At 69.3% G+C, this 56,525-nt stretch carries 51 protein-coding genes and 2 pseudogenes (2 of these 53 only partly in view); 32 read left to right on the top strand and 21 right to left on the bottom strand.

The features are described from left to right. The 3 genes from argC to rplM form a co-directional block, all read right to left on the bottom strand. Positions 1–158, bottom strand: partial view of an N-acetyl-gamma-glutamyl-phosphate reductase gene (gene argC, locus H9L41_RS18695; RefSeq protein WP_028445129.1) — the 5' end (the start) only. The gene continues 871 nt to the left of window position 1, outside the view; 158 of the gene's 1,029 nt are visible here — the first part of the coding sequence; it begins with the start codon at positions 156–158; its stop codon lies off the left edge, out of view. Positions 159–327: 169 nt separating this feature from the next. After that, the gene (rpsI, locus tag H9L41_RS18700; protein WP_028445128.1) at positions 328–720 is read right to left on the bottom strand and encodes a 30S ribosomal protein S9; all 393 of its coding nucleotides are present in this window, start codon (positions 718–720) and stop codon (positions 328–330) included. A 25-nt stretch (positions 721–745) separates the two neighbouring features. After that, positions 746–1,174, bottom strand: coding sequence for a 50S ribosomal protein L13 (gene rplM, locus H9L41_RS18705; protein WP_028445127.1), 429 nt, complete (start codon positions 1,172–1,174; stop codon positions 746–748). Positions 1,175–1,666: 492 nt separating this feature from the next. Here rplM and H9L41_RS18710 point away from each other — a divergent pair, with 492 nt between their 5' ends. After that, entirely contained in the window at positions 1,667–2,083 is a 417-nt protein-coding gene (locus tag H9L41_RS18710; RefSeq protein ID WP_028445126.1) for an OsmC family protein, read from the top strand. 198 nt (positions 2,084–2,281) lie between these two features. On the opposite strand, the pseudogene H9L41_RS25135 reads toward H9L41_RS18710, so the two are convergent. Continuing rightward, a pseudogene (locus tag H9L41_RS25135) lies at positions 2,282–3,448 on the bottom strand (MFS transporter); the annotation flags it as partial. A gap of 387 nt (positions 3,449–3,835) precedes the next feature. Further along, complete coding sequence (coq7, locus tag H9L41_RS18715) at positions 3,836–4,453, bottom strand: 2-polyprenyl-3-methyl-6-methoxy-1,4-benzoquinone monooxygenase (protein WP_034606141.1); 618 nt, start codon at positions 4,451–4,453, stop codon at positions 3,836–3,838. 227 nt (positions 4,454–4,680) lie between these two features. Here coq7 and H9L41_RS18720 point away from each other — a divergent pair, with 227 nt between their 5' ends. The 4 genes and pseudogenes from H9L41_RS18720 (at position 4,681) to H9L41_RS18735 (ending at position 7,293) form a co-directional block, all read left to right on the top strand. Further along, positions 4,681–5,301, top strand: coding sequence for a peptidylprolyl isomerase (locus H9L41_RS18720; RefSeq protein WP_051318775.1), 621 nt, complete (start codon positions 4,681–4,683; stop codon positions 5,299–5,301). 28 nt (positions 5,302–5,329) lie between these two features. Further along, positions 5,330–5,823 (top strand): annotated as a pseudogene (locus H9L41_RS18725) (peptidylprolyl isomerase). A 60-nt stretch (positions 5,824–5,883) separates the two neighbouring features. After that, positions 5,884–6,630 (top strand): UDP-2,3-diacylglucosamine diphosphatase, encoded by a 747-nt coding sequence (locus tag H9L41_RS18730; protein WP_051318774.1) that lies wholly within the window; start codon positions 5,884–5,886, stop codon positions 6,628–6,630. Between the two features lie 171 nt (positions 6,631–6,801). Then, on the top strand, positions 6,802–7,293 hold the full coding sequence (locus tag H9L41_RS18735; RefSeq protein WP_028445123.1) for a hypothetical protein: 492 nt from the start codon (positions 6,802–6,804) through the stop codon (positions 7,291–7,293). A 203-nt stretch (positions 7,294–7,496) separates the two neighbouring features. Here the strand turns inward: H9L41_RS18735 and H9L41_RS18740 are convergent, their stop codons facing one another. Further along, positions 7,497–8,222, bottom strand: a complete 726-nt coding sequence (locus H9L41_RS18740; protein ID WP_028445122.1) for a (Fe-S)-binding protein — start codon at positions 8,220–8,222, stop codon at positions 7,497–7,499. Positions 8,223–8,524: 302 nt separating this feature from the next. On the opposite strand from H9L41_RS18740, the gene H9L41_RS18745 reads away from it, so the two are divergent. The 6 genes from H9L41_RS18745 (at position 8,525) to H9L41_RS18770 (ending at position 16,798) form a co-directional block, all read left to right on the top strand. Further along, positions 8,525–9,976, top strand: coding sequence for an FAD-linked oxidase C-terminal domain-containing protein (locus tag H9L41_RS18745; RefSeq protein WP_028445121.1), 1,452 nt, complete (start codon positions 8,525–8,527; stop codon positions 9,974–9,976). A 61-nt stretch (positions 9,977–10,037) separates the two neighbouring features. Beyond that, entirely contained in the window at positions 10,038–11,027 is a 990-nt protein-coding gene (gene glcE, locus H9L41_RS18750) for a glycolate oxidase subunit GlcE (protein ID WP_265583839.1), read from the top strand. A gap of 3 nt (positions 11,028–11,030) precedes the next feature. Next, the gene (gene glcF / locus H9L41_RS18755; protein ID WP_028445119.1) at positions 11,031–12,242 is read left to right on the top strand and encodes a glycolate oxidase subunit GlcF; all 1,212 of its coding nucleotides are present in this window, start codon (positions 11,031–11,033) and stop codon (positions 12,240–12,242) included. Positions 12,243–12,618: 376 nt separating this feature from the next. After that, positions 12,619–13,392, top strand: a complete 774-nt coding sequence (locus H9L41_RS18760; RefSeq protein ID WP_051318773.1) for an ATP-binding cassette domain-containing protein — start codon at positions 12,619–12,621, stop codon at positions 13,390–13,392. 324 nt (positions 13,393–13,716) lie between these two features. Beyond that, positions 13,717–14,325, top strand: a complete 609-nt coding sequence (locus tag H9L41_RS18765) for a glutathione S-transferase (protein ID WP_028445118.1) — start codon at positions 13,717–13,719, stop codon at positions 14,323–14,325. Positions 14,326–14,536: 211 nt separating this feature from the next. Then, a complete protein-coding gene (locus H9L41_RS18770; protein ID WP_028445117.1) occupies positions 14,537–16,798 on the top strand; it encodes an arginine/lysine/ornithine decarboxylase in 2,262 nt (753 codons plus the stop codon). Between the two features lie 271 nt (positions 16,799–17,069). Here H9L41_RS18770 and H9L41_RS18775 read toward each other — a convergent pair whose 3' ends face one another. Further along, a complete protein-coding gene (locus H9L41_RS18775) occupies positions 17,070–17,951 on the bottom strand; it encodes a LysR family transcriptional regulator (protein WP_028445116.1) in 882 nt (293 codons plus the stop codon). A gap of 121 nt (positions 17,952–18,072) precedes the next feature. On the opposite strand from H9L41_RS18775, the gene htpX reads away from it, so the two are divergent. Next, on the top strand, positions 18,073–18,951 hold the full coding sequence (htpX, locus tag H9L41_RS18780; RefSeq protein ID WP_028445115.1) for a protease HtpX: 879 nt from the start codon (positions 18,073–18,075) through the stop codon (positions 18,949–18,951). A gap of 181 nt (positions 18,952–19,132) precedes the next feature. Continuing rightward, a complete protein-coding gene (locus H9L41_RS18785) occupies positions 19,133–20,092 on the top strand; it encodes a TerC family protein (protein WP_034606135.1) in 960 nt (319 codons plus the stop codon). A 193-nt stretch (positions 20,093–20,285) separates the two neighbouring features. Here H9L41_RS18785 and H9L41_RS18790 read toward each other — a convergent pair whose 3' ends face one another. Further along, a complete protein-coding gene (locus tag H9L41_RS18790) occupies positions 20,286–20,771 on the bottom strand; it encodes a glutaredoxin family protein (RefSeq protein WP_051318772.1) in 486 nt (161 codons plus the stop codon). Between the two features lie 188 nt (positions 20,772–20,959). On the opposite strand from H9L41_RS18790, the gene H9L41_RS18795 reads away from it, so the two are divergent. The 5 genes from H9L41_RS18795 (at position 20,960) to H9L41_RS18815 (ending at position 26,332) form a co-directional block, all read left to right on the top strand. Beyond that, entirely contained in the window at positions 20,960–21,832 is an 873-nt protein-coding gene (locus tag H9L41_RS18795; protein WP_028445113.1) for a Rossmann-like and DUF2520 domain-containing protein, read from the top strand. Then, positions 21,829–22,527, top strand: coding sequence for a tRNA (N6-threonylcarbamoyladenosine(37)-N6)-methyltransferase TrmO (gene tsaA, locus H9L41_RS18800; RefSeq protein ID WP_028445112.1), 699 nt, complete (start codon positions 21,829–21,831; stop codon positions 22,525–22,527). Before H9L41_RS18795 ends, tsaA begins: the two co-directional genes overlap by 4 nt. Next, entirely contained in the window at positions 22,524–24,608 is a 2,085-nt protein-coding gene (gene recG / locus H9L41_RS18805) for an ATP-dependent DNA helicase RecG (RefSeq protein ID WP_034606133.1), read from the top strand. Before tsaA ends, recG begins: the two co-directional genes overlap by 4 nt. 192 nt (positions 24,609–24,800) lie before the next feature. Beyond that, positions 24,801–25,541, top strand: a complete 741-nt coding sequence (locus H9L41_RS18810) for a substrate-binding periplasmic protein (RefSeq protein ID WP_028445110.1) — start codon at positions 24,801–24,803, stop codon at positions 25,539–25,541. Then, the gene (locus H9L41_RS18815; RefSeq protein WP_028445109.1) at positions 25,538–26,332 is read left to right on the top strand and encodes an NUDIX hydrolase; all 795 of its coding nucleotides are present in this window, start codon (positions 25,538–25,540) and stop codon (positions 26,330–26,332) included. The genes H9L41_RS18810 and H9L41_RS18815 overlap by 4 nt, the downstream gene beginning before the upstream one ends. A 191-nt stretch (positions 26,333–26,523) precedes the next feature. Here the strand turns inward: H9L41_RS18815 and xseA are convergent, their stop codons facing one another. Further along, positions 26,524–27,867, bottom strand: coding sequence for an exodeoxyribonuclease VII large subunit (gene xseA / locus H9L41_RS18820; RefSeq protein ID WP_034606280.1), 1,344 nt, complete (start codon positions 27,865–27,867; stop codon positions 26,524–26,526). A gap of 342 nt (positions 27,868–28,209) precedes the next feature. Here xseA and H9L41_RS18825 point away from each other — a divergent pair, with 342 nt between their 5' ends. The 10 genes from H9L41_RS18825 (at position 28,210) to H9L41_RS18870 (ending at position 34,842) form a co-directional block, all read left to right on the top strand. After that, a complete protein-coding gene (locus tag H9L41_RS18825; RefSeq protein ID WP_028445108.1) occupies positions 28,210–28,818 on the top strand; it encodes a MotA/TolQ/ExbB proton channel family protein in 609 nt (202 codons plus the stop codon). Positions 28,819–28,820: 2 nt separating this feature from the next. Then, positions 28,821–29,234, top strand: a complete 414-nt coding sequence (locus H9L41_RS18830; protein ID WP_028445107.1) for an ExbD/TolR family protein — start codon at positions 28,821–28,823, stop codon at positions 29,232–29,234. A 160-nt stretch (positions 29,235–29,394) separates the two neighbouring features. Then, positions 29,395–30,411: a tetraacyldisaccharide 4'-kinase gene (lpxK, locus tag H9L41_RS18835; protein WP_028445106.1), complete on the top strand. Its 1,017-nt coding sequence runs from the start codon at positions 29,395–29,397 to the stop codon at positions 30,409–30,411. Further along, the gene (locus H9L41_RS18840; RefSeq protein ID WP_028445105.1) at positions 30,392–30,577 is read left to right on the top strand and encodes a Trm112 family protein; all 186 of its coding nucleotides are present in this window, start codon (positions 30,392–30,394) and stop codon (positions 30,575–30,577) included. The genes lpxK and H9L41_RS18840 overlap by 20 nt, the downstream gene beginning before the upstream one ends. After that, positions 30,574–31,341, top strand: coding sequence for a 3-deoxy-manno-octulosonate cytidylyltransferase (gene kdsB / locus H9L41_RS18845; protein ID WP_028445104.1), 768 nt, complete (start codon positions 30,574–30,576; stop codon positions 31,339–31,341). The genes H9L41_RS18840 and kdsB overlap by 4 nt, the downstream gene beginning before the upstream one ends. 82 nt (positions 31,342–31,423) lie before the next feature. Next, positions 31,424–32,080 carry an adenylate kinase gene (gene adk, locus H9L41_RS18850; RefSeq protein ID WP_028445103.1) on the top strand — a complete coding sequence of 219 codons (657 nt, stop codon included), beginning with the start codon at positions 31,424–31,426 and terminating at the stop codon, positions 32,078–32,080. Positions 32,081–32,216: 136 nt separating this feature from the next. Then, on the top strand, positions 32,217–32,837 hold the full coding sequence (trhA, locus tag H9L41_RS18855; protein WP_028445102.1) for a PAQR family membrane homeostasis protein TrhA: 621 nt from the start codon (positions 32,217–32,219) through the stop codon (positions 32,835–32,837). A 92-nt stretch (positions 32,838–32,929) separates the two neighbouring features. After that, the gene (locus tag H9L41_RS18860; protein ID WP_187523537.1) at positions 32,930–33,271 is read left to right on the top strand and encodes an SRPBCC family protein; all 342 of its coding nucleotides are present in this window, start codon (positions 32,930–32,932) and stop codon (positions 33,269–33,271) included. Beyond that, positions 33,265–33,504, top strand: a complete 240-nt coding sequence (locus H9L41_RS18865; RefSeq protein ID WP_187523538.1) for an SRPBCC family protein — start codon at positions 33,265–33,267, stop codon at positions 33,502–33,504. The genes H9L41_RS18860 and H9L41_RS18865 overlap by 7 nt, the downstream gene beginning before the upstream one ends. A 78-nt stretch (positions 33,505–33,582) precedes the next feature. Further along, positions 33,583–34,842: a 6-phosphofructokinase gene (locus H9L41_RS18870; protein ID WP_028445100.1), complete on the top strand. Its 1,260-nt coding sequence runs from the start codon at positions 33,583–33,585 to the stop codon at positions 34,840–34,842. A gap of 297 nt (positions 34,843–35,139) precedes the next feature. Here H9L41_RS18870 and H9L41_RS18875 read toward each other — a convergent pair whose 3' ends face one another. Next, positions 35,140–36,951, bottom strand: coding sequence for a phosphoenolpyruvate carboxykinase (GTP) (locus H9L41_RS18875; RefSeq protein ID WP_028445099.1), 1,812 nt, complete (start codon positions 36,949–36,951; stop codon positions 35,140–35,142). A gap of 336 nt (positions 36,952–37,287) precedes the next feature. On the opposite strand from H9L41_RS18875, the gene H9L41_RS18880 reads away from it, so the two are divergent. Beyond that, positions 37,288–39,978, top strand: a complete 2,691-nt coding sequence (locus H9L41_RS18880) for a TonB-dependent receptor (RefSeq protein ID WP_245589168.1) — start codon at positions 37,288–37,290, stop codon at positions 39,976–39,978. A gap of 376 nt (positions 39,979–40,354) precedes the next feature. After that, a complete protein-coding gene (locus tag H9L41_RS18885; RefSeq protein ID WP_051318770.1) occupies positions 40,355–43,054 on the top strand; it encodes a TonB-dependent receptor plug domain-containing protein in 2,700 nt (899 codons plus the stop codon). Between the two features lie 141 nt (positions 43,055–43,195). Here H9L41_RS18885 and miaA read toward each other — a convergent pair whose 3' ends face one another. The 5 genes from miaA to tsaE all read right to left on the bottom strand — a co-directional run bounded on the left by miaA (position 43,196) and on the right by tsaE (position 48,993). Further along, positions 43,196–44,113 carry a tRNA (adenosine(37)-N6)-dimethylallyltransferase MiaA gene (gene miaA, locus H9L41_RS18890; protein WP_084299884.1) on the bottom strand — a complete coding sequence of 306 codons (918 nt, stop codon included), beginning with the start codon at positions 44,111–44,113 and terminating at the stop codon, positions 43,196–43,198. Next, positions 44,110–44,868 (bottom strand): hypothetical protein, encoded by a 759-nt coding sequence (locus tag H9L41_RS18895; RefSeq protein WP_157461874.1) that lies wholly within the window; start codon positions 44,866–44,868, stop codon positions 44,110–44,112. Before H9L41_RS18895 ends, miaA begins: the two co-directional genes overlap by 4 nt. Before the next feature lie 11 nt (positions 44,869–44,879). Continuing rightward, the gene (gene mutL / locus H9L41_RS18900; RefSeq protein ID WP_028445097.1) at positions 44,880–46,793 is read right to left on the bottom strand and encodes a DNA mismatch repair endonuclease MutL; all 1,914 of its coding nucleotides are present in this window, start codon (positions 46,791–46,793) and stop codon (positions 44,880–44,882) included. 299 nt (positions 46,794–47,092) lie between these two features. After that, on the bottom strand, positions 47,093–48,382 hold the full coding sequence (locus H9L41_RS18905) for an N-acetylmuramoyl-L-alanine amidase (protein WP_051318768.1): 1,290 nt from the start codon (positions 48,380–48,382) through the stop codon (positions 47,093–47,095). Beyond that, positions 48,334–48,993 (bottom strand): tRNA (adenosine(37)-N6)-threonylcarbamoyltransferase complex ATPase subunit type 1 TsaE, encoded by a 660-nt coding sequence (tsaE, locus tag H9L41_RS18910; RefSeq protein ID WP_373278936.1) that lies wholly within the window; start codon positions 48,991–48,993, stop codon positions 48,334–48,336. The genes H9L41_RS18905 and tsaE overlap by 49 nt, the downstream gene beginning before the upstream one ends. Between tsaE and queG the strand changes: the two genes are divergently transcribed. Both queG and H9L41_RS18920 read left to right on the top strand, forming a co-directional pair. After that, a complete protein-coding gene (gene queG / locus H9L41_RS18915) occupies positions 48,925–49,911 on the top strand; it encodes a tRNA epoxyqueuosine(34) reductase QueG (RefSeq protein WP_373282124.1) in 987 nt (328 codons plus the stop codon). The genes tsaE and queG overlap by 69 nt on opposite strands. Positions 49,912–50,175: 264 nt before the next feature. Next, entirely contained in the window at positions 50,176–50,784 is a 609-nt protein-coding gene (locus H9L41_RS18920) for a response regulator transcription factor (protein ID WP_028445093.1), read from the top strand. Positions 50,785–51,010: 226 nt separating this feature from the next. Here the strand turns inward: H9L41_RS18920 and siaD are convergent, their stop codons facing one another. From siaD to H9L41_RS18950, 6 genes are all read right to left on the bottom strand, one after another. Then, complete coding sequence (siaD, locus tag H9L41_RS18925) at positions 51,011–51,796, bottom strand: biofilm regulation diguanylate cyclase SiaD (RefSeq protein ID WP_028445092.1); 786 nt, start codon at positions 51,794–51,796, stop codon at positions 51,011–51,013. Continuing rightward, on the bottom strand, positions 51,793–52,179 hold the full coding sequence (gene siaC / locus H9L41_RS18930) for a biofilm regulation phosphoprotein SiaC (protein ID WP_028445091.1): 387 nt from the start codon (positions 52,177–52,179) through the stop codon (positions 51,793–51,795). Before siaC ends, siaD begins: the two co-directional genes overlap by 4 nt. Before the next feature lie 31 nt (positions 52,180–52,210). Next, the gene (gene siaB / locus H9L41_RS18935; protein ID WP_028445090.1) at positions 52,211–52,753 is read right to left on the bottom strand and encodes a biofilm regulation protein kinase SiaB; all 543 of its coding nucleotides are present in this window, start codon (positions 52,751–52,753) and stop codon (positions 52,211–52,213) included. A 40-nt stretch (positions 52,754–52,793) separates the two neighbouring features. Further along, positions 52,794–54,797 carry a biofilm regulation protein phosphatase SiaA gene (gene siaA, locus H9L41_RS18940; protein WP_028445089.1) on the bottom strand — a complete coding sequence of 668 codons (2,004 nt, stop codon included), beginning with the start codon at positions 54,795–54,797 and terminating at the stop codon, positions 52,794–52,796. 288 nt (positions 54,798–55,085) lie between these two features. After that, positions 55,086–55,841 carry an IclR family transcriptional regulator gene (locus H9L41_RS18945; protein WP_028445088.1) on the bottom strand — a complete coding sequence of 252 codons (756 nt, stop codon included), beginning with the start codon at positions 55,839–55,841 and terminating at the stop codon, positions 55,086–55,088. Continuing rightward, positions 55,831–56,525 carry the 3' portion of a DMT family transporter gene (locus tag H9L41_RS18950; RefSeq protein WP_028445087.1) on the bottom strand. The gene runs 217 nt beyond the window's last position, so 695 of the gene's 912 nt are visible here — the last part of the coding sequence; the start codon falls outside the window, past its right edge; its stop codon occupies positions 55,831–55,833. Before H9L41_RS18950 ends, H9L41_RS18945 begins: the two co-directional genes overlap by 11 nt.

A 56,525-nucleotide genomic window follows, 5' to 3' on the forward strand; every position in this document is an offset into this window, starting at 1 on the left:
ACGTGGCCGCGCAGGCTGGGAAACATTTCGGCCACCGGCATGCCGGCTTCCTTGCGCGAGGTGATCGCCTTGAGCTCCACTCCGCCATGACGCGCCAGCAGGCGCATCAGTTCGACGCCGGTGTAGCCCGTGCCGCCGACGATGCCGACCTTGACCATGCCCAGTTTCCCTTGTGTAGAAATGACAAAGAAGCGCGATGATACAACGATTCGCCGATCCGCCCGCGCACGCATCCATGACAGATGGATGGAGAAAAGCAAAAAGGCCGCCAGCGATGCTGGCGACCTCTTCCGGCTTGCGCCGACGTACTCGAACGAATCTTGCGACTTAGCGCTTCGAGAACTGCTTGGCGCGGCGGGCCTTGCGCAGACCGACCTTCTTACGCTCGACTTCACGGGCATCGCGGGTCACGAAGCCGGCGCTCGACAGTGCGGGCTTGAGCGCGGCGTCGAATTCGATCAGCGCGCGGGTGATGCCGTGGCGCAGGGCGCCGGCCTGGCCGGTTTCGCCACCGCCGGTCACGTTGACCAGGATGTCGAAGGCTTCGAGGTTCTCGGTCAGCGCCAGCGGCTGACGCACGACCATGCGGCCGGTTTCGCGCGAGAAGTACTCGTCGAGCGGCTTGCCGTTGACGACGATCTTGCCGTTGCCCTTGGTCAGGAACACGCGAGCCACCGAGCTCTTGCGGCGACCGGTACCGTAGTAATACTTGCCAACCATGTTGATTGTCCTTGTCTCTTATCGATTAGATATCAAGGACTTGCGGCTTTTGCGCAGCGTGCGGATGCTCGGCGCTAGCGTAGACCTTGAGTTTCTTGATCATGGCGTAACCGAGCGGGCCCTTGGGCAGCATGCCCTTGACGGCCTTCTCGATCAGACGCTCGGGGAAGCGTTCCTGCATTTCGGTGAAGGAGCGCTCGTAGATACCACCCGGGTAGCCCGAGTGACGGAAATATTTCTTTTGCTGGGCCTTGTCACCGGTCACGCGCAGCTTGCCTGCGTTGACGACCACGATGAAATCACCGGTGTCGACGTGAGGGGTGTAGATGGCTTTGTGCTTGCCACGCAGGCGTTGGGCGATTTCAGCGGCGAGGCGGCCGAGCACCTTGTCGGTGGCATCGACCACAAACCAGTCGCGCTGAACCTCGTGCGGCTTGGCGGAGAAGGTCTTCATACGGCTCTTCCAGATTCGTTCGATTTACGGAAAGTCGCGCATTCTATTTGAAAAAACAAAGGGCTGTCAAACCGCCATTCGTCATGCGCGGCAATGCCGCCTCGCACCGTGCGCCGAGCCTTCCTGGGCCTCGCGCAGGCCGCCCGCGGGAATGGGCAAAAAAAAGCGCAAGCCGTTGGGGCTTGCGCGTAATTCCACCAAAGAAGGAGGATGGAGGAGACAACATCAAAGCACACACATTGCGTGCGCAGCCTCAATGCAGTTCGTATGCTACGCGAAACTTACGGCTGCCGCAAGTGCTTTTTTGTGCAGTGCGCCATAAATCTGCTGAACCGGAATAAAGTTACATCGAAAAGTCGCTCAAATCGGCATTTTCCCGGCCCAGGGCTACAGATCCGTAACTTCCGACCCAATGTCATGGTTCGCTGATGCCGCAATGCGGCAATATCGGACCTTTCCCGCCACCCTTCATATCTATCTAAGGAGCAAGCGATGCGTGCACGCATCAAGTGGATCGAGAACGTCAGCTTCCTGGCCCAGAGCGAGTCGGGCCACTCGGTGCTGCTCGACGGCGCACCGGCCGCCGGCGGCCAGAACCTCGGCCCGCGGCCGATGGAGATGGTGCTGATGGGCACCGGCGGCTGTACTGCCTTCGACGTGGTCAGCATCCTGCGCAAGGGTCGCGCCGACGTGGTCGACGTCGACGTGCAGCTCGAGGCCGAGCGCGCCGAGACCGAGCCCAAGGTATTCACCCGCATCCACATGCACTTCGTGGTCAAGGGCCGCAATCTGAAGCCCGAGCAGGTCAAGCGCGCGATCGACCTGTCGGCCGAGAAGTACTGCTCGGCCTCGATCATGCTGGGCAAGACGGCCGAGATCAGCCACGACTTCGAGATCGTCGAAGCCTGATCCGCGCATCAAACACGACAGGGCCGCCGCGCAGGCGGTCTTTTTCATATCGTCAATCCACCAGCGCGGACGCCCCTCCCGACGCTCCACCGGCTCCAGTGCCGGCTGCTCTTCTCGATGGGCCGGCAGGGTGATCAGAAGCCGGGCCGGCGAGCGCTTGAGCGCGTGCCAGGCCAGCACGACGGCGAGCAGCCCGATGGTGGCGATCGCGCCGCGCAGGCCGAGCGCCGTCGCCAGCACGCCGCCGGCCAGTGCCCCGAACGGGGCCGGCGCCACGGTGAGGAAGCGCATGGTGGCGATCATGCGGCCCAGCAGCGCATCGGGCGTGATCGCAGCGCGCGCGGCCAGGTAGTGGATCGAAAACAGCGTCGTGCCGAAGCCGAACAGTCCCTGGCACAGGCTGAACCACAGCATCGGCGTCGCGCTGCCGGCCGGGATGGCGGCGAAGCCGAGCCAGGCCAGCGCGGTGGCGACGAAACCCCAGCCCACCATCGGGCCGACGCCGCGCCAGGCGCCGAGCCGCTCCGCGCTCAGCGCCGCCAGCAGGCTGCCGGCCCCGCCGAGCATGTAGGCCGCGCCCATCCGCGCCGCGTCGAGGCCGAGCTCGCGGGTGGCGAACAGCACCAGCGCCGCGGCCAGCATATGGCTGAGCAGCTGCCACAGCGCGGTCTGGATGGCGAAGGCGCGCAGTACCGGCAGGTCGCGCACCAGCCGCAGTCCTTCCTTGATCTCGTGCCACACCGACACGCTGGCGGCGCGCGGCAGCGGCGCCGGCTCGATTGCACGGATGCGCGTCAGGATGAAGGCCGAGACCAGGAAACTGAACGCGTCGAACAGGATGGCGACCGGCGCCGTCAGCCAATGGATCAGCATGCCGGCCAGCCCCGGTGCGCAGACCTGGGCGGTCGAGCCGGTGGTCATGAACTTGCTGTGCGCCTCGACCAGCCGGCCCTTGCCGATCAGCGTGGCGACATAGCTCTGGTGCGCAGAGCCGCCGATCACCTCGCCGGTGAGGCAGACGAAGCCGACCGCCCACAGCACCGGCATGCCGAGCCAGCCGCCCCAGGCGGCCAGCGGCACCACCAGCAGCGCGGCGGCGCACAAGAGATCGCGCCCCAGCATCAGCGGCATGCGCCGGGCGCGGTCGATCAATACGCCGGCGTGCAGGCTGAACAGCGCGAACGGCAGCACCTCGATGGCGGTCAGCACGCCCATCTGCATCGGCGTGGCTTCGAGCAGGATGGCCGCGGTCAGCGGCAGCGCGAGCAGCGTGATATAGGAGCCGAAGTCGGAAATCCCCTGCGCGAGCCACAGGCGCAGAAAGTCGGGATGCCGCCACAGCCCGTCGAAACGGAAGCGGAACATGGGAAGCCTTTGTTCTGGTCGGGTCCGTCCCGCTGCCGGGTCGACTGACGTTGCCTACGCGCAATAGGACGCGGATGCCGTTCACGATACAAGCGGCGGGCGGACCTGTTGATTTAAGTATTGGGTGGGTTAGAGCCGCGATTTCGACCGGTCTGAGCGCCTAGCCCGCGAGCCACGAAGCGCAAACGAGCGTCAGCGAGGCTCCCTCTGGCCCACCCCGCAAAGTCTCTAACTATTGCGGGGACCCCGGGGCGGCGAGGGCGGGGCGAGTCGGGTTGAATCGGAGCGCCGCTCTACGAGCGCGCTCCAATCGCAAGCGCACGGCTTTGCCGGGCGCCTGCTCCACCGCTTACCTTTACGCGGACGCTTGCAAGCTTATGCCAGGCGCTACATGCGGTACGACAGCGTCGTCATCACCTTGGACATCGCCCGCATGGCGGACTTGACCGGCGGCGGCAACTCAGCGGCGCCCAGCGCCACGGCGGTCTCGGCGTGCGCGGTCTCGTCGGCGTGCATCTGCGTGACGATGGCGCGGCTCTTGGCGTCATCCGCCGGCAAGCTGCCGAGATGGCTTTCGAGGTGTTCGCCGACCTGGCGCTCGGTCTCGGCCAGGAAGCCGAGATTCCAGCGGTCGCCGATCAGCCCGGCCGTGACGCCCAGCGCCAGCGAACCGGCGTACCACAGGGGATTGAGCACGCTCTTGCGACCGCCGAGCTCGCCGATGCGGCGCTCGGTCCACGCAAGATGCTCGACCTCCTCGTGGGCCGCCGCGCGCAGCGACTCGCGCGTACGCGCATCGCGCGCGGTCAGCGCCTGGCCCTGGTAGAGCGCCTGGGCACAGACCTCGCCGCAGTGGTTGACCCGCATCAGGCCGGCCGCATGCCGCTTCTGCCCGGCATCGAGCTCGGCCTCGTCGAGCCGCGCGTCGGGATGCGGACGCACGCTGGCAGCCGGCGCGAACACGGTACGCAGGGCGCGATCGAATTCGGTAATCAGCTTGTCCATGGGTCTTCTCCCGACGTGGATTTGGAGGGACGGCCATTCTAGAGCCTGTCGCGGCCGCCTGTCGTGGGCGATTTCGCGCCGCCGGCTCCCCGCGCGTCGCCATGCCGGCCGTCGCATGCCGTGGCCGGGACCGCATCGCCATGACCGATACTGGTGTCTGATCCGACGGGCGAGGCCGGCCATGGGCCGTGCTAACATCGCCGCCGATTCCAAGCCGGAGGATGCAAATGAAGCGACTGTGTTTGAGCCTGATCGCACTGCTGGCCATGCCCGCCGTGCTGGCCGCCAACCCGCTGGTGCGGCTGTCGACCAATCTGGGCGACATCGACGTCGAGCTCTATCCCGACAAGGCGCCCAAAAGCGTCGAGAACTTCCTCAAGTACGTGAAGAAGGGCCATTACAACGGCACCATCTTCCACCGCGTGATCCCGGGCTTCGTCGCCCAGGGCGGCGGCTTCACCCCAGACATGCAGGAAAAGCCGACCGAGGCGCCGATCCAGAACGAAGCCAAGAACGGCCTCTCCAACGTCACGGGCACGCTGGCGATGGCGCGCACCATGGAGCCGCACTCGGCCAATGCGCAGTTCTTCATCAACCTGGTCGACAACACCCGCCTCGACTACCGCGAGGAAAGCCCGCGCGGCTGGGGCTACGCGGTGTTCGGCAAGGTGGTGCGCGGCATGGACGTGGTGCAGAAGATCGCCGCCGAGCCGACCGGCATGGCCAACGGCATGTCGGACGTGCCGAACAAGCCGATCCTGATCACGCTCGCCAAGCCCATCCCCGATACCCGCATCGCCAAGCCGGCCAAGCCCGTCCCGGCCCCGGCGCCCCAACCGGCGCAATAGTCGCCAGCGCTACGAGAAAGGACTCCCCATGCGCGTCAACCTCACCACCAACCACGGCCTGATCGGCATCGAGCTCGACGAGGCCAAGGCGCCGAAGACGGTGGCCAACTTCGTCGAATACGTGAAATCCGGCCATTACGACGGCACCATCTTCCACCGCGTGATCGACGGCTTCATGGTGCAGGGCGGCGGCTTCGCCCCGGCATGAACCAGAAGCCGACCCGCGACCCGGTCGAGAACGAGGCTGCCAACGGCCTGAAGAACGAGCAGTACACCGTCGCCATGGCCCGTACGCCCGATCCGCACTCGGCCAGCGCGCAGTTCTTCATCAACGTCGCCAACAACCACTTCCTGAACTACACCTCCGCCACGCCGCAGGGCTTCGGCTACTGCGTGTTCGGCAAGGTGGTCGAGGGCACCGAGGTGGTCGACGCGATCAAGGGCGTGAAGACCGGCTCCAAGGGCTTCCATCAGGACGTGCCGAACGAGGACGTCGTGATCGAGAAGGCCGAGCTGGCCTGATCGGCCTCCATTTCGACCTACGGCGCGGGCATCCGCGCCGTTTTGCATTGCGGCGCCGCCATGACCCGACCCCTGCTGTTCGCTTCCGACCTGCACCTGTCCGATTCCGATCCGGCCACCCGGGCCGCCTTCGCCGAATTCCTGCACGGCCCGGCGCGGCAGGCGGCCGCGCTCTACTTGCTGGGCGACATCTTCGAATACTGGGCCGGCGACGACGACGACGATCCGTTCAACGCCGGCGTGGCGGCCGAGCTGCGGGCGCTGGCCGAGGCCGGCACCGCTGTCCACCTGATGCACGGCAACCGCGATTTCCTGCTCGGCCCGGCCTTCGCCGCCGCCGCCGGCGCGACGCTGCTGGCCGACCCGACCCTGGTCGAGATCGGCGGCCGGCGCCTTTTGCTGAGCCACGGCGACGCGCTGTGCACCGACGACGCCGCCTACCAGCAGTTCCGCGCCACCGTGCGCCAGCCGGCCTGGCAGGCCGCCTTCCTGGCCCGGCCGCTCGGCGAGCGGCGCGCCGAGATCGCCCGCATCCGCGCCGCCAGCGAGATGGCCAAGCGCGAAAAGGCGCTCGACATCATGGACGTGAACCCCTACGCGGTGACCACGCTGCTGGCGCAATACCCGGGCGCCCACCTGATCCACGGCCATACCCACCGGCCGGCCATGCACCATCATGAGGTGCAGCATGGACGGCGCGAGCGCTGGGTGTTGCCGGATTGGTACGGCGGCACCGGCGGTTACCTGGAGGCCGACCAGGACGGCCTGCGCTTCGTCGGCATCAATCAGGACGCGGCCTGGGGCTGATCCGCCGCGTCACGCCATCGTCATTATTCACGTTCGGCCGATTGACTTGTCCGCGCAGCGGCCTAGACTGCGCGCCTTAGTGCGGTGCACCATGCACTTACAAAGTGCTGATTTCACGTCGCTTCCAGCCGGTAGGCGAGTGAAAGGACAAGCTCTCCAACGGGAACTACGATGAACGCCCCTACCGCCGCTTGGGCCTTACCGAGGCTCGACCAGCATCTGGAATTCCTCAACGAAGGCGCCGACCTGGCCAACCGCAACCTCGAGCGGCTGATCTCGACCCAGTACGACGGCTGCCGCGACTGGTTCCGCGCCGTGTCGGGCGAAGCCGATCCGGCCGAACGGCTCGAGCAGCACGTCGACCAGAGCCTGCAGCTCGGTTGCGCGCTGTTCGTGGCGCAGGTGTCGGCGCTGACCGACGCGATGCATCTGGTCGAGCGCACCTGGGCCGAGCAGCAGCGCAGCCTGCTGGCCGGCCTCAACGGCCAGCCCGAGGCGGTCGGCCAGCCGATCAAGCGCGCGCTGTGCGTCAGCGGCTGCGCCTACGACTCGATGTCCAAGGCCACGCGCCAGGTCGCCAACTTCGCCAGCAACCGCTTCGCCGCGGCGGCCGTCAGCGCCTACCAGCAGGCAAGAGACAAACTGGCTGAAACGACCAGCTAGTGGAGGCAGAGCCTGCTGACGATCCCCGGAAGCGGTACTCGGCGGATCGTCGGCACAGGCCAAGTCTCACCGCAGAGGACGCGAAGGACGCGGCGGGTTGAGCGGTTTCTGATTGCTCGTCGCGGCAGGCTCGCCTCTCTCCGCGTCCTCTGCGGTGAAAGTGTTTGCATTGACCCCATCACACCACCGTTCACCGTAGCGCGTCAGCGCTCGGCACGGCCGGTCAGCACCTCGGCGAAATGCACCAGCCGGGTGCGTTTATCGCCACGAGCGCGCAGCCGGCCTTCGAGGTGCAGCAGGCAACCGAGGTCGCCGGCGATCAGCGTGTCGGCGCCGGTCGCGGCCAGCGCCGCGCATTTCTTGTCGGCGATCGCGCACGAAATCTCCGGATACTTGGCCGCGAAGCTGCCGCCGAAGCCGCAGCACTGCTCGGCCTCGGCCATCTCGCGCAATTCCAGCCCCTCCACTTGCGCCAGCAGCGCGCGCGGCTGCGCCTTGACGCCGAGCTCGCGCAAACCGGCGCAGCCGTCGTGGTAGCTCGCCGTGGCCGCGAGCCGCGCGGCCGGGCGGTAGTCGAGCACCGTGACCAGGAAGTCGGCGAGCTCGTGGACCTTGGCGGCGAACGCGTCCACGCGCCCGGGCGCCAGATCGCCGCCCGCCAGCAGCGCGCCGTAGTGGCGCCGCATCATGCCGGCGCAGGAACCCGACGGCAGCACCACGTAATCGCAATCTTCGAAGCGTTCGATCGCCTGGATCGCCAGCCGCCGCGCCAGCGCGCGCTCGCCGCCGTTGTAGGCCGGCTGGCCGCAGCAGCTCTGCTCGGGCACCACCACCTCGCAACCGGCCGCTTCCAGCAGCTCGAGCGCCGCCATCGCCACGCCGGGGCGCAGCAGGTCGGCCAGGCAGCTTGCGTACAGTCCTACGCGCATCATTTTTCTCCCGCCCTTCGTCCCGTCCGCCACAGCCGCGCGGGGTTGATTGTAGGTCGGGCTTTATGCCCGACGGCGACCTTGATTGGCGGCGCGGTCGGGCATAAAGCCCGACCTACGAACCCATCAGCGGCCCGGTCCCCTCACACCTCACACCTCACACCTCACACCTCCCACGTTGTGGCGCATACCACACCGCAATGCAACGCCGCGCGGGTATTCCCCATTGGCCCGCCCCCGGCCGGTGGACTAGATTGCAAGATCGGCCGCACCACCCTCCGCGCCTTTCAAATCCATTCCCGATGTCCACCGACTTCCTCGCCCAACTGCGCACCCTGCTGCCCGCCGACGCGGTCATCGCCGATCGCGAGCGCCTGCGCGCCTTCGAGTGCGACGCGCTGTCGGCCTACCGCACGCTGCCGCTGGCCGTCGCGCTGCCCGGCAACGAGGCCGAGGCCGCCGCGGTGCTGCGGCTGGCGCATGCGCACGGCGTGCCGGTGGTGGCGCGCGGCTCGGGCACCGGGCTGTCGGGCGGCGCCATGCCGGTCGAAGGCGGCCTGCTGCTCGGGCTGAGCCGCATGAAGGCCATCGTGCAGATCGACGCGCTGGCGCGGCTGGCCCGCGTGCAGCCCGGCGTGCGCAACCAGGCGATCTCCGAGGCCGCCGCGCCCTACGGGCTGTACTACGCGCCCGATCCGTCGAGCCAGATCGCCTGCTCGATCGGCGGTAATGTGGCCGAGAACGCCGGCGGCATCCACTGCCTGAAATACGGGCTGACCGTGCACAACGTGCTCGGCCTGCGCGCGCTCACGGTCGAGGGCGAGCTGCTCGAACTCGGCGGCGCCACGCTCGATTCGCCAAGCGACGACCTCCTGAGCCTGCTGATCGGCAGCGAGGGCCTGCTGGCGGTGGTCACCGAGGTCACCGTCAAGCTGCTGCCGCGGCCGCAGCTGGCGCGGGTGATCCTGGCCAGCTTCCCGACCGTCGGCGCCGCCGCCGACGGCGTCGCCAGCCTGATCGCCGGAGGCCTGATCCCGGCCGCGCTGGAAATGATGGACCAGCCGACGGTGCGCGCGGTCGAGGACTTCCTGCGCGCCGGCTACCCGGTCGACGCCGCCGCGATGCTGCTGTGCGAGGCCGACGGCACGCCCGAGGAGGTCGCCGCCGACATCGAGCGGATGAGCGCGATCCTGCGCGCCGCCGGCGCCGACGGCCTGCGCGTGTCGCAGTCCGAGGCCGAGCGGCAGACCTTCTGGGCCGGCCGCAAGGCCGCCTTCCCGGCCGCCGCCAAGCTGTCGCCCGACTACTACTGCATGGACGGCAGCATCCCGCGCGCCGCCATCGGCCGGGTGCTCGAAGGCATCGCCGCGCTCGGCCGCGAACACGGCCTGGCCTGCATCAACGTGTTCCACGCCGGCGACGGCAACCTGCATCCGCTGATCCTGTTCGACGCCAACCAGCCCGGCCAGCTCGCCGCCGCCGAGCGCTACGGCACCGCCATCGCCGCGCTGTGCGTGGCCGAGGGCGGCGCGATCAGCGGCGAACACGGCATCGGCGTGGAAAAGCTCGACGCCATGTGCGCCCAGTTCAACGCGGCCGAGCTCGGCCGGTTCGCCGCGCTGAAGGCGGCGTTCGACCCGCGCGGCCTGCTCAATCCCGGCAAGCTGATCCCGACGCTGCACCGCTGCGCCGAATACGGCCGCATGCACGTGCACGGCGGCCAGCTGCCCCATCCCGACCTGCCAAGGTTCTGATGTCCGATTTCGTCCAGGATCTGCAAGCCCGCCTCCGCGCCGCCGCCGCCGCGGGCACCCCTTGGCGCTGCAGGGCAACGCCAGCAAGCTGGCCGGCCTGCCGCCGGTCATGGGCGAAGCGCTGACGCTGGCCGGCCATGCCGGCGTGATCGACTACGCGCCGAGCGAGCTGGTGGTCAGCGTGCGTGCCGGCACCCCGGTCGCCGAACTCGACGCGCTGCTGGCCGGCTCCAGCCAGATGCTGGCCAGCGAGCCGCCGACCTTCGGCGGCCGCGCGACGGTCGGGGGCGCGCTCGCCACCGGCTGGAGCGGCCCGCGCCGGCCCTGGGCCGGCAGCCTGCGCGACCACCTGCTCGGGCTGACGCTGGTCGACGGCCGCGGCGAGCTGCTGCGTTTCGGCGGCCGCGTGATGAAGAACGTGGCCGGCTTCGACGTCGCGCGCGCCTGCGTCGGCGGCCTGGGCCGCTTCGGCGCCATCGTCGAGGCCCACCTGCGGGTGCTGCCGCGGCCCGAGGCCGAGCAGGTGCTGGTGTTCGAACTGTCGCAGGCCGAGGCGATCCTGCGCGCCAACCAGTGGAGCGCGGCGCCGCTGCCGCTGTCGGGCGCCGCCTGGGCCGACGGCCTGCTGCGGCTGCGGCTGTCGGGCAACGCGGTGGCGGTCGCCGCGGCGGTCGAGCAGCTCGGCGGCGAGCCCGACCGCGACGGCCTGGCCTGGTTCGACGCGCTGCGCGGCCGCCGCAGGCCGCTGTTCGACCCGCCGCCGGCCGGCATGGCGCTGTACCGGCTGTCGCTGCCGCAGGCCACGCCGCCGCTGCTGGTCGGCTACCGCCAGTGGATCGACTGGGCCGGCGGCCTGCGCTGGCTGCACGCGCCGCTCGACGCCGCCGGCGTGGTGCAGGGCGCCGCCCGGCTGGCCGGCGGCCATGCCACCCGGCTGCATCCGCACGGACTGGCCGCGCCGGTGCCGGCCACCGTCGCGGCGATCCAGCACCGGCTGCGCGCGGCCTTCGACCCGGCCGGCATCCTCAACCGCCCCGCCGCGGAGCCCTGAACCGTGCAGACCCGCATCGCCCCTCCGTTCGCCGACAGCGCGGCCGGCCAGGACGCCGAGGCCATCCTGCGCCGCTGCGTGCACTGCGGCTTCTGCCTCGCCACCTGCCCGACCTACCAGTTGACCGGCAACGAGCTCGACAGCCCGCGCGGCCGCATCTACCTGATCAAGCAGCTGCTCGAAGGCCAACCGGTCGGCGCGCAGACCCGCCATCACCTCGACCGCTGCCTGACCTGCCGCGCCTGCGAGACCACCTGCCCGTCGGGCGTCGACTACCACCGGCTGGCCGACATCGGCCGCCACTGGCTCGAGGCGCAGCAGCCGCGGCCGCTGGCCGAACGCTTCCGGCGCGGCCTGCTCAAGCGCCTGCTGCGCAACCGGCCGCTGTTCGCCGGCACGGTGGCGCTGGGCCGGCTGGCGCGGCCCCTGCTGCCGGGCCTGACCGCCAGCCTGCCGGCGCGCGGCAACACCCGCCGGCCGGCCGCCGCCGAAGGCCTGGAACGCTGGCTGATCCTGGAGGGCTGCGTGCAGCCGTCGCTGGCGCCGTCGATCAACGCCGCCGCGGCGCGCGTGCTGGCGGCTTGCGGCATCGCGCTCGAACCGGTGCGCGGCTGCTGCGGCGCGGTGGCCTGGCACCTCAACGACGCCGAACGCGGCCGCGCCGACATGCGCCGGCTGGTCGAGGCCTGCGCGGCCGGCCTCGACCGCGGCGCTGCCGGCATCGTGTCGAGCGCCAGCGGCTGCGGCGCCACCGTCGCCGACTACGGCAAGCTGCTGGCCGACGAGCCGTGCGCGCATTCGGCCCAGCGGGTGGCGGCCGGCACGCGCGACCTGGCCGAGCTGGTCAGCGAGCGGCTCGACCGCCTGCTGCCGCGGCTGGCCCCGCCGGCCGAGCCGCGGCTGGCCTTCCACGCGCCATGCAGCCTGCAGCATGGCCTGCGCCGCCGGCCGCTGGTCGAGCGGATGCTGGAGCGGCTGGGCTACGTGCTGCTGCCGGTGGCCGACAGCCACCTGTGCTGCGGCTCGGCCGGCACCTATTCGATCCTGCAGCCGGCGCTGGCGCGGCAGCTGCGCAACGACAAGCTGGCCAAACTCGAGGCCGGCCAGCCGCCGGCGATCGCCACGGCCAACATCGGCTGCCAGACCCATCTGCAGGCCGGTACCGATACGCCGGTGCGGCATTGGATCGAGCTGGTGGCGGAACGCCTGCGCTAGCCTCGTGGATTTGCGCCGCGGTGTGACTTGCTGAGGCTGCGGCGCAGCCCCCGGCAAAGCCGGGGGTTGATGGAATGCGAGTGCTCGACCAGCGGCCAGCCCTGTTTCATCCCGACTCCCCCCGCCCTCGCCGCCGCGAGGGGGCCTCGCGGGCGCTCGTTCGCGCTCCGTTGCACCTACTGCCAGGCATGTCGCTGCGCTCTGCCGGTCGCCGGCGCCGCCGTAGTCGAGGGTTGCGTAGGAGCGGCTTCAGCCGCGAATCGTGGCTATCCCGCCATGGTCGTTCGCGGCTGAAGCCGCGCCTACATCGGCCGCGGAGCGGCGGCAGGCCTTCCGCGCTTGCCGCAACCCACCGTCCAGCCCCTAAGATGCGGCCATGCTCACCCTGTCCCAGCTCCAGCTCGACCGCGACGGCCGCCGCGTGCTCGACGGTTTCAGCGCCGACGCGCCGCAGCACCGGCTCACCGTGCTGCTCGGCCCCAACGGCGCCGGCAAGTCCAGCCTGCTGGCCGTGGCGGCCGGCGAACTGCGGCCGCAGGCCGGCCGCTGCAGCTTCGACGGCCTCGACCTGCTGGCGGCCGATGCCGCGACGCTGGCGCGCCGGCGCGCGCTGCTGCCGCAGTCGAGCACGCTCGAGTTCGATTTCAGCGTGCGCGAGGTGGCGCGGCTCGGCGGTACGCCTTTCCCCGACATCCCCGCCGCCGAGCTCGACGGCCTGATCGACAGCGTGCTGCGGCTGACCGACGCCGCCGCGCTGGCCGAGCGGCGCTACACCAGCCTGTCGGGCGGCGAGCGCCAGCGCGCCCAGCTCGCCCGCGTGCTGGTGCAGGCCTGCGCCGCCGCCGCGCGCGGGCCGGCGCTGCTGCTGCTCGACGAGCCGACCGCGGCGCTCGACCCGCGCCACCAGCACACCCTGCTGGCCGGCCTGCACGAACTGGTGCGCAAGCTGGCGCTGAGCGTGGTGGCCTGCCTGCACGACGTGAACCTGGCGCTGCACTACGCCGACCAGGCCTGGCTGCTCGACGGCGGCCGGCTGGCCGCCGCCGGCCCGCCGGCGGCGACGCTGACGCCGGAACGGCTCGAGCAGGTATTCCAGCTGCCGGCGCGGCGCGTCGGCGAGCTGATCGCCTTCGGCCTGCCGCGCGGCTGAGGCACGACCGCCCCCCGTAGGAGCGGCTTCAGCCGCGAATGGCAACGGTGGAATGACCAACGATTCGCGGCTGAAGCCGCTCCTACCCAAGGTGTCGGAAGCCGGTGCGATTACCCCTGCGTGGCGCGCCCGCCACAGCGCATTGCGCAGTGCAGCAAAGCGCTGCACACTGCGCGTCGCGGCCGCGTGCCGCCGGCCTTCCGCCGCTCGCCGCGGCGCAGGCCCGCCGGCCTGTTGGGGCGTCGAGACAGTACGAGCGTCCAACTGGCCGCGCCCCGCGCGCTTCAATAGAATCCCGTTTTCCCGCCCACGGTTGTCAATGCCATGAAGTTGATCGCCTCGCTGACCAGTCCCTACGCCCGCAAGGTACGCATCGTCCTGCACGAGAAGCGCATCGACTGCCCGCTGACGGTCGACATCCCGTGGAACGCCGACAGCCAGGTGCCGAACTTCAATCCGCTGGGCAAGGTACCGGTGCTGGTGCTCGACGACGGCTCGACGCTGTTCGACTCGCGCGTCATCGTCGACTACCTCGACCACCTCACGCCGGTGTCGCGGCTGGTGCCGAGCGAGCACCGCAAGGCGGTCCAGGTGAAGCGCTGGGAGGCGCTGGCCGACGGCATCTGCGACGCCGGCATCGCGGTGGTGCTAGAGCGCAAGCGGCCGGCCGCCAAGCAGGACGCCGACTGGATCGCGCGCCAGCTCGGCAAGGTCGAGGCCGGCCTCAAGATGCTGAGCGAGGACCTGGCCGAACGCAGCTGGTGCAATGGCGAAGGCTATACGCTGGCCGACATCGCGGTCGGCTGCTGCCTCGGCTACCTCGACCTGCGCTTCGCCGAGATCGACTGGCGCGGCCCCTACCCCAACCTGGCGAAATTCGCCGACAAGCTCGCGCAACGGCCGGCCTTCGCCGAGACCGTGCCGCAGGCTTGAGCGGACCCGCGACGAAGCGGCCTATCGACCGACCCGAGAACCCATGCGACGGGGCCGTATCCATACGCGATACGGCCCCGGTGCTTTTCCGGACCGGGGCTTCGCCCCGGCCGACCGCGGGCATCCGCCCCCGCCCGGGACGCGTCATGCGCGCGTCGCGTTTGAAACAGACAATGCAGCGGCCCCGCAAGCCGAATCTGGAGATTGCCCGATGAAATTCCGCTTCCCCGTCGTGATCATCGACGAAGACTTCCGCGCCGAGAATTCGAGCGGCCTCGGCATCCGCGCGCTGGCCAACGCCATCGAGCAGGAAGGCTTCGAGGTGCTGGGCGTGACCAGCTACGGCGACCTCACCGGCTTCGCCCAGCAGCAGAGCCGCGCCTCGAGCTTCATCCTGTCGATCGACGACGAGGAATTCATCGGCAGCGCGCCGGGCGAGGAGACCGCCGCGATCAAGAACCTGCGCGCCTTCGTCGAGGAGATCCGCTTCAAGAACGCCGACATCCCGATCTTCCTGTACGGCGAGACGCGCACCAGCCGCCATATCCCCAACGACGTGCTGCGCGAACTGCACGGCTTCATCCACATGTTCGAGGACACCCCCGAGTTCGTCGCCCGCTCGATCGTGCGCGAAGCCAAGCACTACCTCGACTCGCTGGCCCCGCCGTTCTTCCGCGCGCTGCTGCACTACGCCCAAGACGGCTCCTACAGCTGGCACTGCCCCGGCCACTCCGGCGGCGTCGCCTTCCTCAAGAGCCCGGTCGGCCAGATGTTCCACCAGTTCTTCGGCGAGAACATGCTGCGCGCCGACGTCTGCAACTCGGTCGACGAACTGGGCCAGCTGCTCGACCACACCGGCCCGGTGGCCGCCAGCGAGCGCAACGCCGCGCGCATCTTCGGCTCGGACCACCTGTTCTTCGTCACCAACGGCACCAGCACCAGCAACAAGATGGTGTGGCACGCCACCGTGGCGCCCGGCGACATCGTGGTGGTCGACCGCAACTGCCACAAGTCGATCCTGCACTCGATCATGATGTGCGGCGCGATCCCGGTGTTCCTGATGCCGACGCGCAACCACTTCGGCATCATCGGCCCGATCCCGCTGTCCGAATTCCAGCCCGACACCATCCGCCAGAAGATCGAGGCCAACCCCTTCGCCCGCGAGGCGCTGGAGAAACGGCCCGGCAACAAGCCGCGCATCCTCACCATCACCCAGTCGACCTACGACGGCGTGCTCTACAACGTCGAGATGATCAAGGACGTGCTGGGCGAGACCATCGACACCCTGCACTTCGACGAAGCCTGGCTGCCGCACGCGGCCTTCCACGACTTCTACCGCGACATGCACGCGATCGGCCGCGACCGGCCGCGTTCCAAGGACGCGATGGTGTTCGCCACCCAGAGCACCCACAAGCTGCTGGCCGGCCTGAGCCAGGCCTCGCAGATCCTGGTGCAGGAATCGCAGACGCGGCAGCTGGACCGCCACCGCTTCAACGAGGCCTACCTGATGCATACCTCGACCTCGCCGCAGTACTCGATCATCGCCAGCTGCGACGTGGCCGCCGCGATGATGGAGGCGCCCGGCGGCACCGCGCTGGTGGAGGAATCGATCGCCGAGGCGCTCGACTTCCGCCGTGCCATGCGCAAGGTCGACGACGAGTACGGCGATTCGTGGTGGTTCAAGGTCTGGGGCCCGGAATACCTGGCCGAGGAAGGCATCGGCGAGCGCTCCGACTGGGTGCTGCGCGCCGACGACCGCTGGCACGGCTTCGGCGGCCTGGTCGACGGCTTCAACATGCTCGACCCGATCAAGGCCACCATCATCACCCCGGGCCTCGACGTCGACGGCCGCTTCGACGAGACCGGCATCCCGGCCGCGATCCTGACCAAGTACCTGGCCGAGCACGGCATCATCGTCGAGAAGACCGGCCTCTACAGCTTCTTCATCATGTTCACCATCGGCATCACCAAGGGCCGCTGGAACACGCTGGTGACCGAGCTGCAGCAGTTCAAGGACGACTACGACAAGAACCAGCCGCTGTGGCGCGTGCTGCCCGAGTTCGTCGCCAGGCACCCGCGCTACGAGCGCGTCGGCCTGCGCGACCTGTGCCAGCAGATCCACGAGGTCTACCGCGCCGGCGACGTGGCGCGGCTGACCACCGAGATGTACCTGAGCGACATGGTGCCGGCGCTGAAGCCGTCCAAGGCCTTCAGCAAGATGGCCCACCGCGAGATCGAGCGCGTGCCGCTCGACCAGCTCGAGGGCCGCATCACCGCGATCCTGCTGACACCCTACCCGCCCGGCATCCCGCTGCTGATCCCCGGCGAGTGCTTCAACAAGACCATCGTCGACTACCTGCGCTTCGCCCGCGCCTTCAACGAGCGCTTCCCCGGCTTCGAGACCGACATCCACGGCCTGGTGAAGGACGAGCAGAGCGGCGATTACTACGTCGACTGCGTAGTCGGCGACTGAGCGGGGCCTGCGTCCCGGCGGCGCACGACGCGTCATGGACCCGTAGGAGCGGCTTCAGCCGCGAATGGCGTGGGCGAGACCTGCACCATTCGCGGCTGAAGCCGCTCCGACGCATTCGTACTCGCATCCTGGGCGGCGCCGCCCCGTAGGCCGGGCTTGACGCCCGACTGCGATCTTCATCGGCAGCGCTGTCGGGCATGAAGCCCGACCTACGACGGCCAATCCCCCAAGGCACGGCGCCGACAGTTCCTGTACTCGTCGGCACATCCGTCTAAGCCGCCTCCATCCCCATCAGCCGCGCCACCAGCGGATTGGCCAGCCGCGCCGCCGGCGCCACCGCGTAGTAGTCCTCGCTCAGCTCGGGCAGCTCGCGCACCAACTCGGCGCCGTATTGCGCCGCCAGCATGTCGGCCAGCACCGTGGCGGCCGGGAAGAAGCCGGCGCCGTTGCCGCCGAAGGTGGTGAGCAAGGCGCTGTCGTCGAATTCGCCGACGATCGGCGGCCGCAGCCCTTCGCTTTCCAGCCAGCGCTCCAGCCGCGCGCGCAGCGAGCTGCGCCGGCTCGGCAGCAGCAGCGGCGCCTGGCGCAGGTCGGCGCCGTGGCGCGCGCGCAGCGCGCCGGTGGCGAACAGGCCGATCGGGCTGGCCGCCACCCGCCGCGCCCGCAGCCGGTGCTGCAAGGCCGGGCCGAGATCGCGGTCGGACAGCACCACGTCGAGCTTGTGGCGCGACAGCGCCGACACCAGTTCGTCGAATTCGCCTTCATGGCAGGTCAGCCGCAGGTTCGGCGTCGATTCGACCAGCGGCGACAGCAGCTGCCAGGCCACCAGCTTGGGCACCGAATCGGCGATGCCGACCACCAGCCGCGCGGCCTGGCCGAGCTCGGGATCGGCCAGCACCTCCTGCAGCCGCTCGCCGAGCAGGAAGATCTCGTCGGCCAGCCGCAGCGCCTCGCGGCCGGCCTCGGTCAGCACCAGCCGCCGCCCTTCCTGGCGGAACAGCGCGCGGCCGAGGTCGCGTTCGAGCTTGGACAGCTGGCCGCTGATGGTCTGCGGGCTGACGTCGAGCCGTTCGGCCGCGCGCGCCACCCCACCCTCGTGCGCCACGGTCCAGAAGTAATGCAGGTGCTTATAGTTGAGTTCGGCCCGGGCCATCGCCAATCCATCGAAAAAATCGATCACTCCATCAGGATACGCTCGATTCTTTCAACGTATTCGATCGCTTAAGCTGCCGACGTTTCCACTTCCGGGCCTTTTCCCCGAGCGAGGACCTGCCATGAAACGCATCGTCTTGTTCCTGTTGACCAACCTGGCCGTGATGCTGGTGCTGTCGATCAGCGCCCGCCTGCTGGGCGTCGACCGCTTCCTCACCGCCAATGGCATGAACTTCGGCATGCTGCTGGCCTTCTCCGCGCTGATCGGCTTCGGCGGTTCCTTCATTTCGCTGCTGATGTCCAAGACCATGGCGAAGTGGAGCACCGGCGCCCAGGTCATCACCCAGCCGCGCAATGCCGACGAGGCCTGGCTGGTGTCGACCGTGCAGCAGCTGGCCACCCGCGCCAACCTGCCGATGCCCGAGGTCGCCATCTACGAGGGCGCGCCGAACGCCTTCGCCACCGGCGCCAGCAAGTCCAGCTCGCTGGTCGCCGTCTCGACCGGCCTGCTGCAGACCATGCGCCGGCGCGAGGTCGAGGCGGTGCTGGCGCACGAGGTGGCCCACATCGCCAACGGCGACATGGTGACGCTGACGCTGATCCAGGGCGTGGTGAACACCTTCGTGGTGTTCCTGTCGCGCGTGGCCGGCTACCTGGTCGACAGCTTCCTGCGCCGCAACGACGAGGAAAGCAGCGGCCCCGGCATCGGCTACATGATCGCCAGCTTCGTGTTCGAGATCGTGTTCGGCATCCTGGCCAGCGTGATCGTGATGTGGTTCTCGCGCCAGCGCGAATTCCGCGCCGACGCCGGCGCCGCCCGCCTCTTGGGCAACCCGGCGCCGATGATCGACGCGCTGCAGGTGCTCGGCGGCCGCGAGGCGGGCGAACTGCCGAAGAACATGGCCGCCTCGGGCATCAACGGCCGCGGCCTGGCCAGCTGGTTCAGCAGCCACCCGCCGATCGAGGCGCGCATCGCCGCGCTGCGCCAGGCGGCGCGCTGATCCGGTGCCGTAGGTCGGGTATTACACCCGACAGCGCCGCCGATCCGGGTCGCAGTCGGGCATAGAGCCCGACCTACCGATCGGCGCCGCATCTCCTCCCGCTGGCATGCCGACCATGCGTGCCAGCCGCCTCCAACCGCGGCGCCGGCCCCACGGCCGGCCCGCCAACCGGATTCCCAAGATGAACGTTTCACTCTGGATGTGGGGCCTCTTCGCCGCCGTGGTGGTGATCCTGCTGGTGCTCGACCTCGGCGTGCTCAACCGCAAGGACCACGAGATCGGCGTCAAGGAGAGCCTCAAGCTGTCGGCCTTCTACATCAGCGCCGGCCTCCTGTTCGGCGGCTGGGTCTGGTACGCGCTCGGCGCCCAGGCCGGCATGGACTACCTGACCGGCTTCCTGGTCGAGAAGAGCCTGTCGATGGACAACGTGTTCGTCATCAGCCTGATCTTCACCTACTTCGCCGTGCCGCGGCTCTACCAGCACCGCGTGCTGTTCTGGGGCATCCTCGGCGCCATCGTGATGCGCGGCGCGATGATCGGCCTCGGCGCCGCGCTGATCCACCAGTTCATGTGGGTGCTCTACCTGTTCGGCGCTTTCCTGGTGTTCACCGGCGTGAAGATGCTGTTCATGAAGGACGACGAGACCGACCTGGCCGACAACCGCATGCTGGCCTGGCTGCGCGGCCACCTGCGCGTCACGCCCGAGTTCCACGGCAAGCACTTCCTGGTCCGCGCCGACCATCCCAAGCAGCCCGGCCGCCAGGTCTGGTGGGCCACGCCGATGCTGCTGGCGCTGATCATGGTCGAGCTGACCGACCTGATCTTCGCGGTCGACAGCGTGCCGGCGATCTTCGCCATCACCACCGACACCTTCATCGTGTTCACCTCGAACATCTTCGCCATCCTCGGCCTGCGCGCGCTGTACTTCGCGCTGGCGGCCATGGTGCACCGCTTCCACTACCTCAAGTACGCGCTGGCGGTGGTGCTGGTGTTCATCGGCGTGAAGATCTTCCTGGTCAACCTGGCGATCAAGATTCCCTCGCCGGTCTCGCTCGGCGTGACCTTCGGCCTCCTGGCCGCCGGCGTCGGCTACTCGCTGTGGAAGACGCGCGGCGAGCCGATCCCGGAGGCCGGCCGCTGAGACGGAGGATGTCCGTCCACCGCCTCGGCCAGGTCGGACTTCAGTCCGACCTGCGGGCCCCTCGATCGACAGGGCGTGTCGGGTGTAAAACCCGACCGACCTGCCAGCATCCTTCTTCTCGATCCAGGCCAACGCAGCAAAACGAAACCCCGCCTCGGCGGGGTTTCGTTCGTCTGCGGCAGGCAGCGCCGGCTTACTTGCCCGCTGGCTGCCTGATGGTCGGATCGGCCGTCTTGGGGTAGCCGGCCTGGTCGAGCGCCGCCGCCCAGCTGGTGTCCTGGAAGCCCTTGAGCGCCGTGTCGCCGACCTGCAGCACCGGCACCACCACGTCGCCGGCCAGCTTCTTGAGCTGGTCGTAGTCGCCGGTGCTGGCCTGCGGATTGCGCAGCGCGTAGGGCACGCCGCGCTTGCCCAGCAATGCGCGCGCATTGTCGCAGGGTTCGCCGCAGTTGTTGCTCCACAGCGTGATCGGGTTCTTGCGCATCGCCTCGCGGGTGATGAAGTTGCCGCCGCTGGTGGTGATCACGTTGGCCTTCACGTCCTTCTCCTTGACCTGCTGGCCGGGCGGCGGCTGGTCGGAAAAGATCACGTTGCCGTTGGCGTCCTTCCATTGGTAGACCTTGGCGGCGAAGCCGAACGGGGCGGCCAGTAGCAGGGCGATGAGCAGGGCGGACTTCATTTGGTGCGGCTCCGGCAAGCGATTGCATCGAAAAAATGACATTGGATTATAAGCCAAGCACGGCCCCGCCGGCAAAATCCTTCAGTTAAACAATCGTTTCCGTCCGGCGCGCCGCCGACGTACGGTGCGGCGCCGTACCGCCGCGGCCCGCGTGCGATAATCGCCCGCTCTTTCAGCGATACGACCGCATGCCGCTTCCCACGTTCAACCTGATCGGCCCGGGCCGCCTGGGCCGCACGCTGGCCCGGCTCTGGCACGACGCCGGCCTGCTCGCCGTCGCCCGGCTGGTCGGCCGCGACGCGCACGGAATCGCCGCCGCGCGCGATTTCATCGGCGCGGGCAGTCCGGCCACGCTGGACGCGCTCGAGCCGGCCGACTTCACCCTGATCGCCACGCCCGACGACGCGCTGGCCGCCACCGCCGCGGCCCTGGCCGCCGGCGGCGCGGTCCGCCCCGGCGACGTGGTGTTCCATTGCAGCGGCGCACTGCCGAGCGAGGCGCTTGCCCCGGTCCGCGCCGCCGGCGGCCTGGTCGCCAGCGTGCATCCGCTCAAGTCCTTCGCCGATCCGGCCCGGGCGATCGCCGATTTCGCCGGCACCCGCTGCGGCTGCGAAGGCGACGCAGCGGCGCTGGCGCGGCTGGCCCCGCTGTTCGACGCGATCGGCGCGCAGCGCTTCGCGCTCGACCCGGCCGGCAAGACGCTCTATCACGCCGCCGCGGTGCTGGCCTGCAACGACCTGGTCGCGTTGATGGACGCCGCGCTGCGCTGCATGGCTGCCGCCGGCGTGCCGCGCGAGACCGCCTGGCCGGCGCTGCGGCCGTTGATCGACGGCACGCTGGCCAACCTCGACCGGCTCGCTCCGGCCGAGGCGCTGACCGGCCCGGTCGCGCGCGGCGACGCCGCCACCGTGGCGCGCCAACTGGCCGCGACCACCGTGCTCGATCCGGCCGTCGGCGAGGCCTACCGCGCGCTCGGCGCGCTGGCGCTGCGGCTGGCGGCGCCGACGCTGCCGGAAGGGCGCGCCGACGCCGTCGCGCAGGCGCTCGGAGCCGCGCCATGAGCGGCTGGACGCTGCAGCCGATCGGCCTGATCGAAAGCTGCTTCAAGGAAAAATTCGCCATCCCGCGCCAGCCCGGCCTGGTGCCGTCGGCCGAGGCCACGCTGCGGCTGCTGCCGCCCTATGACAGCGCCGAGACGGTGCGCGGGCTGGAGGCCTTCAGCCATGTCTGGCTGGTGTTCGTGTTCCACGGAACCGCGGCGCAGGGCTGGCGGCCGACCGTGCGGCCGCCCAAGCTCGGCGGCAACCGCCGCGTCGGCGTGTTCGCCACCCGTTCGAGCTTCCGGCCCAATCCGATCGGGCTGTCGGTGGCGCGGCTGGCCGGCATCGATCTGGACGGCGGCGTGCGCATCCGGCTCGACGGCGCCGACCTGCTCGACGGCACGCCGGTGCTCGATCTCAAGCCCTACCTCGGCTACGCCGACGCGATCGCGGAGGCCGGCAACGGCTATGCCGACGACGGCAGCGCGCCGCTGGCGGTGGCCTTTTCGGCGGAAGCCGAGATCGCCCTCGCCCGCCAGGCCGGCCGGCTGCCTCGGCTGCGTGCGCTGATCGCCGAGGTGCTGGCGCAGGACCCGCGCCCGGGCTACGCCGACGATCCGGCGCGCGAATACGGCATGCGGCTGTACGACCTCGAGGTGAAATGGCGCTGCGACGGCCGGCTGGCCACCGTGACGCGCATCGAGGCGGCCGCATGAGGCCCGACTTCGCCCTGCTGCCCAAGCCGATCGCCAGCCGGCTGGCCAAGCTCGGCCTCAAGCGGCCGTTCGACCTGGTGCTGCACCTGCCGCTGCGCTACGAGGACGAGACCCACCTGTTCCGCATCGTCGATGCGCCGCTCGGCGCGCCGGTGCTGGTCGAGGGCCAGGTGCTGCACGCCGAGGTGACCTTCAAGCCGCGCCGCCAGCTGGTCGCCCGGGTCGCCGACGACTCGGGCGAGCTCAACGTGCGGCTGATCAACTTCTATCCGAACCAGCAGCAGCAACTGGCCGCCGGCCGCCGCGTGCGGCTCTTGGGCGAGATCCGCCGCGGCTTCTTCGGCGACGAGATGGTGCACCCCAAGGTGCGCAGCGTCGGCAACGGCGCCGCGCTGGCCGAGGCGCTGACACCGGTCTACCCGACCGTCAACGGCCTGGCCCAGCCAGCGCTGCGGCGGCTGATCGAGCAGGCGCTGGACAGCTGCGAGCTGAGCGACACGCTGCCGCCGGCGCTGCTGCACGACCTCGGCCTGATGGCCTTCGGCCCGGCGGTGCGGCTGCTGCACCACCCGACGCCCGACATCGCCCAGCGCGACCTGAGCGAGCGCACCCACGTCGCCTGGCTGCGGTTGAAGTTCGACGAGCTGCTGGCGCAGCAGCTGTCGATGCGGCTGGCCTACCGCCGCCGGCGCGACCAGACCGCGCCGGTGCTGCGGCCGGCCGGCGCGCTGGCGGCCCGGCTGGTGGCCGGCCTGCCGTTCGGCCTGACCGGCGCCCAGACCAAGGTGCTGGCCGAGATCCGCCGCGACCTGGCCTCGCCGCACCCGATGCAACGCCTGCTGCAGGGCGACGTCGGCGCCGGCAAGACCATCGTGGCGGCGCTGGCCGCGCTCGACGCGATCGAGGCCGGCTACCAGGTGGCGCTGATGGCGCCGACCGAGATCCTGGCCGAGCAGCACTACAAGAAACTGTCGGCCTGGCTGGCGCCATTGGGCGTCGCGGTCGAATGGGTGGCCGGTTCGCTCGGCAAGAAGCAGAAGGAAGCCGCCATCGGCCGGGTCGAGCGCGGCGAGGCGCGGCTGGCGATCGGCACCCATGCGCTGTTCCAGGATGCAGTGGCGTTCGAGCGGCTCGGCCTCGCCATCGTCGACGAGCAGCACCGCTTCGGCGTGCACCAGCGGCTGGCGCTGCGGCAGAAGGCGGGCGGCACGGCGGCCGAGGGCGGCGAAGCGGCCGACGCGGCGGCGCCCAACCGCGTCGAGCCGCACATGCTGATGATGTCGGCCACGCCGATCCCGCGCACGCTGGCGATGAGCTTCTACGCCGACCTCGACGTCAGCGTGATCGACGAGCTGCCGCCGGGCCGCACGCCGATCAAGACCCGGCTGGTCAACGACGCGCGGCGCGAGGAGATGATCGAGTTCGTCCGCAAGGTCTGCAGCGAGGGCCGGCAGTGCTACTGGGTCTGCCCGCTGATCGAGGAATCGGAGGCGCTGCAGCTGCAGACCGCGATCGACACCCATGCCCAGCTCGGCGAGGCGCTGCCCGAATACCGGGTCGGCCTGGTGCACGGCCGGCTCAAGCCGGCCGAGAAGGCCGAGATCATGGCCGCCTTCGCCCGCAACGAGCTGCAGGCGCTGGTCGCCACCACGGTGATCGAGGTCGGCGTCGACGTGCCCAACGCCACGCTGATGGTGATCGAGCACGCCGAGCGCATGGGCCTGGCGCAGTTGCACCAGCTGCGCGGCCGGGTCGGCCGCGGCGCGCTCGAATCGAGCTGCGTGCTGCTGTACTCGGCGCCGCTGGGCGACCTGGCCAAGCAGCGGCTCAAGGTGATCTTCGAGACCACCGACGGCTTCCTGATCGCGCGCGAGGATCTGCGCATCCGCGGTCCCGGCGAGATCCTCGGCGCGCGCCAGTCGGGCGTGCCGATGCTGCGCTTCGCCGACCTCGAGCGCGACGCCGCCCTGCTCGAGCGCGCGCGCGACGTGGCGGCCGAGCTGCTCGAACGCGCGCCGCAGGTGGTCGACGCCCATCTCGAACGCTGGCTGGCCGGCCGCGAGGAATTGCTCAAGACCTGAACCGCGGACATCTGCAGGAGCGGCTTCAGCCGCGAATCGGTCAGCGTTCCCTGCCGGCCATTCGCGGCTGAAGCCACGCCTACGGCACGGCCCCTGCATCGCCCCGCGCGCCCGCAGCTTCCGTCCCCGCCACAAACACCCGGATCGCCGACTTCTGCGTTATAACGACGGGATCGCTCCGCCCGGCCCACCATGCTCGCCCGACTGCTGATCGCCTGCCTCCTGCTGCTTCCGCTCGCGCACGCCGATGCGCCGCTGCGGATCGGCACCCTGGCGATCGCGCCCTACGGCTACCTCGATGCCTCCGGCGAACCCGACGGCGCGCTCTACCGACTGGCCAACCGCATCGCCGAGCAGGCCGGCCAACCCTACGAAAACGCGCTTTACCCGACCGCCCGGCTCTACGCCATGCTCGAACGCCGCCGGCTCGACCTGGCGATGTCGAGTCGCGACCTGACGAAGGACATGGGCCTGGTGCAACTGGCACGGGTCTGGCAACTTGAGGGTCAGATCCTCTATCGCAAGGCCCTGCCGATCCAACCGACTCAGGCAACCGATTTCCGCCCCTACCTGGTCGGCCGGCTCAACGGCACCTGCCCGCCCTTGCAACGGGCCGGCGTCCCCCTCTATACCGTCGGCGACCTGGCCCAGGGCCTGCGCATGCTGGCCGTCGGCCGCATCCAGGGCCTGTGCGGCGACGCCGGCGCGCTGGGCCAGGCGTTGCGCAGCGAGCCCGCGGCCGCGCAGCAACTGGCGCCGCCGCTGGTGTTCCTGCGCGCCGACGTCCACCTCTATGCCAACCCCGAGCTGCCCGCCGCACGGCAGAACCTGCTGCGCGAGGCGGCCCTGCAGCTCGCCCGCAGCGGCGAGACGGCCCGGCTGATGGCCGGCTACCTGGGCGCCGACAGCCCCTATCCGAGGGAGAAACCATGAACGAGCTGCTGCAGCGCATCGCCGGCTGGCGCGAACGCGTCCCGCGCTTCACTTCGCAGGGCCTGGTGCCCTGGACCGTCGACGCACTGCCGGCCGGCTGGGTGCGGCCCGACCTCGCCGCGCGCATGCTCGACAGCGCGCTGTTCGAGCAGACCTCGGGCGGACTGGCGCTGGCCGACCACCTCGGCGGCCCGCTCGGACGCAGCCGCGCGCTGCAGGCCTTCGCCGAAACGCTGCGCGCCGACGGCTGGATCGACGGCTGGCGCGACGAGGCCTACGACTGGCTCGACGACTGGGGCCGCGTGCGCTTCAGCCTCGAACGCGCCGCCTTCCGCACGCTGGGCCTGTGCAGCCGCGCGGTCCACGTCAACGGCTACCGCGACGACGACACGCTGTGGATCGGCCGCCGCGCCGCCCACAAGGCGGTCGATCCCGGCCGGCTCGACAACCTGGCCGCGGGCGGCATCGCCAGCGGCGAGACGCCCGAGGACACGCTGGTGCGCGAACTGGCCGAGGAAGCCGGCGTGCCGGGCTGGCTGGCGGCGCTGGCGCGGCCGGCGCAGATCGTGCGCACCACCCGGCTCGAACCGGAAGGCGTCCACGACGAACTGCTGTATTGCTTCGACCTGCCGTTGCCGCCCGACTTCGTGCCGGCCAACATCGACGGCGAGGTGGCCGGCTTCGAGCCGATGAAGCTGGCGGAGGCCGCGGCACGGCTCGACGAGATGACCTGGGACGCGGCGACGGTGACGGTGGGATGGATCGAGCGTTGGCTGGATGGGGAGGTGTGAGGGGGTCAGGTGTGAGGTGTTGACCCCATCCCCCTCCCAGCCCTCCCCTTGAAGGGGGAGGAGTGGGGCGCATCGGTCGGGACCGTCGGTGATCGTTCAGTCGTCGCCGACCGACTCCCTCCCCTTCAAGGGGAGGGCCGGGGTGGGGATGGGGTCAACACCTCACACCTAACGCCTCACACCTCACTCCACTAGAACAATGTCCCCTGCTCCACCGGCGCCTCGCTGACCACCGCGCCGGCCTCGCCCCGCGCGAACTTCAACCGCAGCCGCTGCCCGCTGCGCAACTCCGCCGCATCGCGCACCACATGGCCGTCGGCCGTCTCGACCAGGCTGTAGCCGCGCGCCAGCACCGCTTCCGGATTCAAGGCCGCCAGCCGGCCGGCCAGGCCGTCGAGCCTGGCGCCGCGCCGTTCGCCGCCGCGCTGCACCGCGCGCGCCAGCCGCAGGCCGAGTTCGTCCAGCCGCCGCGCCAGCAGCGCCGGATCGGGCCGGCGATGGCCGTGGCGCTGCGCCAGGCCGAGCAGTCGCCAGCGCTTCGCTTCCAGCAGCCGCGCCTGGGCGCGGCGCAGCGCCAGGTCGGCCTGCGCCAGCCGCTCCGCCTGGCCGCGCAAGCGCTCGCCCGGGTGCACCAGCCGGCGCGACAGGAAATCGAGCTTCTGCATCCGTCCTTCGATCAGCCGGCGGAAATCGCGCTGCAGCCGCTGCGCCGCCTGCGCCAGCGCCAGCCGGTGCGCCGCCTGGTCGGGCACGACCAGCTCGGCCGCCGCGGTCGGCGTCGGCGCGCGCAGGTCGGCGACGAAATCGGCGATGGTGAAATCGGTCTCGTGGCCCACCCCGCTGACCACCGGGAGCGCGCTGGCGGCGATCGCCCGCGCCACGACCTCCTCGTTGAAGGCCCACAGATCCTCGATGCTGCCGCCGCCGCGGCAGACGATCAGCACGTCGACCTCGGCGCGCGCATTGGCCCGGCCGATCATCGCCGCCACCGTCTCGGCCGCGCCCTCGCCCTGCACCGGCGTCGGGTAGAGCACCAGCGGAATGCCCGGCGCGCGGCGGCGCAGCGTGCTCAGCACGTCGCGCAGCGCGGCCGCCTTGGGCGAGGTGACGATGCCGATCGCGCGCGGCAAAGGCGGCAGCGGGCGCTTGCGCGCCGCCTCGAACAGGCCCTCGGCCGCCAGCCGCTGCTTGAGCTTCTCGAACGCCTCGTACAGCGCGCCGAGCCCGGCCGGCCGCATCGCCTCGATATTGAGCTGGTAGTCGCCGCGCGCCTCATAGAGCGACACCTGGGCGCGCGCCTCGACCTTGAGGCCCTCGCGCGGCCGGAACGGCAGCAGCGCGGCGCGGTTGCGGAACATCACGCAGCGCACCTGCGCGCTCGCATCCTTGAGCGAGAAATAACAATGGCCGCTGGCCGCCACGGTGAGGTTCGATATCTCGCCGCTCACCCACAGGATCGGCAGCTCGCGCTCGAGCAGGCCCTTGACGGCGCGGTTCAATTCGGCAACCGACCACACCGGGGTCGGGCTTGACATGAGCTCGTTCATTCGGTCTCTACGCGTCGTTCATCCACATTTCGGCCCGGCCGGCGCAAAAATGGTACGGCCGTGACAGAAGCATTACAGCCAATGCTTAAGTAACTGTTTCTGAACGATTATTTTCACAGGTCATTTTTTAGGCAAATCAGCAAAGGGCTTGATCCTAGGCAGCGGCAGCCGCTTTCCCCAAGCTTCTCCACAAACTTATCCACAGGACGTGTGAACAAGCCTTGCGGCCCAGCAGCGACGGGCCTTTCGCCATGCCAAACGAGTAGCCGGCTTGCCGGCCCCCGCGGGGCGGATAAAGTTACGCGGTTTTTCGCTCACGCGGTAGGACTCATGCTCGCCATCATCCAGGCTGCAGGCTGGCCGATCTATACCATCATCCTGGCCTCCGTCATCGCGGTCGCCATCATCATCGAACGCCTGGTCAGCCTGCGCCGCTCGCAGGTGCTGCCCGACGGCCTGCTGGCGCTGACCGTGCAGGAATACAAGCAGAGCGGCGTCACGCCGGACATGCTGTCGCGCCTGCAATCGAACTCCCCGCTCGGCCGCGTGCTGGCCGCCGGCCTCAAGCACGTCAAGAGCTCGCGCGAGATCATGAAGGAAGGCATCGAGGAGACCGGCCGCGCCGTGGCCCATGACCTCGAGCGCTTCCTGACCACGCTCGGCACCATCGCCACCGCCTCGCCGCTGCTGGGCCTCTTGGGCACCGTGATCGGCATGATCGAGATCTTCGGCTCACAGTCGCCCAACGGCGGCGGCAACCCGGCCGCGCTGGCGCACGGCATCTCGGTCGCGCTCTACAACACCGCTTTCGGCATCATCGTCGCGGTGCCGGCGCTGGTGTTCTACCGCCACTTCCGTTCCAGCGTCGACAGCCTGATCGTCGAGATGGAGCAACAGGCGATCAAGCTGGTCGAAGTCGTCCACGGCGAGCGGGGCTGAGCATGAATTTCCGCCGCGGCCGGCAGCGCGAAGAGCCGGAAATCAACTTCATCCCGCTGATCGACCTGATGCTGGTGATCCTCATCTTCCTGATGGCGACCACCACCTATTCCAAGTTCTCCGAGCTCAAGATCAACCTGCCGACGGCCGCCGCCGACAAGCAGGAGGCCAAGACGGTCGAGATCGAGGTCGCCGTGTCGAGCAGCGGCGGCTACGCCGTCAACGGCCAGCGCATCAACTTCACCGATGCCGCCGCCCTGGCGGCCGAGCTGCGCCGCGTCGCCAACGGCCAGGAGCCGGTGATCGTGGTGAACGCCGACAGCAACACCAGCCACCAGTCGGTGATCAACGTGATGGAAGCCGCCCGCCTGGCCGGCTTCGGCCGCCTGACCTTCGCGACGCAAACCCCGCAGTGATGCGCGCTTGCGCGCGCATCACGTGAAACGTGACTCGCCGCTGCGCGGCATCATGTGAAACGTGGTGCGGCGCTGCCGCACTCCAAAAAACCGTGGAAACCTGAGCCGCGCCAGCGGCGAACATCGCGTTTCACTTTTCACGTTTCACGGGGCTTCCAACATGCAAACGCCAGCCTACTGGCAGTCCCGCTTCCCCGCCGCCCTGCTGCTGCCCCTGGCCGCCCTGTTCGGCCTGCTCGCCGCCGTCCGGCGCGCGTTCTACCGGCTCGGCTGGCTGAAGTCCGAACGGCTGGCGGTAGCCGTCGTGATCGTCGGCAACATCAGCGCCGGCGGCGCCGGCAAGACCCCGACCGTGCGCTACCTGGCCGAGCGGCTGCGCGCCGCCGGCTTCAATCCCGGCATCGTCAGCCGCGGCTACGGCGGCCGTGTCGACGGTGTCGCCGAAGTCCCGCCGCAGGGCGATCCGGCCGTCTACGGCGACGAGCCGCTGCTGCTGGCCGCCACCACCCTGTGCCCCGTCTTCGTCGGCCGCGACCGCGTCGCCGCCGGCCGCGCCCTGCTGGCCGCCCATCCCGCCACCGACGTGGTCCTGTGCGACGACGGCCTGCAGCACTACCGGCTGGCGCGCGACGTCGAGATCGTGGTGATCGACGGCGCGCGCGGACTGCAGAACGGCTGGCTGCTGCCGGCCGGACCGCTGCGCGAGCCGGCCTCGCGGCTCGCCGGCGTCGACGCGGTGGTGTTCAACGGCGACGGCGCAGCCGCCCTGCCGCCCCACCCGCGCAGCCACCGCATGGCGCTGGTGCCCGGCGCCGCCTGGAACCTGGCCGAGCCGGCGAAAACGCGGCCGCTGGCCGATTTCGGCGGCCGGCTGGCGGCGCTGGCCGGCATCGGCCACCCCGCCCGCTTCTTCGCCACGCTGCACGCCGCCGGCCTGCGCGCAGTGGCCGAATACCCGTTTCCCGACCACCACGCCTACCGCGCCGAGGACCTGGCGGCCATCGAAGCCGACGCCGTGCTGGTCACCGAGAAGGACGCCGTGAAACTGGCCGGCCTGTCGCTCGGTGGTAACATCTGGGCCGTTCCCGTGGCGGCCGAGCTGTCGCCCGACCTCGCCGGCTGGCTCGTCCAGCGGCTCCTCGACCTGAAGAATTCCCATGGACGCCAAACTGCTTGAAATCCTCGTCTGCCCGATCTGCAAGGGCCCGCTGTTCCACGACAAGTCGAAGCAGGAACTGATCTGCCGCGCCGACCGGCTGGCCTTCGCGGTGAAGGACGGCATCCCGGTGATGCTCGAAAGCGAGGCGCGCGAACTGCCGGCCGACGAGGAAGTCGGCTCGTGAGCTTCGTCGCGCTGATCCCGGCCCGGCTGGCATCGACCCGGCTGCCCGACAAGCCGCTGGCCGACATCGGCGGCAGGCCGATGGTGGTGCGCACCATCGAGCAGGCCCTGAAGAGCGGTGCCAGCGCCGCCCACGTCGCCACCGACGACGCGCGCATCTACGACGTGGTGCGCGCGCACGGCCACTCGGCGCTGATGACGCGCGTCGACCATGCCTCGGGCACCGAGCGGCTGGCCGAAGCGGCCGACCTGCTGGGCCTGCCCGACGACGCCGTGGTGGTCAACGTCCAGGGCGACGAACCGCTGATCGACCCGGCCCTGATCGACGCCGTAGCGCTTATGTTGCAGCGCGACAACAGCCTGCCGATGACCACTGCGTGCCACGTCATTGCTGGGCCGGACGAGATGTTCAACCCCAACGTGGTCAAGGTTGTGCTTGACCACGCCGGACGTGCCCTCTACTTTAGCCGGGCGCCTATTCCCTACGCCCGTGACGCCTTCGCGGCAACCCGCGAAGCGCTGCCACAAGACCTACCCGTCTATCGGCATATCGGCATCTACGGTTACCGCGCCGGCTTTCTGCGCCGCTACCGCACGCTGGCCCCCTGTGCACTGGAGCAATTCGAAGCGCTCGAACAACTGCGCGTGCTCTGGCATGGTCATGCCATCGGCGTCGCCGTGATGGATCACGCCCCCGCAGCGGGCGTCGACACTGCGGCCGACCTCGAACGCGTGCGGCAGCACTGGGCCCGCATGCAGGGCTGAAGCCGCAGCAGCACCCGCCACGGTCGACGGCCCTGCGCCCGTACCGGATTCGAATCAACCAGAAAACCAGGACCCCCCTTCGATGCGACTGATTCTGTTGGGCGCCCCCGGCGCCGGCAAAGGCACCCAGGCCAACTTCATCAAAGAGAAGTTCGGCATCCCGCAAATCTCCACCGGCGACATGCTGCGCGCCGCCGTGAAGGCCGGCACCCCGCTGGGCCTGGAAGCCAAGGCGATCATGGATGCCGGCGGACTGGTCCGCGACGACATCATCATCGGCCTGGTCAAGGAACGCATCGCCCAGCCCGACGCCGCCAACGGCTTCCTGTTCGACGGCTTCCCGCGCACCATTCCGCAGGCCGACGCGCTGCGCGAAGCCGGCGTCGACATCGACTACGTGGTCGAGATCGACGTGCCGGACGAAGCGATCGTCGAGCGCATGGCCGGCCGCCGCGTGCACCTGCCGTCGGGCCGCAGCTACCACCTGAAGTTCGCCCCGCCCAAGGTCGAAGGCCGCGACGACGTGACCGGCGAAGAGCTGGTGCTGCGCGACGACGACCGCGAGGAGACCGTGAAGAAACGGCTGGCGGTCTACCACGAGCAGACCGAAGTGCTGGTCGGCTACTACGGCGAACTGGCCGCCTCGGGCGACGCCAGGGCGCCGAAGTACGTGAAGATCGACGGCACCGAAGCGGTCGAGACCGTGCGCGACAAGGTGTACGCCGCGCTGGGCGCCTGAGCCCCCGCAGCGATCGGCACAATACGGACAGGCGGGGCGACCCGCCTGTTTTCGTTTGCGCGCGGCGCAACTCGCCGCGCCGCCGGCCGGTCGAAGCGCCTGCCGGCGTACAGCCGGGCCATTGCAAGGAGATCCCGTGTACCGCGGCGAACGTTTCAACAGCATCACCCACCTGGTCGGCACCTGCTTCGCCATCGCCGGCCTCGCCATCCTGGTCACCCTGGCCGGCCAGCAGGGCGATCCGTGGAAGATCGTCAGCTTCAGCATCTACGGCGCCATGCTGGTGCTGCTCTACCTCGGCTCGACCATCTACCACAGCATCCGCCACCCGACGACCAAGGCGGTGCTGCAGAAATTCGACCACTGCGCGATCTACCTGCTGATCGCCGGCACCTATACGCCGTTCGCGCTGGTCAGCCTGCGCGGGCCGTGGGGCTGGACCCTGTTCGGGCTCAACTGGGGGCTGGCGCTGTTCGGCATCATCCAGGAACTGACGCTCGGCCGGCGCACCCGCATCCTGTCGATGATCCTCTACGTGGCGATGGGCTGGCTGGTGCTGATCGCGCTCAAGCCCCTGATCGCCGCGCTGCCGACCGCGGGCCTGGCCTGGCTGGCGGCCGGCGGGGTGATCTACAGCATCGGCATCTACTTCTTCCTCAACGACGAGCGCGTACCGCACTACCACGGCATCTGGCACCTGTTCGTACTCGGCGGCAGCTTCTGCCAGTACATCGCCATCCTGTTCTACGTGGCCTGAACGGGCAGCCGGGCGAGCTGCCGGCCGGCGCGGCGGAGTCGGTAGTTTCAGACTACAATGCGCGCGTTTCCCGCCGCCCGGAGTGCCTGTCCATGTCCCGCCTGATCCCGTTCGCCCTCGCCGGCCTCGCGTTCACCACGGGCCAGGCGGCCGAAAGCGGCATCGAGCTGGCCGTCACGGTCAAGGCGCCGGTCGCCTCGGTGTGGCAGGCCTGGACCACCAGCACCGGCATCACCAGCTTCTTCGCCCCCGAGGCCGAAGTCGAGGCGCGGCCCGACGGCCCGTTCCGCATCATCATCGATCCCTACGCCGCCCCCGGCATGCAGGGCGCCGACGACATGAAGGTGCTGGCGGCCGAGCCGGAGAAGCTGCTGTCCTTCACCTGGAACGCGCCGCCTCACCTGCCCAGGCACGCCAGCAGCGTACCGTGGTAATCCTGCGCTTCGCGCCCGAGGGCGAAGCCGCCACGCGGCTGACGCTGAGCCACCTCGGCTGGGGCAGCAGCGGCGAATGGCCGCAGGCGCGCGCCTATTTCGAAAAGGCCTGGCCCAACGTGCTGGGCCAGCTGCAGCGCCGCTTCGAGACCGGCCAGCCGCAGGACTGGACCGCCTGGCGCGCCCAGCTCAAGCAATGGCACGCCCAGGAGGCGGCCAAGAACAAGCAATAACCCGGCAGGCACCGTGCCGCCGCCAGCGCGATCCGCCGGCGGCGGCCTGACCTGCGTCTTCGTCATCCGGAGCTTCCCATGTCCCTCAAGAATGCCTTCTACGCCCAGTCGGGCGGCGTGACCGCCGTGATCAACGCTTCTGCCGCCGGCGTCATCGAGACCGCCCGCGCCCATTCCGACCGCATCGGCCGCGTCTATGCCGGCCGCAACGGCATCATCGGCGCGCTGACCGAAGACCTGATCGACACCTCGCTCGAGTCGGCCGAGGACATCGCCCGCCTGCGCCACACGCCGTCGGGCGCCTTCGGCTCCTGCCGCTACAAGCTCAAGAGCCTCGACACCCACCGCGAGCAGTACGAGCGGCTGATCGAGGTGTTCAAGGCGCACGACATCGGCTACTTCTTCTACAACGGCGGCGGCGACTCGGCCGACACCTGCTACAAGGTGGCGCAGCTGTCCGAGAAGATGGGCTACCCGATCCAGGCCATCCACGTACCCAAGACGGTCGACAACGACCTGCCGATCACCGACTGCTGCCCCGGCTTCGGCTCGGTCGCCAAGTACGTCGCCACCTCGATCCGCGAGGCCGGCTACGACGTCGCCTCGATGGCTCGCACCTCGACCAAGGTGTTCATCCTCGAGGTGATGGGCCGCCACGCCGGCTGGATCACCGCCGCCTGCGGCCTGGCCGCCGAGGGCGAGGGTGAAGGCCCGCACATCCTGCTGTTCCCCGAGGTCGAGTTCGACGAGGAGGCCTTCCTGGCCAAGGTGCGCGAGACGGTCGAGAAGTACGACCACTGCGTGATCGGCGTGTCCGAGGGCATCAAGAACAAGGACGGCAAGTTCCTCAGCGAGACCGGACTGAAGGACGCCTTCGGCCATGCCCAGCTCGGCGGCGTGGCACCGACCATCGCCCAACTGGTCAAGGACAAGCTCGGCTACAAGTACCACTGGGCGGTGGCCGACTACCTGCAGCGCGCCGCCCGCCACATCGCCAGCAAGACCGACGTCGAGCAGGCCTATGCGCTGGGCCGCGCCGCGGTCGAGATGGCGCTGGCCGGCAAGAATTCGGTGATGCCGGCGGTGCGCCGCCTGGCCGACGCGCCCTACCGCTGGGACATCGCCGAGGCGCCGCTGTCGCAGGTCGCCAACGTCGAGAAGTTCATGCCGCGCGACTTCATCACGCCGGACGGCTTCCATATCACCGAAGCCTGCCGCCGCTACCTGTCGCCGCTGATCGAGGGCGAGGACTTCCCGCCGTTCCGCAACGGCCTGCCCGACTACGTGCGGCTGAAGAACCTGGCGGTGGAGAAGAAGCTGGCGCCGTTCAGCGTCTGATCTGCATCGCGATGCCCGGCACGAGGCCGCCTTCGGGCGGCTTTTTCTTTTTGCACGACCCGGCGCGGAAACGGTAGGGGCGATCGCGGCAGCCGGATGCCGTCGTGTAGGAGCGGCTTCAGCCGCGAGCGGGTTGAGGCGCAACCATCGCCATTCGCGGCCGAAGCCGTTTCTACCGGGCGCGGCGTCGCTCGGCCGCGGGCCGATACACGACGGGCATCGCTGCACTCGGCCCTGCACATGAAAAAAGGCCGCCTGGTAGGCGGCCTTTCCATGGCGAAGCGCCGGGCGTGCGGATCAGCGCGCCAGGGCCTCGCTCAATTGGGTGCGCTTGGTTTCCAGCGCCGGCGGCAGCCGATCGGCCAGCTTGGCCAGCCACTCGGCGTGCGAGCCGAGCTCGGCGCGCCAGGCCTCAAAATCGAGCGACATCAGCTTGGCGAACTGGGCCGGGTTCATCTCGGCCAGGCCTTGCCAGTCGAGGTCGGCGTACTCGGGCATCCAGCCCAGCAGCGTCTCGCGGCCGCCGGCCTTGCCCTGCACCCGGCCGATCATCCACTCGAGCACGCGCATGTTCTCGCCGAAGCCCGGCCACAGGAACTTGCCGGCCTCGTCGACGCGGAACCAGTTGACGCAGAAGATGCGCGGCGGCATGGCGACGCGTTCGCCCATCTTCAGCCAGTGATCGAAGTAGTCGCCCATGTGGTAGCCGCAGAACGGCAGCATGGCGAACGGATCGCGCCGGGTCTGGCCCTGCGCGCCCATCGCCGCGGCGGTGGTCTCCGAGCCCATGGTGGCGGCCATGTAGACGCCCTCGTCCCAGCTCGCCGCCTCGAACACCAGCGGCACCGTGCTCGAACGGCGGCCGCCGAAGATGAAGGCCGAGATCGGCACGCCGGCCGGGTCGTTCCAGGCCGCGTCGAGCGAGGGGCACTGCTCGGCCGAGACGGTGAAGCGCGCGTTCGGATGGGCCGCCTTGCGGCCGCATTCGGGCGTCCAGTCCTGCCGCTGCCAGTCGATCAGATGGGCCGGCGGCTCCTTGCTCATGCCTTCCCACCAGACGTCGCCGTCGTCGGTCAGCGCGACGTTGGTGAAGATGACGTTGCGCTTGAGCATCGCCATCGCGTTCGGGTTGGATTTCTCCGAAGTGCCCGGCGCCACGCCGAAGTAGCCGTTCTCGGGGTTGATCGCGTACAGCCGGCCGTCGGCGCCCGGCTTGATCCAGGCGATGTCGTCGCCGACCGTGGTCACCTTCCAGCCCTGGTAGGCGGCCGGCGGGATCAGCATGGCGAAGTTGGTCTTGCCGCAGGCGCTGGGGAAGGCCGCGGCGACGTAGGACTTCTCGCCCTGCGGGTTCTCCACGCCGAGGATCAGCATGTGCTCGGCCAGCCAGCCCTGGTCGCGGCCCATGGTCGAGGCGATGCGCAGCGCGAAGCACTTCTTGCCGAGCAGCGCGTTGCCGCCGTAGCCCGAGCCGTAGGACCAGATCTCGCGCGTCTCGGGGAAATGGACGATGTACTTGGTGTCCTTGTTGCACGGCCAGGCGACGTCGGCCTGGCCCTCGGCCAGCGGCGCGCCGACGCTGTGCACGCAGGGCACGAACTCGCCGTCGCTGCCCAGCACTTCGTAGACCGCGCGGCCCATGCGCGTCATCACGCGCATCGAGGCGACCACGTAGGGCGAATCGGTGATCTCGATGCCGACGTGGGCGATGTGCGAGCCGAGCGGACCCATGCTGAACGGGATCACGTACATCGTGCGGCCGCGCATGCAGCCTTCGAACAGGCCGTTCAGCGTCTGCCGCATCTCGGCCGGCGCGGTCCAGTTGTTGTTCGGGCCGGCATCCTCGCGGCGCTCGGCGCAGACGAAGGTACGGTCTTCGACGCGGGCGACGTCGGACGGATCGGAGAAGGCGGCGTAGGAATCGGGCCGCTTCTCGGGATTGAGCTTCACCAGCGTGCTGGCCGCCACCATCTGCGCGAGCAACTGCGCGTTCTCTTCGTCGGAGCCGTCGACCCAGTGGATGCGGGCGGGCTGGGTCAGGGCGGCGACCTGGGCGACCCAGTCGATCAATCGGCGGTGCTGGACGTAGGCGGGAGCGGCGAACTGCATGTGATGGCGACCTCGAATGGTAGTAACCACCACCCCACTACGAACGAATACGCCGCAATGAGGTGAAGAAGGCCGCCATTTTCGCAAATTCAGCGCCATAAGTCGTCATCAAATCGTAGTCAACCCAACTCGCCTACTTATCGCTTATGACAATTAGTTCGATATGTCGTCGTTTTTATAAAAAAGTGTCGCCATCTGCATACAAAAATACGTGAAATGCACGCAATTCCGGCCTTCCCCGGCACTCCGCCCTAGCATCGGCGCACCTCGTAGACACACGATCCGAACGCGAGGCCTAGTCACCAAATCAGGGGAAAGTGCATGAGAATCAGGTATTTGGCCCTCGCCATCGCGGCGATCGGCAGTTCGGGCAGCTGGGCGGCGGACGAGCCGATCAAGGCCGAACGCATCGAAGTCACCGGCTCGAACATCAAGCGGATCAGCAAGGAAACGGTCTCGCCGGTCACCACCATCAGCCGGGAGGAAATCGCCCGTTCCGGCGCCACCAACACGGTGGAGCTGATGCGCAAGCTGACCTCGGCCGGGGGCAACGGCGGCGAGACGCTGACCGCCAATTCCTTCCGCAACGGCGCCACCAGCGTCAACCTGCGCCAATTGCCGACCCTGGTGCTGCTCAACGGCTATCGCCTGCCGAGCTCGGGCTCGGACGAATACAGCGGCCAGACCTCGGTCGACCTCAATACCATCCCGCTGGCCGCGATCGAGCGCGTCGAAGTGCTCAAGGACGGCGGCTCGGCCATCTACGGCACCGACGCGGTCGGTGGCGTGATCAACTTCATCCTGCGCAAGAACGTCACCGGCCTCGAACTGTCGGCCTATGCCGGCGCGACCACCGAGGGCGACGGCGAGACCGCGCGCGCCTCGCTGGCCGGCGGCCTCGGCGGCAACTCGTCCGGTTTCAACCTGACCTACACGGTGTCTGCCGAAGAACGCAAGGCGGTCCACGCCGCGGACCGCGACTGGGCGCGCGGCCCCGACTTCCGCGACCGCCCCTGGGGCCTGCACGTCGGCAACGTCTACGGTTCCAAGGGCTCGGACCCCGGCACGCTGTCGACCGGCGGCTCGCAGCGGATGTGGGATCCGGAGTGCACGGCCGAGCACCGCCAACCCTATCCCGACGCGCCGGAATGGTTCGCCGCGCCCAACCGCAACGCCTGCATGTACGCGCCGGCCGACTCGGAAGACCTGCTGCATCCCTACAAGCGCTACAGCGCGATCGCGCTGGCCAACTGGGACGTGAGCGACAGCTTCTCGCTGTTCGGCCAGTTCTTCTTCAACCACTACGACACCCGGCTGGTCGCCTCGCCGGCCTGGATCCAGGACCGCGACCGCGCCAACGTGCTGCTGGTGGCGGCCGACAACCCCTTCAACACCTACGGCAGCAATGTCCGCGTCCGCCGGCTGTTCCAGGCCGACGAGGGCGGCGGCAAGTCCAAGGTCGACACCGGCTGGCTGGTCGCCGGCGCCAAGGGCCAGGTCGGCAGCTGGGACTGGATCGTCGCCGCCGGCCACAGCCAGGAGAAAGGCGACATCCGCACCTACGGCACCTTCCTGCACGACAAGCTGCAGGACTACCTCGACCAGGGCAAGTACAACCCCTTCGGCGGCAACCACAACAGCCCGCAGATCATCCGCGAGCTGACCGCCGACCACGCGGTGCGCACCAAGTCGGAAACCGACTTCGTCAACGCCAAGGCCAGCACCGAGTTCGGCGAACTGTCGGGCGGGCCGATCGGCGTCGCCTTCGGCGCCGAGTTCAAGCGCGACAAGCTGAGCTACGACCCGACCCAGGCCTGGCGCAACGGCGAGATCGGCATCTATTCGGTGCTGCGCGGCATCGACGGCTCGCAGTCGCAGAAGGCGGTGTTCGGCGAGCTGAGCCTGCCGATCCTGAGCAATCTGGAGGCCCAGCTGGCCGCCCGCTTCGACGACTACGAGCTGGCCGGCAGCACCACCAATCCCAAGCTGGGCATCCGCTGGACGCCGACCAAGTCGCTGCTGGTGCGCGCCAACTACAGCACCGGCTTCCGCGCGCCGACGCTGTCGCAGACCTTCAACGAGGGCCGCGGCGGCTTCGCCGCAACGAGCGATCCGAAGCGCTGCCTGCAAAGCAACGCGTATTTCAGCCAGTCCTGCGACGGCTCAGTGCTGTCGGTGGTCACCGGCACCAAGGACATCAAGCCGGAGAAGTCGACCAACTTCAACGTCGGCTTCGTGTTCGAGCCGGTGCGCGACGTCAGCCTGGGCGTGACCTATTGGCGCATCCTGTGGAAGGACCGCATCGCCTCGCTCGACAGCGAGACCGTATTGGCCGGCGAGGATGGCGCCTTCAGGAACAATGTGATCCGAGATCCCGTTTCCGCCATGGACTACGAGGAATACGAGAAGCTGACGCCGGCCGAGCAACTCGCCTTCGGTCCGCTGACACCGGACCGGGGCCGGCTCAAGGAAATCCGCGTCGGCCTGATCAACCGCAGCCGCATGCTGACCGACGGCTACGACTTCGACGCCTCGGTCGGCTGGCGCGCCGGCGAATACGGCAAGTTCAGGCTGTACACCGAAGCGACCTACCTGCGCCGGCAGAACCGCACGCTGACGCCGGACGATCCCGAGGTGAACTGCGACGGCGACCAGGCCTGCGACGCCGGCGAATTCCAGACCCCGCGCGTGCAGGCCAAGCTCGGCCTGAACTGGGAGAACGGCGCCTGGCAATTCGGCACCGCGGCCAACTATGTCTCGTCCTACCGGGTTTCGCGGCTGCCGTCGGCCACCATCAACATCTACTACGACCAGTACGGCGAAGGCGCCAAGGTGGGCAGTTCGACCCAGGCCGACCTGACGGTCGGCTACACCGGTTTCAAGCGGCTGACGCTGCGTGCCGGCGTCGACAACGTGTTCGACCGCGACCCGCCGTTCTATTCGGGCTCCAGCCTCGGCTACGACAGCGCCTACGGCAATCCGCGCGGCCGCTTCGTCTACGGCTCGCTGAGCTACCAATTCAACTGATCGTGGCAGGCGCGGCCGGCCTGCCGGCCGCGCCACCTTTTCGCCCCCGGCTCCGGCCGGGGCTTTTTACCGCAGTACCCTCACGATGAACCGGCGAAAAAGCCACACTTCCCGTACCCGAAAAGCCGCGTCGAAACCGGTCTGCGCTCAGGCGGGACGCGGTCCGCAATGCCCGGCAGGCCTTCATTCCCCGGCAGACACATCTGCTTACTCATATTTGCAACAGCGTAGCAATATGCCAACAGATTCACCGCCCCCACGGTCTGGCATTTCACGGTTGCGCCATCGCGATGGTAGTTTTTCGGCCTTGCGGTAAACGACGAGCGCTAACCCGGCGACTCCAAGTGCAAACACCGTAATCCTGGGGAGAGTCACCATGAAGTTCAGCAAACTGTCAGTTGCGCTGGCCGGTATCGGCCTGTCCGTCGCGGCCATCGCCGCCGAAGAAACCACGCCGCCGCAGAAGGTCGAGCGGATCGAAGTCACGGGTTCCAACATCCGTCGCGCCGCGGTCGAAGGCCCGTCGCCGGTGCAGGTGATCCGCAAGGAAGAGATCGAATCCTCCGGCGCCTCGACCGTGGTCGAGCTGATGAGCCTGTTGCCCAGCGTGACCGGCTTCTTCTCCGGCTCCAGCTCCAATTCGTTCTCGCAAGGCGCCGCCGCCGCTTCGCTGCGCGGCCTGGGCGAAAAGAACGTGCTGGTGCTGCTCAACGGCCGCCGCCTGGTCAACTACGGCTACGCCAACAACATCGATTCGAGCTTCGTCGACCTCAACGCCATCCCCCTGTCGGCCATCGAGCAGGTCGAAGTGCTGCGCGACGGCGCCTCGGCGATCTACGGCTCCGATGCCGTGGCCGGCGTGATCAACTTCAAGACCAAGCGCAACTACCAGGGCCTCGAAGTCGCCGGCCGCTACGGCCAGCACGTCGACGGCGGCGGCCAGGAGCATTCGGCCTCGATCTCGGCCGGCTTCGGCGACCTGAGCAACGACCGCTTCAACGTCCTGCTGACGGCCGACGTGTTCCAGCGCGAGCCCACCTTCGACCGCGACCATAAGTACACCAAGTCGACCGACTACCGTCCCTACGGCGGTACCGACAGCCGCGCTACCAATGCCTTCCCCGGCTCCTACGAGCTGTACGACACCGCGCTGGGCCGGCAGGCCATGGGCGGCTGCCTGGGCTCGGTCGAGCAGGACGACCGCGGCGACTGGTACTGCCGTACCGAAAGCGCCGCCTACACCCAGACCACCCCGCGCACCACGCGCACCGGCACGTCGGGCATCTTCAGCTTCGCGCTGACCCCGGACACCACGCTGTTCAGCGAACTGGCGTTCAATCGCAACGTCACCGACTACGAGAGCGGCTTCGCTTCGATCGGCACCTTCAACAGCGGCAACACCAAGAATGCCGATCGCCTGCTGTGGCCCGGCGACGCGGCCTACCCGACCTCGGTGCCGATCCGCTACTTCGACGACAACGGCGTGCTGCAGCAGGAAAACATCGATCCGGACGCCGATGCCGGCTCCCGCGTGATGGTGTTCCGCTCGGTCTACGAAGCAGGCCAGGTCCGCGAGAAGACCACCTCGGACACCGCCCGCGCCGTATTCGGCGTCAAGGGCAACCTGGCGGACTGGGACTACGAGACCTCGATCGGCTACGGCCACAACAAGGTCAAGACGGTCGAATCCGGCAAGCTCAAGACCGACGCCATCACCGACGCCTACCTGAACGGCGGCTACGATCCGTTCAAGCTGTGGAACAGCGCGGCCGACGTGCAGAAGCTGCTGACCAGCACCACCCGTGCAGCCGAATCGAAACTGATGAGCGCCGAGCTCAAGGCCAGCAACCCCGAACTGTTCAACCTGATGGACAGCCCGGTCGGCTTCGCCTGGGGCCTGCAGGCCTACAAAGACTCGATCAAGGACACGCCGGACGCGCAGACCATCGCCGGCAATATCGAAAATCAGGGCGCAACCGCGGTCAGCGGCGATCGCCGCGTGCTCTCGGCCTACGGCGAACTGGCGTTCAACCCGATCAAGCAGCTCGAGATCCAGCTGGCGCTGCGCCATGACCGCTACAGCGACTTCGGCGGCACCACCAATCCGAAGCTGTCGTTCGCCTTCCGCCCGATGCAGGAAGTCCTGCTGCGCGGTACCGCGACCACCTCGTTCAAGGCGCCGACGCTGCCGCAGCTGTACATGGCCGAATCGACCGCCTACACCGTGGTGGCCGACTGGGTGCGTTGCGGTCCGCTCGGCTACGGCCCGGGCCAGTGCCAGTACTCCTCGCGCCTGAAGATCCATTCGAACCCGGATCTGCAGCCGGAAGAGTCGAAGAACTTCGCCCTGGGCATCGTGCTGTCGCCGACGCGCAATCTGACCACCAGCTTCGACTGGTACCGGATCGAGCAGAAGAACACCATCGAGACGCTCAACGCCCAGTACATCCTGGACCACGAGTACAACGCCGACGGCACCAAGAACCCGGCCTTCGCCAACCTGATCGAGCGCTCGCCGCGCAACCCGGCGCTGGAAGCACAGTACCCGGGCCTGAAGGACGGTCGTCTGATCGGCGAAATCGTGCCGTTCATGAACGTGGGCAAGCAGAACGTCAGCGGCTTCGACTGGGGCCTGATCTACTCCTTCCAGCTGCTGAACATCGGCCGCCTGACCATCAACAACCAATACAGCCGCCTGTTGAAGCTGCAGAAATCGGACATCCCGTCGGAAGCCCCGCGTTCGCGCCTGGACGACAACTACAACCCGGAATGGCGCAACTCGCTGAACATCGAGCTCGCCAGCGGCCCGTGGAGCTACGACACCACGACCCGTACCGTGGCCAGCACCTACGACATGGAAGACATCCTGAACCTGGATGCCACTACGCCGCGCCTGTCGAGCTACACCTCGGTCGACCTGAACGTGGGCTACAAGGGCATCAAGAACACGGTGGTCAACGTCGGCGTGCAGAACCTGTTCGCCCGCGCACCGCGCTTCTCGAAGGACGGCGACGCGTTCCAGGACTCGGTGACCGGCCGCTTCGCCTACGCTTCGCTGCGCTACACCTTCAAGTAAGCGCCAGCCACAGCGACGGCTGCCGCAGCAACGGCTGCCGCAGCGACGGCTGCCGCAGCAAACTGAAACCCACGGCCTCGGCCGTGGGTTTTTTCATTGGCGCGCAAGCCGGGCCGGTGCGCGGGTTGCGACGCCAGCCCGTCAGGACAGCGCGGCCGCGATCCGGCCGGTCTCGCCCGGCTCGACCCGCTCGAATTCGTCCATCTGCCGCCGCAGCCAGGTGATCTGCCGCTTGGCCAGCTGCCGCGTGGCATAGACGCCGGTATCGCGCAGGCCCTGGCGGTCGAGTTCGCCGTCGAGGAACTGCCAGGCCTGGCGATAGCCGACGCAGCGCATCGACGGCAGATCGGGATCGAGCCGGTAGCGCGCGCGCAGCGCGGCGACCTCGTCGACCAGGCCGTCGGCCAGCATCTGCTCGAAGCGCAGCGCGATGCGCTCGTGCAGCACCGCCCGGTCGTCGGGCAGCAGCGCGAACTTCTTCAGCGCGTACGGCAGGCGCTCGTTGCTCTGCTCGGCCAGCCAGTCCGACATCGGCCGGCCGCTGACCAGGAAGATCTCCAACGCCCGCCCCACCCGCTGGCTGTCGTTGGGCGACAGCCGCGCCGCCGTGGGCGGGTCGAGCTCGGCCAGTCGCGCGTGCATGGCCGGCCAGCCCAGCCGCGCGGCATCCCGCTCCAGCTGCTCGCGGATCGCCGAGTCGGCCGAGGGCAGGTCGTGCAGGCCCTGCTCCAGCGCATTGAAGTACAGCATGGTGCCGCCGACCAGCAGCGGCACCTTGCCGCGCGCGGTGATCTCGGCCATCAGCCGCAACGCGTCGGCACGGAACTGGGCGGCCGAGTAGCGCTCGGTCGGGTCGATCACGTCGATCAGGTGGTGCGGCGCGACCGCCAGCGTGGCGGCATCGGGCTTGGCGGTACCGATGTCCATACCGCGGTAGACCAGCGCCGAATCGACCGAGATCAGCTCGACCGGATGACGCTGGGCCAGCTCCACCGCCAGCGCGGTCTTGCCGCTGGCGGTCGGGCCCATCAGGAAGACGGCGGGCGGCAGCGCGCTCACGAGCCGCGCCTCGCCAGGTGGCTGGCGACGAAACCGACCGCGAGGCCGGCCGCCAGGGCCGGCGCCAGCGCGCCGACGCCGAGCAGCGGGATGCCGAAGCCGAGCGCGTAGAAGAACACCGCGAAGCCCATCAGTCCGGTGAGGAAACCGCGCAGCGCCAGCAGCAGCGCATCGCGGCCGGCGTTGGCGAAGGTGAAGGCCGGGATCACGGTGGCGGCCACCGGCGCGCCGGTGAACACGCCGGTCAGCGTCGGACCGAACCAGGTGGCGGCATAGGTGAGCGAGCTGACCAGCGCGGCGGCGGCCAGCATGCGGGTGACGATCTCGACGCGCGGCAGGTGGGCCGGCACCGGCGGCGCGCTCGGCCGCGGCAGCCAGCGCGTGGCGGCCAGCCACAGCCCCGGCAGCACGGCGAAGCCGAGCCAGTAGGCATGCGCCAGGCCGGCGAAGTTGAGGGCGAAGGCCAGCGCCAGGTAGCCGAGCCAGCCGGCGGCGATCGCACCGGGCCAGCGCCAGCGCGCGCTGGCATGGCCGACCAGCAGCATGTAGGCGACATTGGCCCAGACGCCGACCGGCGCCGCCAGCGCGACCTCGCGCGCATAGTCGGCGCCGTGGCTGAGCCACAGCGTCAGCACCACCGGGCCGCCGACCAGCGGCAGGCCGCCCAGGAGGCCGGCCAGGTTCGGCCCCCAGCGTTTGCCGGCGAGGCTGGCGAGGCCGATCAGCGCCGGCGCGGCGAACAGTTTGACCAGCACGACCGGGTCCATCACTGGCCCCGCATGAACAGTTTGTCGAGTTCGCCCATGGTCAGCCGGAACCAGGTCGGTCGGCCGTGATTGCACTGGCCCGAACGCTCGGTCGCCTCCATCTCGCGCAGCAAGGCGTTCATCTCGGGCAGCGTCAGGCTGCGGTTGGCGCGCACCGCGCCGTGGCAGGCCATGCTGGCCAGCAGCTCGTCGCGCCGCTCGGTCAGCACCCGGCTCATGCCGACCTCGCGGATGTCGGCCAGCACCGCGCGCGCCAGCTCGATCGGATCGGCGTCGCGCAGCAGCATCGGGATCGCCCGCACCGCCAGCTGGTTCGGGCCCATCACCGCCATCTCGAAGCCGAGCCGCGCCAGCGTGTCGGCGTGCTCCTCGACGGTGGCGACGTCGAGCCGGTCGGCCGGGAAGGCCAGCGGGATCAGCAGCGGCTGGGTCGGCAGTTCGTCGGCGTCCAGCGCGGTCTTCAGCTTCTCGTACACCACGCGTTCGTGGGCGGCATGCATGTCGACCACGATCAGGCCTTCGCGCGCCTGGCTCAGCACGTAGACGCCGTGCAGCTGCGCCAGCGCGAAGCCGAGCGGCGGGAAGCCATCTTCATTGTCGCTGGGCAGGCGCTGCGGCGCTGCGGCACTCGCGGCCGCGAAACCCGTCGCGACGAAGTCGGCAGGTACTCGGCCCTGCCCATCGGCCACATTGCCGAGCGACGCACCACCGGCCGCGACAGGACGCTCGGCCTCGCGCGCGCCGGCGAACAGCGTGCTGTAGAAATCGCTGCCGCCGCGCTCGCGCACCGCGCCGAACGGCATCCGGGTCTGCTCGTAGCGCCAGGCCGGCGCGGTCGGCGCCGCCGGCGACGGCGCCGCGAACGGCTGCGCCGCGGCCGTACCGTCGGCGGGCGCTTCGCCCTCGGCAGCGGCCTGCGCGCCGGCGCGCGTCTCGGCCAGCGCCTTGTGCAGCGCATGGAACAGGAAGCGGTGGATGGCCTGCGACTCGCGGAAGCGCACCTCGGTCTTGGTCGGATGCACGTTGACGTCGACCGACTCGGGCTCGAGCTCGATGAACAGCACGTAGAGCGGCTGGCGGTCGAGGTGCAGCACGTCGCGGTAGGCCTCGCGCACCGCGTGCAGCACCACCTTGTCGCGCACGAAGCGGCCGTTGACGAAGACGAACTGGGCATCGCGGCCGGCGCGCGACACCGTCGGCGAACCGGCGAAGCCGCTGAGCCTGAGGCTCGCCGCCGCCGCTTCGAGCGGCAGCATGCTGTCGGCGAACTCGTTGCCGAGCACCGCGCGCATGCGCTCGGCCGGCGACTCGGGCTTGAGCCGCCACTGCGCCTTGCCGTTGTGGATCAGGGTCAGGCCGAGGTCGGGCCGCGACAGCGCGATGCGCTTGAACACGTCGTCGCAATGGGCGTACTCGGTCGCCGGCGTCTTGAGGAAGCGGCGGCGGGCCGGCACGTTGAAGAACAGGTCGCGCACCTCGACCACGGTGCCGGCGGCCAGCGCGGCCGGCTCGGGCTCGTGGATGCTGCCGTTGTCGGCGCTCACGCGCCAGGCCTTGTCGCCATCGGCGGCGCGGCTGGTCAGCACCAGCTGCGACACCGAGGCGATGCTGGCCAGCCCTTCGCCGCGGAAGCCGAGGCTCCTCACGCGCTGCAGGTCTTCCAGGCTGGCGATCTTGCTGGTGGCGTGGCGGCTCAGCGCCAGCGCCAGATCCTCGCGGTCGATGCCGCCGCCGTCGTCGGTCACCCGGATCAGCTTGGTGCCGCCCTCGGCCAGCTCGACCGTCAGCGTCAGCGCGCCGGCGTCGAGGCTGTTCTCGAGCAGTTCCTTCAGCGCGGACGCGGGCCGCTCGACGACTTCGCCGGCGGCGATCTGGTTGACGAGATGGTCGGGCAAGGCGCGGATGCGGGACATGGCGTGGGGGGGTGCAGCGGGGAAGGCGCCAGTATACCAGCGCGCCCGGATGCCCCTGATCCACTGGATAGGTCTACTACATGGAATACCGGTAACGCAGCCTGGATAGAGGAGGAAGCGGCTCCCGCAGGTTCATCGGCTCACTGACGAGCGCTAGCGAGGCCCCCTCGCGGCGGCGAGGGCGGGGGAGTCGGGTTGGATCAGGGCTCGCCGTGGTTCGAGCGTTCACCAAGAGAAAACGCCCGGCTTTGCCGGGCGCTGCGCAGACGGTCGATCAAAACACAAGGTGGAGCAAATCCCTAGGCGAGCTTGCTGCGGGCCAGCGGCGGATTCTTGGCCAGGTAGCGGCGGATGCCCTTGAGCAGCGTCTCGGCCATCTTGTCCTGGTAGCCGTCGTCGGCCAGCTTCTTCTCCTCTTCCGGATTGGAGATGAAGGCCGTCTCGACCAGGATCGACGGGATGTCGGGCGACTTCAGCACGGCGAAGCCGGCCTGCTCGACCTGGCCCTTGTGCAGCCGGTTGATCTCGCCGAGCTCGGTCAGCATCACCCGGCCGAACTTGAGGCTGTCGTTGATGGTGGCGGTCTGGGTCAGGTCGAACAGCGTGTGGGCCAGGTAGGGGTCCTTCACGTCCAGCCGCACGCCGCCGATCAGGTCCGACTCGTTCTGGGTCTTGGCCAGCCACTTGGCCGCGGTGCTGGTGGCGCCGCCTTCCGACAAGGCGAACACCGACGAGCCGCGCGCATCGGGCTTGACGAAGGCGTCGGCGTGGATCGACATGAACAGGTCGGCGTTGACCTTGCGCGCCTTCACCACGCGCTGGCCCAGCGGCACGAAGAAGTCGTCGTCGCGCGTCAGCACCGCGCGCATATTGGGCTGGCGGTCGATCAGCGCCTTGAGCTTCTTGCCGATCGCCAGCGTCACCGTCTTCTCGTAGGTGCCGCCCTTGCCGACCGCGCCCGGGTCCTCGCCGCCGTGGCCGGGGTCGATCACGATGGTGACCAGCCGGCTGACGTCGATCTTGTCGCGCCCGATCGGCTTGCCCTCGTCGAAGGCGGGCTGCTCGGGCCTGGGCGGCGGGGCCGGCTGCGGCGCGGCCAGCGCCTTGTCCTCGTCCAAGAGGCCCAGCAGCGGATCCTCCGGCTTGGCCGGGTAGAGGTCGATCACCAGCCGGTGCTGGTATTCGCCGAACGGCTCGAGCGTGAACACCTGCGGCTTCACCTCGGTCTTGAGGTCCAGCACCACCCGCACCGTGCCGGGCTTGTAGCGGCCGGCGCGCAGCGTCTTGACGTAGGGGTCCTCGGTGCCGATGCGGCCGCCGATGCGGGCCAGCTCGTCGCCCCAGTCGGCGCCGTCGAGGTCGACCACCAGCCGCGCCGGATCGGGCACCAGGAACTGGTTGAACTTGAGCGGCGCGCTCGATTCGACGGTGATGCGGGTATAGGCCTTGGCCGGCCAGACGCGCACGGCCACCACGGCACTGCCGGCGAGGACGCGCGGCGCGACGCCGAGCAGCAGCGTCGCCACCGCGCCGCGCAACATCAGCCGGCGGGACGGGTCGTGCCGAAAGCGGTCAGGGATGCGAGACATGTGATTCCGAAAGCGGTGCTTGCGATCAGCTCGAGGCGGCGGCCTTCGCCTTGCGGCGACAGGCGGATGGTCCAGTCGGGCGACGGCAGCAGGCCTGCCGCCTTGTCCGGCCATTCGACCAGGCAGACGCTGGCCGGGTTGAACAACTCCCGGAAGCCGGCATCCTCCCATTCGAGCGGATCTGCAAATCTATATAAATCAAAGTGATGGAATTCTAAGTTAGAAACTACGTAAGGTTCAACCAGCGTATAGGTCGGGCTCTTCACCCGGCCTTTGAAACCGAGCCCGCGCAACATGCCGCGGGTGAGCGTGGTCTTGCCCGCGCCGAGGTCGCCCTCGAGCCAGACCGACAGGCCGCCGCGCAGCCCGGCCGACAGCGTCTCGCCGAGCGCCAGCGTGGCCGCCTCGTCGGGCAGCCAGGCGCTCAGGGTATGATTCGCAGCATGCATGAACCGGATATATCCATCGCTGAAAGGGATTGGTCCGCGCTGGCCGCCCGCATCAAGCGGTGGGCGCGCGAACTGGGATTCGACGCGGCGCAGATCGGCGATGCCGACCTCGGCGCCGCCGCCGAGACGGGCCTCGCAGCCTGGCTCGAGGCCGGCCACCACGGCGAGATGGATTATATGGCCGCCCACGGCGCCAAGCGCGCGCGGCCGGCCGAGCTGGTGCCCGGCACGCGGCGGGTGATCTCGCTGCGCATGAACTACCGGCCGCCGGCCGCCAAGCCGAGCGAGGCGGTGCTGGCCGACGGCGAGGCCGCCTTCGTCTCGCGCTACGCGCTGGGCCGCGATTATCACAAGGTCCTGCGCAATCGCATACAGAAACTGGCCGAGCGGATCGAGGCCGAGATCGGCGCGCACGGCTACCGCGCCTTCGTCGATTCGGCGCCGGTGCTCGAGGTCGAGGCCGCCGCGCGCGCCGGGCTCGGCTGGCGCGGCAAGCACACGCTGCTGCTGAGCCGCGAGCACGGCTCCTTCTTCTTCCTCGGCGAGCTGTTCACCGACCTGCCGCTGCCGATCGACCCGCCCCTGCCGCAGGAGCACTGCGGCCGCTGCACGCGCTGCATCGACGTCTGCCCGACCCAGGCGATCGTGGCGCCCTACCGCGTCGACGCGCGGCGCTGCGTGTCCTACCTGACCATCGAACTGAAGGGTGCGATCCCAGAAGAGTTGCGGCCGCTGATCGGCAACCGCGTCTACGGCTGCGACGACTGCCAGCTGACCTGCCCGTGGAACCGCTTCGCGGTCGACAGCGCCGAGGCCGATTTCGCGGTGCGCAACGGGCTCGACGACGTCAGCCTGGCCGAGCTGTTCGGCTGGGACGAGGCGGCGTTCAAGACCCGGCTGGCCGGCACGGCGATCTTCCGCATCGGCCACGAGCGCTGGCTGCGCAACCTGGCGGTCGGCCTCGGCAACGCGCCGACCACGCCGGCCGTGGTGGCCGCACTGCAGTCGCGCCGCGACGACGCGTCGGCGCTGGTGCGCGAGCATGTGGCTTGGGCGCTGGAACGGCATGGGCAGACCTGAGTGCTCGGTTCGCACGGATGAGCGCGCAGATACGTTGCTGGCCGCAAGTTCGTCGCGCGAACGAGATAGGTCGGGTTTGATACCCGACAGCGATCTTGACGGCAGCGCCGGCGGGCATAAAGCCCGACCTACAGGGATGTCTCCGCAGAACGGTTTCAGCCGCGAATCGACGGCGGGCGCGATGCCGGGCATGCGCGGCTGAAGCCGCTCCTACAGGCGTGACGCGCTAAGATTCGTGCCCCTTCATTCATTTTCCCGGCCGCCATGTCCCGCATCCGCATCGTCCTCGCCGAAGACCAGGCCCTCGTGCGCGGCGCGCTGGCCGCGCTGCTGCGGCTCGAGGGCGATCTGGACGTGGTCGGCGAGGCCGGCGACGGCCGCGCCGCGCTCGAGCGGATCGAGCAGCTGCGGCCCGACGTGCTGCTGACCGATATCGAGATGCCGCTGCTGACCGGGCTCGACGTCGCCCGCACGGTGAAGGAGCGCGGCTGGCCGACGCGGGTGGTGATCGTGACCACCTTCGGCCGCGCCGGCTACCTGCGCCGCGCGCTCGAGGCCGGCGTGGCCGGCTATTTGCTCAAGGACGCGCCGAGCGAACAGCTGGCCGCCGCGATCCGCCGGGTGGCGGCCGGCGGCCGCGCGATCGACCCGGAGCTGGCGATGGCCGGCTGGGACGGCGACGACCCGCTGACCGAGCGCGAGCGCCAGGTGCTGCGGCTGGCCGGCGAAGGCCGCAGCTCGGCCGAGATCGCCGAGCTGATCCACCTGAGCGAGGGCACGGTGCGCAACAAGCTGTCCGAGGCGATCGGCAAGCTCGGCGCGGCGAACCGGGTGGAGGCGGCGCGGATCGCGCGGGACAAGGGGTGGCTGTGAGAGAAGCGGTGAAATGTGAAACGTGAAACGTGGACCCCATCCCCTCCCCAACCCTCCCCTTGAAGGGGAGGGAGCTGCATTGCGACACGTCTGACGATCACCGGTGATCGAGCCTTGCGCGCCCTGCTCCTCCCCTTCAAGGGGGAGGCTGGGAGGGGGTGGGGTCCACGTTTCACGTTTCACGTCTCACGTTTCACTTTTCACGTGAGCCACACCGCGGCGAACCTCACACCACGATCAGCCGATCCCGCCCGTTCCGCTTCGCCCGCAGCAAGGCCGCGTCGGCGCGGTTGACCGTGTCGGAGAAGCTCTCGCCGGCATGGAACTTGGTCAGGCCGGCGCTGGCGGTGATCGACACCACCTCGGTGCCGATCCGCACCGACAGCGAGCGGATGCCGTCACGCACCCGGTCCAGCACCATCTGCGCGGCGGGCAGGCCGGTGTCGGGCAGGATGATCAGGAATTCCTCGCCGCCCCAGCGGCCGCACACGTCGTATTCGCGCAGCTCGGCCTGCATCGCGCGGCCGATCTCGATCAGCACGCGGTCGCCGGTCTCGTGGCCATGGGTGTCGTTGATCTGCTTGAAATGGTCGACGTCGAGCATCGCCAGCGCATACAGCTGGCCATTGCGGTTGGCGCGCTCGGTCTCTTCCTTCAGCCGGTCCATCAGCAAGCGCCGGTTGACCAGGCCGGTGAGCGTGTCGCGCGTCGACGCTTCCTTCAGGGCCAGGTTCAGGTCGCGCATCATCTGCTGGTAGCGGTCGGAGATGCGGGCGATCTTCTCGAGCTGGCGCAGCTGCTTGTTGTAGCGCTCGGTCAGCGACAGCTCCTTCTCGCGCGCCAGCGTCTGGAAGCCGTCCGAGATGCGCGAGATGCGCTCGAGCCGCGTCAGCTGGTCGCGGCTCTGGTGCCACAGCCGCGCCAGCGCCTCGCGCAGCGGGTGGTCGCGATACTGCTCGTCGTCCAGCAACGCCTCGATCAGCTCGTCGAGGCGGCGGTCTTCCCGGGTCATGGCGAATTGCCGTAGGGCAGGATGGCGAACGGAAACGTGCAGTCCTCCTTGAACTCGCCGGCCAGGTCGGCCACCCGCTCGTTGCGGTGATCGTAGTGCCAGGCGACCGAGACGTTGCGGCCGCCGGCCCAGGCCTCTTCGAGCATATCGAATACGTCCATCATCGCCTTGATGCTGCTGGTGTTGAGGTACATCAGCCGCAATTCGAGCGCGAGCGCGCGCTCCGGCTCGGCCAGGAAGCGCTCGACCCAGCCCAGCATCGGGCCGAACAGCTCGAACGAGTTCTCGGGATAGGAGTCGCCCGAGATCGACAGCACGCCGCGCTCCCAATCGCCATCGATGACGGGAGTGGACTGGCTGCCTGGAATATGAAGATCGCTCATGTCGGTACGGTCGCTGGAATCCGGGTGAAGTTCAAATGACGGCGCGCAGGCTGAAGAAGGCGCGCCCGTCGGGGTGCTCGGCCAGGCTGGCGGACAGGGGGGCGCCGGCCTTGCGGGCGATGTCGATCAGGCCCAGGCCGGCGCCGCTGGCGACGCCGTCCTCGCGTGGCTTGCGCAGCTGCTCCTTGTAGCGCGCCTTGAGCTGGGCCTTGTCGAGCCCGGCCAGCTCCTGCACGCGGGCCAGCAGCGCCTGGCCGTCGGCGACCTCGACCAGATTGCCGGCCGAGACCACGTAGCGGCCGGCGTCGTCGCGCGCGATCACCACGGTGGCCGAGGCGGTCTGCTCGTCGTAGCCATGGCTGATCGCGTAGTGGCGGATGTTCTGGCTCATCTCGATATAGACCCCGAACACGTCCATCGCTGCCGAGGGTTGGGCCTGGTCGGCCTGCAGGTAATTCTTCAGCGCATTGCCGATCTCCTCGATCAGGCTGCGCGAAATCGGTCCGTTGAAGCACAGCAGCATGTGCTGGCGGTTGAAGTATTCCCGCAGTTGGTACAGGTCGGAGGTGTCCATCGCGCGTCCTGTGGTTCGAAATCGTTGATCGCCGCCGGCCTCAGTCGAAGCGGAACGACAGCAGGGTGACGTCGTCGCGCTGCGGCAGCGCGCCCTGGTAGTCGGCCAGCGCGGCGTCGAAAGCCTCGGCCTGGCGCTCGAGCGGCAGGCCGGCATGCTGGCGCAGCATCTCGGCGAAGCGCCGGTTGCCGAAGCCGAAGCCGTGCTCGCCGCCGGCCTGGTCGAGGAAGCCGTCGGTGACCAGGTAGAAGGTGCGGCCGGCGGCCAGCTCGAGCTCGGCATCGGCGTACTCGCCGACGCGCTTGTCGGCCAGCGCGCGGCGGCCGCCGCGCAGCTCGCCCATGTCCTGGCCGTCGCTCCAGTACAGCGAGATCTTGGCGCCGGCGAAGCGCAGCGTCCCCGCGGCCCGATCGATATAGCAGAAACCGGCGTCCATATTGGTGGCGATGCCGCGCGGCAGCTCGGCGTCGGCCAGCATCGCCCGCATCGCGGCGTCGGTGCGCGCCAGCACGGCGGCCGGCGAGCGCAGGCCGACCTCGGCGATCGCATGGTCGATCGCGGCGCGCGCCAGCATGGTCATCAGCGCGCCCGGCACGCCGTGGCCGGCGCAGTCGACCACCCCGAGCAGGCAGTTGTCGCCGTCGGCGCGGAACACGTAGAAGTCGCCGCCGACCACGTCGCGCGGCCGCCACAGCACGAAATGGTGCGGGCCGAGCGTCTGCACCAGCTGGTGGTCGGGCAGGATGGCGCGCTGGATCAGGCTGGCGTAGTCGATCGAATCGTCGATCTTCTTGTGCGCCGCCGCCATCGCCTGGTTGGCCGCCTCGAGCGCGGCGGTGCGCTCGCGCACCTTGTGCTCCAGCTCGGCGGTGTGGCGCCGCACCGTGTCGGCCATGACGCCGAAGGCGCGGCTCAGCGCGCCGATCTCGTCGTTGCCGGCGGCCGGCAGCGCCACCTCGTAGTGGCCGGCGGCGATCGCGCCGGCCGACTGCTGCAGCCGCCGCAGCGGCCGCAGCACCAGCCGTTCGACCGCCAGGCCGAAGCCGACCAGCAGCAGCGCCATCATGGCGGCGAAGGCGGCCACCACCGGCCAGATCCAGTTGGTGTCGATCACCCGCGCCGCGTGCAGGTCGACCGCGGTGAGCACTTGCCACTTGAGTTCGGGGATGTAGCTGAGCGCCAGCAGCTGGCGCCGGCCGCCGAGCTCGACCCAGGCGGTCTCGACCTCGCCGGGCCTGGTCTCGGCCGCCTGCATGGCGGTGCGCAGCGCGTGGCGGTCGGCCGCCAGCGGCAGTTGGTCGAACACGGTGCGCTGCTGGACCGCGGCGCCGGTGGCCGAGTTGAGCGCGATCAGGCTGGCGTCGGGATGCGCCTGGATGGCGCCCTGGCGGTCGAGGATCATCGGCGTGACGCCGGCCTCGTCGTGGCGGATGAAGTCGGCCAGGAAGCGGGTCAGGTCGATGCCGGTGCCGGCCAGGCCGATCTTGCGGCTGCCGTCGCGCACCAGCACGTTGATCCACACCTTGGTGACGTTGAGCGCATGGTCGTAGTCGACGTTGATATTGAAGTGGCCGGTGTTGCGCAGCGTGGCGAAATACCAGGCGTCGTTCTTCTCGTCGGTCCTGAGCGTGTAGCGCGGCGCCTGCATCGCGGCGCCGCGGTCGCCCTTGCCGTCGTCGAAGTAGTAGTGGCGGGTCGGATCGGCGATGACGAACCAGGAGTGGTCGAGAAAATCGCGGCGGTAGCCCTCGACCTCCTTGAAGAACAGCGCGCGCTTGCCGGCGTCGTCCTCGTCGAGCAGCCACTGGCGCACCACTTCGGAATCGGCCAGGCGCAGCGACAGCGCCAGTTCGCGGCTGACCGGCGCGAGGATCTTCTGCCGGTTGAGCTGGGTGTAGTTGCGCGCATAGGCGAGGCCGAAGTGCTCGCGCACGTTCTCGACCACCTGCCAGCCGATCAGGCCGGCGCAGACCAGCGCGACCAGGCAGGCGAACGCCAGCGCGAGCAGCGATTTGCTGCGCAGTCCCATGCTCCAAGCCGCCATCCGATTCTCCCCGCCCGGTGCTGAGCGGGCTGGCCGAGATTGTGACGCGGCGGGGGCTGGCGGGGCAATCGTGCTGTCGTTTATATAACGGCTGGGAGGGGTGAGGGGTTAGGTGTAACCCCATCCCCACCCCAACCCTCCCCTTGAAGGGGAGGGAGCAGGGCAGCGACGCAATGACGATCGATGCCCATAGAACCTGCGCTGCACCCCTCCTCCCCCTTCAAAGGGGGAGGCCGGGAGGGGGATGGGGTTACACCTCACACCTAACCCCTTACGCCTCACACCGACTCAACTGCCCAGCGAACGCGCCAATTCCACCACCCTTGGCGCGATCTCCTCCGCCCAGCGCGCCGGCGTCAGCCGGTAGGCCGGGCCCGAGCAGTTGAGCGCCATCGCCGGCGCGCTGCCGGCGATCGGCGCCGCCACCGCGTGGATGTCGGGCTCGAATTCGCCGTAGGAGGCGCAGAAGCCGGCCGTGGCGCATTCCTCCCGCGCCGCCGCCAGCCGCTCGGCCAGCTTCGGCCAGCGCGGGCCGTATTCCTCGGCCAGCAGCGCCTCGACCGCCGTCCGCTCGGCCGCCGGCAGCGCCACGTACAGCGCGCGGCCGATCGCGGTGGTGGCCAGCGGCACGGTCGAGCCGACCTCGAGCCGGATGCCGACCCGCGTCGGCGCGCGGCAGGTCTCGACGTAGACCACCCGGCTGCCCTGGCGCACGCCCAGCGTCACGCTCAGGCCGGTCTCCTCCGACAGCCGCCGCATCGGCTCGCGCGCCCGCTCGCGCAGATCGAGCCCGGCCAGCGCGGCATAGCCCAGCGTCAGCACCGCCGGCGCCGGCCGGTACTTGCCGGCCTCGTCGGTCGCCAGGTAGCCGAGCTTGCACAAGGTGTAGGTGAGCCGCGACACGGTCGACTTGGGCAGGCCGCAACGCTGCGCCAGCTCGGTGTTGCCGAGCGCCCGGTCGCCGGCCCGGAACGCCGCCAGCACGTCCAGCCCGCGCGCCAGCGCGGTGACGAACAGGCGGTCGCCGTCGTGTTCATCGCTCATCGCTGCCCTCCCCGGCCGCATGGCCGCTCGGCTCGACGATCACCAGCGCGATGCCGGCCACCAGGAGGCCCGCGCCGAGCCAGAAGCTCATCGCCGGCACCTCGGCGAAGAACAGGAAGCCCAGTGCCGGGCTGAACAGCAGCAGCGAGAAGCTGCCGGCCTCCACTGCCGAGGCGTCGCCAGCGCGGTAGGCATGGAAATACGACAGGTAGATGCCGGCCGCCGAGATGCCGATCACCGGCAGCAGCAGCCAGTAGTGCATCGGCACCGCCGGCAGCGCGAAATCGCTGAACAGGCCGAAGGTGAACCAGCAGGCGACCTGGCTCCAGGTCAGCACCGCGGTGGCGGTCTCGTCGGCCGAGTACTTCTTCAGCACCACGCCGAGCATGGCTTCCATGAAGGCGCCGAACAGCGCCACCAGCGCGGCCGGCTGGAAGGCGCCGATGCCGGGCCGCAGGATGGCCAGCACGCCGCCGAAGCCGACCAGCACGCCGAGCCAGCGCAGCCAGTGCGGCTGCTCGCCCAAGAGCCAGACGCCGAGCGGCAGCATGAACAGCGAGGCGGTCATCAGGTAGGCGCTGGCCTCGGCCAGCGGCAGGTGCGAGACCGCCCAGGCGGCGCACCAGGCCGAGGTGACGATGAACAGCGCGCGCAAGAGGTGGAACTGCGGCTTGCGGGTGGCGA

The sequence above is a fragment of the Chitinimonas koreensis genome, assembly GCF_014353015.1.
Classification (GTDB): domain Bacteria; phylum Pseudomonadota; class Gammaproteobacteria; order Burkholderiales; family Chitinimonadaceae; genus Chitinimonas; species Chitinimonas koreensis.

Bases quoted from the DNA above. Each gene is read 5' to 3' on its own strand.
- rpsI (WP_028445128.1), bottom strand. From the start codon at position 720: ATGGTTGGCAAGTATTACTACGGTACCGGTCGCCGCAAGAGCTCGGTG.
- rplM (WP_028445127.1), bottom strand. From the start codon at position 1,174: ATGAAGACCTTCTCCGCCAAGCCGCACGAGGTTCAGCGCGACTGGTTT.
- H9L41_RS18710 (WP_028445126.1), top strand. From the start codon at position 1,667: ATGCGTGCACGCATCAAGTGGATCGAGAACGTCAGCTTCCTGGCCCAG.
- coq7 (WP_034606141.1), bottom strand. From the start codon at position 4,453: ATGGACAAGCTGATTACCGAATTCGATCGCGCCCTGCGTACCGTGTTC.
- H9L41_RS18720 (WP_051318775.1), top strand. From the start codon at position 4,681: ATGAAGCGACTGTGTTTGAGCCTGATCGCACTGCTGGCCATGCCCGCC.
- H9L41_RS18730 (WP_051318774.1), top strand. From the start codon at position 5,884: ATGACCCGACCCCTGCTGTTCGCTTCCGACCTGCACCTGTCCGATTCC.
- H9L41_RS18735 (WP_028445123.1), top strand. From the start codon at position 6,802: ATGAACGCCCCTACCGCCGCTTGGGCCTTACCGAGGCTCGACCAGCAT.
- H9L41_RS18740 (WP_028445122.1), bottom strand. From the start codon at position 8,222: ATGCGCGTAGGACTGTACGCAAGCTGCCTGGCCGACCTGCTGCGCCCC.
- H9L41_RS18745 (WP_028445121.1), top strand. From the start codon at position 8,525: ATGTCCACCGACTTCCTCGCCCAACTGCGCACCCTGCTGCCCGCCGAC.
- H9L41_RS18760 (WP_051318773.1), top strand. From the start codon at position 12,619: ATGCTCACCCTGTCCCAGCTCCAGCTCGACCGCGACGGCCGCCGCGTG.
- H9L41_RS18765 (WP_028445118.1), top strand. From the start codon at position 13,717: ATGAAGTTGATCGCCTCGCTGACCAGTCCCTACGCCCGCAAGGTACGC.
- H9L41_RS18770 (WP_028445117.1), top strand. From the start codon at position 14,537: ATGAAATTCCGCTTCCCCGTCGTGATCATCGACGAAGACTTCCGCGCC.
- H9L41_RS18775 (WP_028445116.1), bottom strand. From the start codon at position 17,951: ATGGCCCGGGCCGAACTCAACTATAAGCACCTGCATTACTTCTGGACC.
- htpX (WP_028445115.1), top strand. From the start codon at position 18,073: ATGAAACGCATCGTCTTGTTCCTGTTGACCAACCTGGCCGTGATGCTG.
- H9L41_RS18785 (WP_034606135.1), top strand. From the start codon at position 19,133: ATGAACGTTTCACTCTGGATGTGGGGCCTCTTCGCCGCCGTGGTGGTG.
- H9L41_RS18790 (WP_051318772.1), bottom strand. From the start codon at position 20,771: ATGAAGTCCGCCCTGCTCATCGCCCTGCTACTGGCCGCCCCGTTCGGC.
- H9L41_RS18795 (WP_028445113.1), top strand. From the start codon at position 20,960: ATGCCGCTTCCCACGTTCAACCTGATCGGCCCGGGCCGCCTGGGCCGC.
- tsaA (WP_028445112.1), top strand. From the start codon at position 21,829: ATGAGCGGCTGGACGCTGCAGCCGATCGGCCTGATCGAAAGCTGCTTC.
- recG (WP_034606133.1), top strand. From the start codon at position 22,524: ATGAGGCCCGACTTCGCCCTGCTGCCCAAGCCGATCGCCAGCCGGCTG.
- H9L41_RS18810 (WP_028445110.1), top strand. From the start codon at position 24,801: ATGCTCGCCCGACTGCTGATCGCCTGCCTCCTGCTGCTTCCGCTCGCG.
- H9L41_RS18815 (WP_028445109.1), top strand. From the start codon at position 25,538: ATGAACGAGCTGCTGCAGCGCATCGCCGGCTGGCGCGAACGCGTCCCG.
- xseA (WP_034606280.1), bottom strand. From the start codon at position 27,867: ATGTCAAGCCCGACCCCGGTGTGGTCGGTTGCCGAATTGAACCGCGCC.
- H9L41_RS18825 (WP_028445108.1), top strand. From the start codon at position 28,210: ATGCTCGCCATCATCCAGGCTGCAGGCTGGCCGATCTATACCATCATC.
- H9L41_RS18830 (WP_028445107.1), top strand. From the start codon at position 28,821: ATGAATTTCCGCCGCGGCCGGCAGCGCGAAGAGCCGGAAATCAACTTC.
- lpxK (WP_028445106.1), top strand. From the start codon at position 29,395: ATGCAAACGCCAGCCTACTGGCAGTCCCGCTTCCCCGCCGCCCTGCTG.
- H9L41_RS18840 (WP_028445105.1), top strand. From the start codon at position 30,392: ATGGACGCCAAACTGCTTGAAATCCTCGTCTGCCCGATCTGCAAGGGC.
- adk (WP_028445103.1), top strand. From the start codon at position 31,424: ATGCGACTGATTCTGTTGGGCGCCCCCGGCGCCGGCAAAGGCACCCAG.
- H9L41_RS18860 (WP_187523537.1), top strand. From the start codon at position 32,930: ATGTCCCGCCTGATCCCGTTCGCCCTCGCCGGCCTCGCGTTCACCACG.
- H9L41_RS18870 (WP_028445100.1), top strand. From the start codon at position 33,583: ATGTCCCTCAAGAATGCCTTCTACGCCCAGTCGGGCGGCGTGACCGCC.
- H9L41_RS18875 (WP_028445099.1), bottom strand. From the start codon at position 36,951: ATGCAGTTCGCCGCTCCCGCCTACGTCCAGCACCGCCGATTGATCGAC.
- H9L41_RS18885 (WP_051318770.1), top strand. From the start codon at position 40,355: ATGAAGTTCAGCAAACTGTCAGTTGCGCTGGCCGGTATCGGCCTGTCC.
- mutL (WP_028445097.1), bottom strand. From the start codon at position 46,793: ATGTCCCGCATCCGCGCCTTGCCCGACCATCTCGTCAACCAGATCGCC.
- H9L41_RS18905 (WP_051318768.1), bottom strand. From the start codon at position 48,382: ATGTCTCGCATCCCTGACCGCTTTCGGCACGACCCGTCCCGCCGGCTG.
- H9L41_RS18920 (WP_028445093.1), top strand. From the start codon at position 50,176: ATGTCCCGCATCCGCATCGTCCTCGCCGAAGACCAGGCCCTCGTGCGC.
- siaD (WP_028445092.1), bottom strand. From the start codon at position 51,796: ATGACCCGGGAAGACCGCCGCCTCGACGAGCTGATCGAGGCGTTGCTG.
- siaC (WP_028445091.1), bottom strand. From the start codon at position 52,179: ATGAGCGATCTTCATATTCCAGGCAGCCAGTCCACTCCCGTCATCGAT.
- siaB (WP_028445090.1), bottom strand. From the start codon at position 52,753: ATGGACACCTCCGACCTGTACCAACTGCGGGAATACTTCAACCGCCAG.
- siaA (WP_028445089.1), bottom strand. From the start codon at position 54,797: ATGGCGGCTTGGAGCATGGGACTGCGCAGCAAATCGCTGCTCGCGCTG.
- H9L41_RS18945 (WP_028445088.1), bottom strand. From the start codon at position 55,841: ATGAGCGATGAACACGACGGCGACCGCCTGTTCGTCACCGCGCTGGCG.